Origin of the sequence: Streptomyces sp. NPDC015532, assembly GCF_043078065.1 — a bacterium.
In the GTDB taxonomy this organism is placed as follows: domain Bacteria; phylum Actinomycetota; class Actinomycetes; order Streptomycetales; family Streptomycetaceae; genus Streptomyces.
This window is the reverse complement of sequence record NZ_JBIBSY010000022.1, coordinates 55,724-112,348: the sequence shown is the minus strand read 5'-3', so window position 1 is coordinate 112,348 and position 56,625 is coordinate 55,724. Positions and strand designations below refer to the sequence as shown.

The following is a 56,625-nucleotide window of genomic DNA, read 5'->3' as shown; positions in this document are numbered from 1 at the left end:
GGGCGGCCAGGCAGGCGGAGCTGTTCACGTTGGCGATGTCCTCGGGCACGCCGATCGACGGAGCGAACATGCGGGCCTCGACCCGGGCCGTGACCGAGAGGGGGGAGTGGGCGAAGCAGCCCAGCAGGGCCAGACGGTCACATGCGGCGGCGAGCCGGTCGGGAGCCGGGGACAGGGCTGCGAGAGCGGATCGGTCCGTGACGGGGACGAGCAGGCGTGGACGTCCCAGCGTGGCGACGCGGGCCCCCGAGGAGACCGCCGGGGGGAGTCCCAGAACGGGGAGGAGCAGCGCGAGTTCCCGTGACGTGGGCTCACGCAGGTCGATCGGCCCGGCCTCGAAGGTGACCTGGACGGACGACGAGGTCCCGCGGACCGCGCGCCCCTCGATGACGCGCCCGGACACCCGGACATCGACCCGGCACACCTCGCTGCCCGCCCGCGCCGCGAGGAAGGCCAGCGCCGCCACGGTGCCGTGGCCGCACGCGGGCAGTTCCCCCTCCGTGGTGAAGAAGCGCGCCGAGACCACGGGCCGTTCGCGCACCCGCCCGTCCGCCGGAGAACGGTCGTCCGAGAGGAAGACCGCGTGAGAGGTACCGGCCAGCGCGGGCACGCGGCGTCGCTCGTCGTCGGTCAACGGTCTGCCGGCCAGGACAGGGAACCCCTCGTCCACGACCGCCGTCGGGCTGCCGCCCCGGCCCTCGCGCAGGCATGCCCGTACGAGCGTGACGGGAAGGCTGTCCGGGCCCGCGGACGATCCAGGCGGACGACGACTCATCGCGGGTCGGGGAGGAAGTCGGCGAAGTCCGGTGCGCCGGGCTCGTGCGGCAGACGCGCGGCTCGCGCGGCGAAGCTGACGGCGTGGTACCAGCCGCACAGCAGGAGCAGGTCGAGCAGCTGGACCTCGTCGAAGGCCGATGCGAGCCGTTCCCACAGCGCGTCGTGGATGTCGGAGCGCTCGTGCAACGCGTCGACGGCCAGGATGAGCAGCCGTTCCCGCTCGGACGTCCAGCACGCGTCGGCGGAACCGCCGTGAACCAGCGACGCCGTCTGCTCGCGGGTGAGGCCGGCCCGCTCGGCGTACGTCATCACGTGCACGCCCCATTCGTAGGCGCAGCCGCACAGCGCGCACGTCCGGTCGATGACGATCTCGCGTTCCCGCAGGGTGAGGGTCACATCGCGGCCCAGCTCGTAGCGACCCCAGCCGTGCAGGGCGCCGGTCATCGGGAGGTTTCTGGCGAACATCCGGAACAGCCCGATCGGTGGAGCTCCCCCGGGCATCATCCGCGCGAACAGCGCGTCGGCCTGGTCGGTGTACGGCGGCTCCAGCGGGGCTATCCGCGGCATCGGCTCTCCCGGTAGGCGTTGTTTCGAAATAAGAAACGCGCGGTCGCCGATGCTAGTGTTTCGAATAACGAAACGCAAGGAGGATCATGTCGACGCCGCGCCCAGGTGTACCGGTTCGCGGCTCCGTGACCGGCCGCCCGATCATGGCCGCGATGGACCTGTTCGGCCGTCGCTGGGCGCTCCGCATCCTCTGGGAGCTGCGCGAGGGCCCCCTCGGAGCCCGCGCGTTGCTGGCGCGGTGCGAGGGCCTGTCGTCCAGCGTCCTCTATCAGCGGCTCCGCGAACTCACGTCGAACGGCATCATCGCCAACTCGGCCGACGGCTATCAGCTCACCCGCCTGGGCACCTCCCTCGGTGACGCGCTCCGCCCGCTCGACGGCTGGGCGACCGTGTGGGCGCAGGCGCAGGCGCAAACGGAGGCCCAGGGCGGCCAGGATTCCGTGGAACCGCCTGGGGGCCCCTGAGTGGGCGACGGGACGACGGTGCCGTCTCGGCGGGCGGCGACAGGCTCTTGCGGGGCGCTGGAGGACCTCATCTCGGTAATGTGATTGGAATACGTCTAAAACGGGCATATCGCGAAACTTGGGAGAGGAGCAGGAAGATGCGTCGAGAGTTGGTGCACAAGAAGCCTGACAAGAAGTCCGAGCCCCGAGGCCGCGCGCCCGAGGAGATGCCCGGGGAGACGGAGCAGCGTCCGCGCCCCGAGGTCCGAAAGGACATCGCGCGAACGTGGTGGCCCGACGGGTAGTCCGTCAGGTGCACGGTGCTGCTCCACGAGCAGGCCGGATTTCGTGAAGCGGACCGCCGAGTCCGGCCGCGGGAGGAGGCTCGCCGCAGTGTCGACCGACCCGAGAAGGGTGAGTCCGGGCCGCACCGAGCGGCCGGTCCGCGCCGAGACGCCGAGCGGTGCCGGAACGCCGAGCGGCGCCGGGACGCTGAGTGGTGCCGGGACGCCGAGTGGTGCGGAGCCGCTGGTGGAGTCGCTCCTCGTGGCCGTCCGCCGCAGCGGGGCGTCAGGCGGCGGCATCTACCTCGTGGACGAGACCAGCCGTCTGCTGGGACTGAAGGTCGGTTGCGGGCTGCCCCGCGACGTCGCGGTGTCCTGGCGGCAGGTTCCGGTGACGGCGTCCGTCCCGGTCTGCGACGCGTTCCGTGAAGACCGTGTGGTGTGGGTCGGCTCGCAGGAGGAGATGGCCCGCTTCTATCCACAGACCGCGGCGGCGCTGCCCTACCGCTATGCCCTCGCCGCCGCGCCGCTCGCCGGCCGCAGCGGCTGCCGGGGTGTGCTGTTCCTGATCTGGCCCGCCAGCCACTCAGGCCGGGCCTCGCCCAGGGAAAGGGGGAACTTCGCCGCCCTCGGCCGACGGGTCGCCCGGGTGCTGGAGGACGCGGGCAGCGCCTTCGTCCCGCCGGACGAGCCGCACATGATCCCCGTGGACGGCGCCTCCGAGGACTTCGCCCTGTCCGCCCACGCGCCCGCCGATCTCCTGGAACGGCTCCCGGAGGGCTTCGTGGCCCTCGACCTGGAGGGCAGGATCACCTTTCTGACCGGCCGGGCCGCGTCCCTCCTCGGCCGCCACGTCAGCCAGCTCCTGGGAACCCGGCCCTGGCAGTCCCTGCCCTGGATGGACCAGGTCCTCGTCGAAGACCACTACCGCACCGCGGTCATCAGCCGTGAGCCCGTCGGTTTCACCGTTCTGCGGCCGCCGGACACCTGGCTCGACATCGATCTCCATCCCGATTCCAGCGGCATCAGCGTCCGCGTCAACTCTCGCCGTTCAGAGCCCGGTAGCCGGACCGGTACGGCTTCTCCCATGGCGCCCGAGGCCTCCGTCGGCCGTCTGTACCAGCTGGTGCACCTCGCGGCGGCCCTGACGGACGTGGTCGGCGTGCAGGACGTGGTCGACCTGATCGCCGTCCAGATCCTTCCCGCGTTCGGGGCCGACGGCATGGTCCTGTCCGCGGCCGACGCCGGACGTCTGAAGATCATGGGCCACCACGGCTACGACGCGCAGACCATCGAACGCCTCGACGGCCTTCCCGTCGCCACCAGCCTGACGCCCGCGGGCGAGGCACTGATCAGCGGGATCCCGCTGTTCTTCGCCGACCCCGAGGAACTCGCCCGTGACTACCCCGCCGCACCGAGGATCAGCGGAAAGCAGGCCTGGGCCTTCCTCCCGCTCATCAGCGACGCCCGCCCCGTCGGCTGCTGCATTCTCACCTACGCCCGCCCCCACGCGTTCACGGCCGACGAACGGGCCGTCCTCACCTCGCTGGGCGGTCTCGTCGCCCAGGCCCTCGACCGGGCGCGTCTCTACGACGCCAAGCAGGCCCTGGCCCACACGCTCCAGGAGGCACTCCTCCCGCGGAGCCTGCCCACCCTCAGCGGGCTGGACGTGGCGGCGCGCTATCTCCCCGCCGGTCACGGCATGGACGTGGGGGGTGACTTCTACGACCTCATCCGGCTCGACCACGCGACGGCGGCGGCCGTCATCGGCGACGTCCAGGGCCACAACATGGCGGCCGCCGCGCTCATGGGACAGGTCCGTACGGCCGTCCACGCCACCGCGGGCGCGCGGCCCGACGAAGTGCTAGCCCGCACCAACCGCGTCCTCGCCGACCTGGAACCCGACCTCCTCGTCTCCTGTCTGTACGCGCACATCGATCTCGCTCGCGGCCGGCTGAGCCTGGCCAGCGCGGGCCACGTACCACCCCTGCTGCACCGGCCCGGAGAACGTCCCGTCGTGCTGGAGATCGAGCCAGGTCCGTTGCTCGGCATCGGTGTGGAGCTCCCGTACCCGGTCACCACGGTCCCGATGCCCCCAGGAACGACCCTCGCCCTGTACACCGACGGGCTGGTCGAAGTACCCGGCACCGACCTCGACCGGATGACGAGCGGTCTCGCCCGGCTCCTCGCGGGCGGATCACGGTTGGACCGGCTCGTCGACAAGCTCATCCACCACTCCTGGCCCCATGGCCTTCCGACCGACGACATCGCCGTACTGCTCCTGAAGGCCGGCAGGCCACCCGCTGCCCGCGCCCGTTCCGCGGACGGGTGACGTCGGCGGAACGGCGGGTCGTCGGGCCTCGTTCGCCGAGAGCTCCAGGGCGCGAGAGGCGGCCGGCCGCGAGCCCGGCGGCGTCACATGTCCGCCTGCCGGTGTCCGGGGATCCGGGCGAGCTGCTGTTCCAACTCGTCGCGGATGTCGGGGCGCAGCTCCTCGGTCCTGGCCCATTCGATGACCAGTTCCGCCACGTTCCTCAGCTTGACGTTCGTCCGCTGCGAGATCGCCCTGAGGACGTGCCACCCCTCGTGCGGCGTCAGCCCTCCCAGAGCGAGCACGACGCCGATCGCCTGGTCCACCACGGCGTGCGACCGCAGTGCCTCCTGGAGCTGGCTGTTCTCCCCCTCCAGCTCCCTCACACGCGCCACGACGCATGCCTCCAACGACGTCGAAGAGGTCGAGTCCACCTCGTCGCCCCCAGTCACCGTTTCCTCCGCGGTCCGGTCTCCGATACGAATGCCCTGCTTGCCCCCGTCCTTGCCCGCATGCCCCGGCTACGGCGGGTGGAAGCACCGTCCGGGACATTCCGAGACATGGATCACCCGAGCCGGTTCGCACGCACCGCGGTGAGGGTCGCGTAGACCACGACATTGCCGCGGTATCCGGTGCCCCCGGCCGGGCCGCCGCAGGTGATCACGCGTAGTTCGGGCCGGTCCGAGGCGCCGTAGACCTTCTTGCCGGGGAACCGCTCCTTGTCGTAGACCTCCACGGCATCGACGGTGAAGACGGCGGTACGACGGTCCGCCCGGCTGATCTCGATCGTTTCGCCCTTGGTGAGCGCGCCGAGCTTGTAGAAGACCCCGGGGCTCCCGGCGCGGGTGTCCACATGCCCGGTGGTCACGGCCGTGCCCCGCGAGCCCGGCGCCGTGCCCCCGCCGTACCAGCCGGCGAGGCCGCGTTCGTCGGGGGGCGGGGGCTCCAGGGCCCCCGCCCCGTCGAGGCCCAGCCGCGCCAGCCGGGCGTTCACACCGATCGCCGGGATACGAAGCCGGACGGGCTCGGCGCGAGGCAGCGGCGGGACGGCGGGGTGTGCCGGCGGGGCGGCAAGGCCCGCCGAGGGGGTGGAGAATGCCTGGTCGGCCGAAGGCTGCGGGGGCCGTCTGTCGACCATCGTGCCGAGCACCAGCAGACAGCCCGCCACCAGTGCCAGGACCAGATACGTGACCGGTGGGACGAACGTGCGCGAGGGCGTGCCGGCCTCGTTCCTGGATTCCTTCAACGTCGGGCCTCTTGCCTGGAGGGAGCCGGGTGGAGTGCGTCCCCGCCGCGCCGGGAACGAGGCTGGGACTTGACGGGACAGGGGAAGGTCAGGACCCCGCGCCGTGGGAGCGTCGGCGCAGCCTGAACAGCGCTCCGGCCGCGGCCGCGGTGATCAGCGCACCGCCCGCGGCGACCTGGGTGTTGGTGTCCTGGGCGTCCCCGAAGCCGGCCTGGATGGCGCCGTTCGGCTGCCGGTCCGCGATCTCGTAGGTGTCCGTGAGCTTGATCCGCGGCGGGCACTTCACGGTGACGGTGTCGGTGCCGGACGCCCCCTCGGCCGGGATCTGGAACTCTCCCGTGAGCACGCCCTTGCGGTTGCCCTCGAAGAGATGGAACTGACCCCCCGCCACCGACTCGCCCTTGCCGTACGTCACGTCCGGGCCGCAGGCCGTGGTGGTGACCCTGACCGTGGAGCCCGGCGAGGCGCTGCCGGGGTCGATACGGAGCTCCGTGTCACCGGCGGCCACAGCGGCCGGGCTCTGCAGAGCCAGGACGCCGAGGAGCAGTCCGACACCGACGCCAACATGTGTGTTTCGCAAGGGAATCCTCCGACGATGCAGTGGCCGACCGGTCCGCTCGGCGCTCCTGTGATCTCCACTGACGAGAAAACCGACGCCCCGTCAGGTCCGCAACAGGAGGCATCGGCACAGGCGTCACCCAGGTGGCCTGCGGCGACCGCTCCCGCGGGAGCGTTTGCGCAGGTCCCCGAAGCGGACGCGCGGCGGTGCACGTGTCTGCGCGGGAAGCGGATGGGCTAACGGTCTTCCTCCCCGAACGGGCCAAGGGGGTAAGGCCGCAGCCGTCTTGCGGGACGCCACGCACCGCTTGCCGGCCCGTCGGCGACGAAGGCCGGCGGGCCGGGGCGGGTGGAGGCGGTCTCCTCTCCCGGTCGGTGTCCGGGCGTCGGCCCGGACACCCTGCCCCAGACACGCCGCTCCTCGGCGGTCTCCGACCGGAGGCTACCGAGCACCCTTCACGGAAGGCTGACCTCTGGAGCGGCGTGGACGGTGTCGTCGCCGGTGCCGGTGCCGCAGTCACTGCCGCTGGTCGTGGTCGAGGCGTGCGCCGGAAGACGCCGTACGGCGGGGACGCAGAGGAGCGCGAGCGCGGCGGGGACGGCGATGGCCGTCATCCCGTACAGCGTGGGGCGTACCCCGAGGGAATCGGACACCGGGCCGGTGAGCGCGAGGCCCAGCGGCATGAGTCCCGCCGACAGCAGATAGTCGTAGGAACTCACCCGGGACAGGGCGGCCTCGGGGATGTGTGTCTGCAGCGCGGTTTCCCAGGTGACGAAGAAGAGGGACACCGCGACGCCGGTGACCGCTTCGAGGACGGCGATCACGGCAACCGGTGCGCCGGACCCGATGATGACCGCCTGACAGGAGCCCACGGCGAGCGCCGCCGCGGCGAGTGCCATCGGCTGTCTGACCTTGAGCCGGTAGGCGCACACGTCTCCGACGATGGACCCGATACCGAAGCCCGCCGTCACGACCGACCAGGCGGCGGCTCCGCCCCACTCGTCCTGGGCCAGGACGGGTCCCAGCACGAACACCGAAGGCAGCACGACGACGTGGTAGACGGAGATGGCCCCCATACCGGACCACACCCATGTCCGGCTGCGTACCTGCGCCCAGCCGGCGCGCAGTTCCCCGAGGAACCTTCCTCCCGGGGTGGGCCGGGTCGTCTCGGATGTCATCTCGCGAGGTGCCAGCCGGGCCAGGAACGCGGCACTGACCGCGAAGGTGAGCGCGTCCACGGCCAAGGCGCCGCCGGGGCCCGCCAACGCCACCAGGCCTCCGGCCAGGGCCGGACCGACCACGAGCCCCGCCGACTGGACGAACCCGCGCAGGGCGTTCGCCTCCCGCAGCCGGTCGGCCCCGACGAGCAGGGGCATCAGACCTGTGGCCGCCGGCATGAAGAACGCGTCGGCCGTGCCGAACACGATCATCAGCAGCACGAGATGCCGGACCTCGGCGACGCCGGTCAACAGCAGGGCCGCGGCGAGCCCCTGGACGGCGAACCGCACCAGGTCCGACACCAGCATGATGCGGTGCCGCTGGAAACGGTCCGCCCACACCCCGCCCACCAGGGCGAACACCAGCATGGGCACCAGCCCCGCGGCCGCCAGCAGCCCCACGTCGGAGGCGGACCCGCCCACCGAGAGCACCGCGAAAGGCACGGCTATGAACGACACGCGGTCGCCCACCACCGACAGCGACTGCCCGATGAACAGACGGGCGAACTGCGGCTCATCACGCAGTACACCAGGAACCAAAGACTTCACGAGATGACCGATCAGGGACAGAGGGCATGAAGGGGAGCGCCCGATGGTAAGCGGGGCTGACCTCGCAGGTCACCTCCATTACCAGGCCAGGACCGCTGCGGCAGCTTCTCGCGGCACCGCGGAGCGCCCACCCCGCGAGTGCCGGCCTCCGTGGCACGACCCGGCGTCCCGCACCGTCATGCGGGGTCCGCGACGGTCGGTGAGCCGGGTGAGGTCGGTGAACCGGGTGAGCTGGGGTGCGGCAGGACGACGCCGGTGGGCGCGTACTGGGCCGCCTGGGCCGCGAACATCGCCGCGTAGCGCCCCCGGGCCGCCATGAGTTCGTCGTGACGGCCCTCCTCGACCAGTCGCCCCTGATGCAGGACGTAGATGCGGTCGGAGTGGCGGACACCGGACATGCGGTGGGTGACGAGGACGACGGCGCGGTGCGGGGCGGCGAGACCGCGGATACGGTCGAACGCCTCGATCTCCGCCTCCGGGTCCAGGGCGGAGGTGGGTTCGTCCACGATGAGGACACTGTCCGCCCGCGAGGTGGAGCTGCGCCAGTGCGTGCGGGCGAGGCCGACCTTCTGCCACTCACCACCGGACAGCTCGATGGCTCCGCGGAAGACGCGGGCCAGCAGACTCCGCAAGCCGTCGGGGAGTTTGGCGATGACCGGGCGCGCTCCCGCGAAGTCGACGGACGCCCCGAGCTGTTCGGGCGAGGCCTCGTGTTCGGGGCGGCCGATCCGGATGTTCATCGCGGCCGTCACGGGCCAGCGCTGGAAATCCTGGGTGAGCAGCGCGACGCGCTCGAAGACCTGGGAACGTTCCAGCCCGGCGACGTCCAGGTCGCCCCAGCGCACCGTCCCTCCCTGGGGGAGCAGCAGGCCGGAGAGGATCTTCATCAGGGTGCTCTTGCCGGAGCCGTTCTCGCCGACGACGGCCGTGACCGAGCCCATGGGGATGGTGAGCGTCACCCGGTCCAGCGCCGGAGCGTCGCGGTCGGGGTAGCGGTACGTGACCTCGTCGAGCGTGACCTGCTTGACGTGCTCCGGAACCGGGGCGCCTGTGGTCGGGATGGCACGTTCGGCCGCCTCGGCCAGGAAGCGCCCATGGTCGCGGACGTACAGGGACTCCTCGTGCAGGGTGTTGACGTTCATCACCAGAGCGCCCAGGCTCGCCGATCCCGACCGGACGGCGATCACCGCCGTGCCGGCCACCGCCAGACTCATGTGCCCGCTCATGATCAGCCAGATCATGGCTCCGTACGTGGCGGCCATCGCCAGTCCGGACAGCGCGGCGGCCACCCACTCGGTGATCGCCTTGCTGGAGGCCAGCCGTTCCTGCTCGGCCTCGGCGCTGCGCGCCATGCGCTTGTACCGGGTGAGGAGGAAGGGACCGACACCGTGAATACGTACTTCCTGGGCGGCGGTGCGTTCGGTGAGGAGGTCGCCGATCAGCCGGCTGGCCCGCAGATGCTCGATCCAGCTCATCACGGACACGTAGCGTTCCTGGGCCACGCGCATCGCGCCCCAGCCGCGCGGGGCGGCGATGAGGATGAGCATGGGCAGCAGTACCGGGTGCAGCACGGTCAGTACGCCCGCCGTGGCCAGCAGGGAGATGGTGCTGTTCAGCGCGGCCACACAGGCGCTGATCATGCGGCGGGCGGACGTGGGGCCGTACTGGGCGATGTCGATCAGCCGCCGGAAGTCCGGGTCGTCGATGGCCTCCAGCTCCACGGAGGCCGCGGCGGCCAGGTACTGGGTGGTGGCGATCCGCTCCACGAGCGGCTCCAGCCGGCCCGCCCGGGACGTGGACCAGACCGCCAGCCCGGAGTTCACGACGGCGATCGCGGCGGCGGCCAGCAGGCCCGGTATCAGAGCGTGCAGCCGCTCCAGGGCGGTGCCGGCACCGAGCAGGGCGTGCATGACCGCGTTGACGGCGAGGAGCGCGACGGCGGCCGCGACGCCCTGTCCGATCTCGCTGGCCCCGACGGCGATGAGGGCCCGTCGATCGGTGCTCCACGCCATCCGCAGGGTCGCTCCGACCAGGGTCGGCATCGACCGGAGTGCGGACAGCATGGTCAAGTCGAGCCGTGCGTGCTCGTGTTGGGACCAGCCCATGTCGTAACGCAACGGGCCGCCGAACAACTCGCGCTCCGCGTCGGACACCTCCGGCTCGGCGAGCCGGACCTTCCCGAAGAACCTCTTCACACCACGCCTCCCCACGTGTCGCGGTTCCGTGCCCCGGGCGCGGGCTCATGACGGAGCGTCAGCAAGAAGACATACCTGGGTGTTGGCACTCCGGGCCGGTAACCGCCATCGGTCGGACGTCACCATCTGAGGAGGCTGCCCAGCCGGCGCGTGGCCATGTCCCATACGTCGGTTATCGGCCTCCGGGGGAGTCGAAGCCGCCAGGACGGCCGGGCCCGAAAACCGGTGGAGCGTCACCCCCGCGGGCCCCTAACGTGCTGTCGAGTCCCAACGCCCAGGCAAGGACGTGCCGTTGTACACCCTGTGAGACCTCCCGAGCGCTGATCTGTCGCGCGTCGCACCTGCGCGCCGCGCTGCTTCTTGCTGCGGACTTCTCACTGAAAACGGTGTACTTCTGTGCTCAATAGCTGGGTGGTCATGCCCACCTGCCTGCCGACCGTTCTCCGCCGATGCCACGCCTGCGCGTCCGGGCGGTTCCGGGCCGACGGAAGGTTTCGCGTCAACGCGAACCACAAACTCCTCGACGCCTGGCTCCTCGTCCTGTGCGCCGGATGCGGGGACACGGCCAAAATCACGATCCTGGAGCGAGTCCATGTGCGCTCCGTCCGTCCCGAACTGCTGGACCGGATGCACGGCAACGACCCCGGCCTGGCGGCGGAGCTGCTCCAGGACCCGGTGGCGCGCCGTCGCAGTCGCATCGCCCTCGACTGGGAGGGCGCCTGGCGTCTCGACACCGGTGGATCGGATCACCTGGACCGTGAGGCGATCGACGTCTCGGTCCGTTTCGCGGCGCGGATCCCGGTCCGGCCGGTGCGTCTGATCGCCGAAGGCTGCGGTCTCTCGCGGGCCGAGGTCGAGAGACTGGCAGCGGAGGGGAAGGTCGTCTCGGCGGTCCGGCTGAGCGGCAAGGTGTCCGGCGACTTCACCTTCACGCTCAAGCGCTGAGCCCGTCCCAGGTCTGACGCGGGCCTGTCCGGCATGATCCGCCGGGCAGGCCCTTCAGAGTCCGGGCGCGGACTACCTGCGCGCCCGGCGGTGGGCGATCAGCAGCCCCAGGAGGATGCCGACCAGGAGGGTGACGGTCAGGACGATCCACAGCGGGAGGGTGACCTGGGGGATCCAGAGCCGGATGGTCACGGAGTTGGTGTTGGCTGCGATGAACCAGATCGTCAGGGCTGCCAGCACGAAGAATCCGATGCTGCGTAGCCGGTAGTCCCGCCCCTTGACCGTCACCTTCGACGGCCCGTGCGCCTTTGCGGTCTTCTGGGCCATATAGCCAGTATCCGGCTGTTCATCCGAGCGGGCGACTTGATCGGTCGCGACGGGCGCCCCGCGCTGTCGTCCGCTGGTGCTCGCCGTGCGTCCGCGAGGGCGTCCGTCGGGGCTGTCGGCGGCTTGTGTGGCCGTCCGCCGATCGCAGCCGGGGAGCCGGTCGGTAGCCTCGGCCCATGGACGCACTCATGCCCTTCGTCGTCATGTTCGGCGGCCTCGCCGCGGTCCTGGGGTTCTTCGTCTGGCTCGCGGCCCGCGTCCGCGCGCGAGGCCTGGCCGGCGGAGCCGTGAACGCGGCGCTCGCTTCGTACGAAGAGGCGTTCCGCGCGACGTCGTACGCGGCCCACGTCGAGATCCAGGTGCAGAAGGAACGCCGGGCGCCGATCCTTTCGCCCGACGACCACGGGGAGCGCGATCCCGGCGGGAGGAACCCGGCGGGCCTGACGAAGAGCCGGCGTCCGGCCCGCTCGCGCTTGCGTCGCTCGCGGAGGACTCTTCGTCGCTGGGCCGGTCGCTTCCGGGGCGAGCACTGAGCCACGCCATCCGGTCCAGCGGTACGGCCGCGGGCGCCTTCCGCGAGCCGGAGCAGGATCTCCTCCCGGTCCGGCTCAGGCCGCGGCCTCGTCCAGCGGGATGCCCAGCCGGCCGGCCACGGTGGCGAGGGCCGTGCCCAAGGGGAGCGCGACCCGGGTGAGGGCGTGCCGGTCGCCCCGGGTCGCATCCCGGTTGACGATCACCACCGGCTTCCCGGCATCGGCCGCCTGACGGACGAACCGCAGTCCGGACATGACCGTCAGAGAGGAGCCCAGGACCAGCAGCGACGTCGCCTCACGGACCAGCCGGCGGCAGTGCTCGACCCGTGGCGGCGGAACGGACTCGCCGAAGAAGACCACGTCCGGCTTGAGGATGCCGCCGCAGACCGTGCACGGGACCACATGAAAGTCCCCGACCTGCTCATCGGTGAGATCGGCGTCACCGTCCGGGTTGACGGCGGCGGCCACCGGATCGAAGCCCGGATTGGCCTCCTCCAGCCGCCGCGCGACCTCGCGGCGCGGGGTGTCGGCACCGCAGGAGAGACAGACGACCCGCTCCAGGCTGCCGTGGAGTTCCACGACGCCCTGACTGCCGACGGCCTGGTGCAGCCCGTCGACATTCTGTGTGATCACTCCCGAGAGCAGACCGTGCCGCCCGAACGCGGCCACGGCCCGGTGTCCGTCGTTGGGGCGAGCGCGGCCGAAGGTCCGCCAGCCGAGGTGGCTGCGTGCCCAGTACCGCCGCCGGGCCTGAGCCGTCGCGGTGAAGTCCTGGTAGGTCATCGGGGTGTGCCGACGCAGGCTCCCGCCCTCGCCGCGGTAGTCGGGGATGCCCGACTCCGTCGAGATGCCCGCCCCGCTGAGCACCAGCACACCACCGGTGCTCAGTGCGGCGGCGACCGGCTCCAGATCCGTGGTGCCCGGCGGGAGATCCGCGGAAGGTATCCAGCTCAGAGTGGGGCGCATGCGCATGCCCCCAGGGTACGGACACGACGACACCCTGTACGGGCCGGAGCGCACCGCGCCGATCTCCGGCCCGCCCCGCCGCGCGGCCAGCCGCGCGCCTCAGCTGACGCCCGGGCGTCGGAGCCGCGCGGAGAGATGGTGTTGCAGGGGCTGACCGACCGCCGCCAGGTCATGGAGGAAGTCCAGCGTGCCGGCGTCCGCGAAGGTGTAGCGGCGGCGGGTGGCGACCACCTCCTTGGCCGTGGGGGCCAGCGCCACCTGCTCGCTGGCCAGATCCACCGTGCCGTCGGCAGCCCGGCCGACCAGGATTTCCGCGATGCCGGTCGGCTGCGTGATCAACGCCTCCACCCGCCCGTCGGCCTGCAGCCGCCACCAGCCGCTCTCCCGGGCCGACGGGCGCAGCGGAGCGCCGTCCGAGTCCAGCAGCCAGGCGCGCGCCTCGTAGTGGAGGAACGGCCGCCCGTCGTGGCTGAACGTGACCTCCTGCGCGTAGACGAACTCCCCGTCGAGCGTCGGATACGTTCCGCGGCCCTGCCCGGCCCAGGTGCCGAGAAGCCCGATCACGGGTGTGAGCAGCGCGTGCGGCGCGGGCGTCTCGTCCGATCCGAGCGCATCGGGGTACGGGTGCTTCCCGACGGGGGCGACCATGGCATTCACTCCTGGATTGAGGCACCGGTACCGACCGGCAGCCTAGTGGCACACCACCCCGGGATCGTGCTCCTCCCGCCGGGGCGGCGTGCTCGACACCGGTCTGGATCGCCTTCCCGCGCGGGACCGTTGAGCGGTGTGGGGGAGGGGCGTGGCCGCGGTGCCGGGGTGGGGGTGTTCCGGCACCGCGGGCGGGGTGTCACTCCTCGTCGCGCAGCCGGGAGGCCAGGGCGGTCAGCGGTTCGGCCTCCGCGGGGTGGCCGAGGGCGGTCAGGCGGGACACCGCCGCGTCGAGGCGGGTGAGGGCGGGGGAGACACGCTCCAGGTAGATGCCCTCCATGGCACCCGCGAAGCGCACGCACTCGGCCCACTCACCGGCCCGCTCGTCCTCCGGTCCCGGCTCGCCGAGCAGGGCGAGGGCCTTCTCCACCGCGGCGAGGGCGTCCTCGTACGCACCGGCGTAGGCGTTGACCCGCCCGTGTTCGTAGGCCAGGGCCGATTCCAGGGAGCGGCCCTGCGCCTCGTGCTCGGCCTCGCGGGCCTCCTCGGCGATCCGGCCGGCGTCGGCGAGGAAGGCGAGGGCGTCCGGCAGGCCGTCCTCGCCCTGCTGCTGGGCCTGCTGGCGGGCGAGTTCGCGCAGGCAGCTGCTGAGCTGCTCGTAGCGCGGTGCCTGCTTGTGGGCGGCGAGAGCCTGGTCGACCGCTTCGCGGGCACGGTCGAACTCGCCGGACTCGCCGAGGAGAACAGCCGCCTCGGAGGCGATCATGGCGTGGCTGCCCGGGTCGTCGTCCCAGCCGGCCGACTCGGCGGCGAGGGCGACGAGTTCCGCCGTGGCGGCCTTGAGGTCCTCTCCCGTGTGCAGCGCCCGGGCCCGGGTCAGCCGCAGCTGAGCCAGGAGCCGGTCGTCCACCTCTCCCGCCGTGACGTCCGGTTCGGCCATCAGGGAGTCGAGCAGGGCGATGCAGTCCTCGACACGGCCCAGGTCGAGGCTGAGCTGGGCCGCGTTGCTGTAGGTGCAGAACGCCTCGGTGCGACTGCCGTGACGGAGGTCGAGCTCCGCCGAGCGCGTCAGGTGGCGCAGTGCCTCGTCCGGGCGGCCCAGGTGCATGCAGACCTCGGCCAGGTCACCGTGGAGGCGGCCGGTGTCGACCGCCACGGCCGGCCAGGCGGCGGCCAGTCGCAGGCCCTCGGCCAGGCTCGCGTGCGCGGCTTCCGGGTCCCGGAGGCCGAGCTGGAGCCGGCCCCGGAGTCCGAACGCCCGCGGCAGATGCCAGGCGGGGCCGTGGGCCTTCAGCCGGTCGACGAGGTCGTCGACCCCGGTGAGCGCGGCGGGGAGGTCCCCGGAGAGGGCGTGCGTGCCGGCCCGCAGCAGCAGCCCGCCGGAGATCTGCCCGACGACCTCGTGCCGGGTGGCGAACTCGAGAAGCAGGTCCACCTCGGCGAAGACCGGCGCGACGTCCTCCTCGTTCCCCGACTTCTGCAGGCGCAGACCGAGGGAGGTCGCCCGCAGCCGCAGCAGACGGGCCTCGTGCACCGGTGCGAGGTCCGGCGTCTCCTCGTGCAGGGCCACGATGGACGCGTGGGCGGCCGTCAGCGCGGCGGACTTCGCCTCGGCGTCGTCACCGGCGTCCTCCGCGGCGGCGAGCAGCGCGCAGGCGCGGGCCAGCGCCGCCTGGCCCGGCGCCGCGGCGTCCTCGTACAGGCCCGCGGCCTCCTCGTACAGGTCCTTGGCGACGGCGAAGTCGTCCTTGTCGCCCGCCCGGTTCGCCTCGTCGTCCAGCAGGTCCGCGCGCAGCCGTACGAGCGGGCCCACCTTCGGGTCGTCGGGGTGGATGTAGTCGCCGGCGGCCGCTAGCGTGCGGAGCCGTGCCCAGCAGGCCGGAGAATCCGGGTGCCCCTGGTCGTCCAACGCCCTTGCCTGGAGGATCATTTCGGCGATCGACTCGGGCACGGCGGCGGTGGTACGGGTGGGGGCCGCGGCAACCGGGACGGCGGCGGGTGCCAGGTCGTCGAGGCTGCGGGGGCGCAGGGTCAGCTCCAGCGCGTCCAGGAGCGGTGCACGTTCGACGCGGGCCCTGCGGCGGTCGCCGTGGGCGCCGGTTCCGTTGCGGGTGTCGAAACGCGTGGCGAGGTCGTCGGCGCGGACGCCCACCTCGGCGCGCAGGGCGGCCACCGTCCAGGCGCGGCCCGCGAATCCGGCCGCGGGCAGTTCGCCGTGGCCGAGCTGCTCGACCCGCCCCAGGAGAACCTCCACACCGGTGAGGAAGTCGAGCATGTCGCGCGGCGAGTCCACCTCGTCGAACAGCCCCCGGTTCTCGGCGAGCAGTTCAAGACCCCGTGCCTCGTTGCCGGTCAGCGCGCAGAACTCCAGGTGACGGCCGACCTCCCCGGCCATCGAGGGGTTGCGGCGGCAGGCGCGGTAGCCGGAGAGGTGCAGCTCGACGGCCCGCTCGACGGCGCCGGTGCGCAGCAGGGGCAGCAGCGCGTGCGAGATGGAACGGGCCGGCTCCTCCTGACAGGAGTCCTTCCCGGCCAGCACGGGCTCCCAGACGCGCAGAGCCCGCTCGTCGTCGCCCGTCGCGAGGTGGTACAGGGCCCGCTCGCAGATCTCGCAGGCCTCGCAGTCGCTGAGCCGGGTGCGGGGGCGGCCCGCCCACAGTTCGAAGGCGAGGGCGGTGTCCTCACCGATGTGGGCGGCGAGCTGGTACGCCTGTCCGTAGTACGGCTGGAGGCCGAGGCCGGCCTTCTCGTACCGGTCGCGCATCTCCGTCTGCCACTGGCGCAGGCTCGGCAGCGGTATCTCGGGCAGCGCGAGCAGGGCGTTGGCCACCCACTTGAACCGCCAGAACAGCATGTGACGCAGGCGCTCGTCGAAGACGTCGGGCTGCTCGTCGAACAGGGTGAGCAAGCGGGCGAAGACGACGGGCGACTTCCGGGGCTCGGAGCCGTAGGTGTACGCCTCCTGGAGTTCGAGGAGAGCGTGAATGAGCGGGACGGCCTCCGCGAACTGCTCGGCCGCCTCGACGAGTTCCTCGGCGGTGACGGTGCGGGTGCGGCCGTAGGGGCGCCGGTCGTTCTCCTGGAGCGCCTGGAGCAGCTCGTCGGTGGTCTGGGGTGCGGTCGGCATCGTCAGCTGTCCTTGCGGAGGGCGTGGGCGAGAAGGTCGAGGAAGGAGCGGTTGATGAGGCTCGACTCGGCGGGCCTGAGCGGACGCCGGGACAGCATCGCGGCCTGACCGTAGAGGGCTTCGGCGCTGGTGCGGGCCAGTTCGGGCTCGGTGATGGTCACGGCGGTACGGACCAGCGGGTTGAGCTGGTTGAGGATCAGCTGGGCCCGCGGAGCCTCTTGGCGCAGGGCACCGAGAATGTCGCCCCACACACCGCCTTCCTGCTCACGGGCGAGCTGGGAGCGGGTGCGCTCGTGCCGTGCCTCGCGGCTGTCGACGAGGAGGGCGGGGGCGGAGGCGGGCTGGAAGGAGCGCAGGGCGACATCGCAGTCGAACACGGCGAGGGCGTCGCGGGCCTGGGCGAGGTAGGCCGCGGCGGCCAGTTCCGTCTCCCGGTCGACGGGGTCGAGGTGGGCGGTCAGCGTCGCCGGGTCGAGGTCGGCGACGCTTGCCTCGGGCCTGATCTCCGGCAGCCGGTGGACGAGTTCACGGTCGTACGTGTAGCCGCCGTTGACGACGCCGAGCCCGGCGGCCGAGGCGATCGCGGCGACCTGGCGGAACTCCTCCACGCTCGATGTCACGAGCACCGTGCGGTGGGTGCGGGCGAACTCGTCGAGCGTGGCGTGCCCGTCGGTCGTCTCGAACGGCAGCCAGGGCAGCAGCATCCGCAGGATCTCGTCGTCGTGCACCGCGAGCGACTTGACGGCCAGGTGGTGCGCCTGGAGGAAGCGCGCGAGCAGGTCCGGGTCGCTGGCGGCGGCTCGCGCGATCCACTCCCGCAGCCGTCCGGCGAGGGCGTCGCGGACGGCGGCGAGGGTGTCGTCCTCGTACAGGGACTCGCGGGACGCCGTCGGCCGAAGGCTCTCGGCGTCGATGACGCAGCGGACGAAGAACGCCCACTCGGGCAGGATCTCCTCGGCCTGCTCGGACAGCAGCATGCCCTTGACGTGCACGCGGTGGCCGTGGCGGCGCCCGGCCGGCACCGTCTCGGGCAGCACGCAGGCGATGCCCTTGAGGCCCACGGCCGGCAGGTCCAGCTCGATCGTGTCCAGCGGCTTGAACCCGAGGACATCCTCGCCGTACGCGGCCAGCGCGCGCGAACGGGCTCCGGGCGTGGGATACGTACCCGCCCAGGGCGCCGGCTCGGGGTTGACCGGCGCGGGCGTGCCCCCCGTCCCGTCGGCGAAGGTCACCGGGTGGCGCAGCAGGGAGCCGAAGTGCCGGGCCAGCGCCTGGACCTGGACCGGCCGGGTCCACTCACCGGCGTCGGCGCGCGGGGTCAGGGTGACGGTGGTACCGGGCTTGGTGCGGGCGGACGCGGGCAGCACGCGGACGGTGTAGCTGCCGTCGCCGCGTCCCCGCCACTCCACGGTGGGCGCGTCGGGGGTGCGGGCGGAGCGGCTCAGGACGTGGATCTCGTCCGCGACCAGGAAGCAGGACAGCAGGCCGATACCGAACTGGCCGATGAAGTCGGCACGTTGCTCGGCGATGCGCTCGGCGCGCTTGCTGCTGCGGCCGATCGTGGCGAGGAAGGTGTGCACGTCGGCCTCGGTGAGACCGACACCGTCGTCCTCGACGCGTACCACCGAACCGTCGGCGTACAGGCGGATGCCGAAGGCGCCGGTCGCGGCGCCCGGTTCGAGGGAATGCCGGGCGGTCAGCGCGTCCACCGCGTTCTGCAGGAGTTCACGCAGATAGACGCGGGGGCTGGAGTAGAGGTGGTGGGAGAGGAGGTCGACGAGGCCACGCAGATCCACTTGGAAGGTGCGGTCGTCGCCCGCCGGGATCGCGGCGGTGTCGGGCAGTGTCATCGGGCAGTCCGGAGGGGGAGAGGAGACGGGTGGCGGGATCGGCGAGCGCTCAGGCGCGGCGGTGGTGGCGGGCGAACTGCTTCTCGGGCTCCGTGAAGTACGTCCAGGGCCAGTTGGTGTACGCGCCGTCGAGTGCCTGGAAGACACGCCGGGCCGTGTGACGCTCTCCGGCCAGCGACAGGGCCATGGCGAACACGTTGAAGTCGTGCTGCCAGCCCAGGTGTCGCGTGTAGTCGGGGTGCAGGATGCTGTGGTCGGCCGCCTTGCGCAACTCGTCCTGGATCTCCGGGGTTTCGAGAGAGTCCGCCCGTTCCGACTCGACCCAGTCCTCGATGTGCGCCATGGCGATCGCGCAGCCGATCCGGTGCCCCCGCGGGGCGCGGCCGACCGCTTCGCGGGCGAACGCCAGGGCCTCGCCGGCATCGCCGCCCCAACGGGGCTGCAACTGTGACACCCACTCGATGTGGGTCTCCAGATCCAGCGGGTCGCGGCGCAGAGCGGCGTCGAGCCGTGCCTCCTTCACGGAGGAGGCCAGCGACATACCCCGGGCGGAGGTGAGCAGGCGGCGCCACGGGGTGATCCACTCCGGCCGCAGCTCGGCGGCCTCCAGCAGGTGCTCCTCGCCGATGAGCAGCCGCTCGCGGAAGACACGCCACTGCTCCTGCTTGACGTTCACGGCGAGCGCGCTGGTACGCGCCTCCCAGCCCCAGCTGATGTGACGCGTCCCGGATATCAGCAGGGCCGTCGCCCGGTGCTCCTTGTCCTCCTCGACGGCCCGCCCGATCCAGTCCTGAACACCGTCCAGCTCGGCCAGTTCGGCGAGGACGCGGTGATCGCGGCCGAGATCGAACGGCGCCAGCGCGGCCTTGACCGCCTCCCATTCACCCGCCTCGGCCGCCTGGACCAGCGCGAGCACCCGTACGTCCCCGAGCGCGAGCAGCGTGTGCGTCCCGCTCCTGCCCTTGCGCACCACCGGGAGCGCGTACGGATCCGCCGCCGGTCGCTCCCCTTCCCTGCCGAACAGCCTGCCCCACATGCTGCGCCCTCCCCTGGTCCCTCATGATCGTCCGGTGCAGCATAAACGGCCCTGCTGACACCGTTGCCACTGAGTTTCGATCCCGTGCCCGGGCCGGATCGGGGGCCCCGGCCGCCAACCGGGGGAGGCGGTGGGGACCACGGCATGGTGCGCGGGCCCGAACGAGCCGGTGACCGGTAACTGGTGGCCCGGTGTCAGCCAGGAGCAGGAGTGAGCATGGACGACCGCAGCCGCCCGGGCTCGCAGGGCTCGGCGCCTCCCGGTGCGGACCGGGAGGCCGGCAACCGGGCAGGCGTGCTGAGCACCGCCCTCGCCGGTGTCCTCGCCTTCGCGCTCTCCTCCGGCTCGTGGCAGTGGTTCTCCACCTACCTCGGCGCCACACTGCTCGCGCTGATCCTCGCCTTCGCCCGGCCGCCGGCCCCCGATCCCGGCGCGCGGTCCCTGTACGCGCGGAACCTGGCGGCCTACTCACTGGTCGTCGGCCTGTGCGTGGCCCTCGCGGTGGCGCCCGCCATGCAGCGCTGGGACTGGTTCTTCCCGATGCCGGGAACCCGCGAGAAGTGCGCCCGGCTGGGCGACTACGCGGCGCTCCACGCACAGGCCGCCCTGGGCGACCTGGCCGGTCAGGACAGCGCCGCGCCGGCCTACACCCAGGGCGAACAGAGCGAGCGCGCGGTGAACGACTGCCTGGCATCCACGACGACGCTCCGGGTGCCGGTGTACGCGCTGGCCGCCGCCGCGCCGGCCACGGTCGGCGCCTGGCTGCTGGGCCGTGCCGACGCGAGACGGGCGACGGCCGGGAGACGGTGAGCGGTCGCCACGAGCCGTAGGCCGTCGGCGTCACCGTTCGACGGCATGGCCGGCGGTGGTGGTCAGGCTGTGACGCAGACAGCGCTGCTCGCACACCCCGCTCCGGGCGCGACGGAGGCCGTGACCGTTCAGCCGCGCCGGACCGCTTCCTCCGCCTCGCCCTCCTCGAATCCCCGCGGTCCGGGCGCCGCGGCCCGTTCCGGCTCGGGGTGCGCCTGGCGTACGCGCAGATCGGCGACGGCCAGCAGCAGGGCGATCACGCTCATCCCGACGGCGGTGAGCAGCCCGAGCTGAATGGCCGTCACGGAGTGGCCGTGGTCGGCCTGATACGCGAAGTACACCGCCCCCACCACGGCGATCCCGGCCGCCGAGCCGATGCGCTGCCCCGTCTGGAGCACCCCGCCGGCCGCACCGGCACGCTGCACGGGGACGCGGGTGAGGGTGAGCGTCGTATTGGGGGAGACCGTGAGGCCCGAACCGATCCCGCCGATGACCATGGGCAGGGCCGTGGCCCATCCGACACTCTCCAACGGCACGAGCTGCACCGCCACGACCACCCCGAGCAGCCCCACCACCACGGCGAGAAGGCCGAAGACGACCAGCTTGCGCCCGTGCCGCATCACCAGCCGGCCCCCGATGGCGGCGCCGACCGCGGACGCGGCCGCGAAGGGCAGCACCGAGACGCCCGCCGCCAGCGCGCTGTATCCGGCCGTGTTCTGCAGGAACAGGGAGTAGACGAAGAAGACGGTGGTGAAGCCCGCGAAGTAGGTCAGGCTGATCAGGGAGCCGAGTGTGAACGAGCGCAAGGAGAACAGGTCCAGATCGACCAGCGGAGCCCGCCCCCGCCGCTTCTGGAGCCGCTCCCACTCCCAGAACGCGATCAGCAGCAGCGCGGCCACCGGCAGCAGGGCCCACTTCAGCCGCCCGGTCCACTGCTGTTCCTGAACCAGCGGCAGCATGAGCGCGAGCACGGCGGCGCCGAGGAGCAGCACGCCGAACGGGTCGAACTCCTCCCGCTTGCCCGGTGACACCGGGAAGCGGGGCAGCAGCCGCAGTCCCGCGGCGAGCGCGGCCACGCCGATGGGCAGGTTGACGAAGAACACCCAGCGCCAGCCGTCGTCGGTGCCCACGGCGTCGATCAGCACGCCGCCCACCAGCGGGCCGGCCGCCGTCGAGATCCCGATGACGCTGCCCAGCAGTCCGAACGCCTTGGCCCGCTCGGCACCCTGGAACATCTGCTGGATCAGCCCCGACGTCTGCGGGGCCACCATGCCCGCCGCCGCGCCCTGGATCAGCCGGAACACCACCAGCCAGGAGGCGCTGGGCGCGAGGCCGCACGCTCCCGAGGCGATCGTGAACAGGGCCAGCCCCACCAGGAAGGACTGGCGCCGCCCTCGCATGTCACCCAGCCGGCCCGCCGGGACGAGGACCAGCCCGAAGGTCAGGGCGTACCCGGAGACCACCCAGGACTGGGCGGCCTCCGAGGCGGCCAGCCCGTGCTCCATCGAGGGCAGCGCCACGTTCACGATCGAGGTGTCGAGGAGCGAGATGAAGCCCGCCGTCAGACAGACGGCGAGCGCCTTCCACCGCCGGTGGTCGGGGGTGGGCGGGGCTTGGAGGGTGGTCATGGGGTCACGCTAAGCAGCCGCCCCGCCCAACGCAGGGAAGGAGCCCTTCCGCGCGCGTCGTGACCGCCAGGGCCGGTACGGCGCGCTCCGCGGCCCTCGCTCGCCGGGAGCGGGTGCCGCGGTGCCCACATGCCTCCGGTGTCTCTCACGGCAGGTGTACGGGCGACGGCCGCCGTTACGGGACGTTCCAGGCGGCGATGAACGGCTGGTCGTCCTCGGTGGCCAGGAAACTGAGCGTGCCGGGATGCGGGTGGCCGAGCAGGCGGGCGGCGGACGCGTCGAGGCCGAGCCAGCGCACGGTGAGCACCCGCGCCAGATGACCGTGGGCGACGACGGCCACGTCGCCGTCGCGCAGCAGTGGCCGGATCCGGTCGAGCACCGCGTCCGTGCGCGCGGCCACCTCCTGGATCCGCTCACCGGGATGGCCGGTGTCGCCGGGAACGACGCCGTCCCGCCACAGGTCCCAACCGGGCCGCAGCTCCCTGATCTGTGCCGCGGTCAGTCCTTCGTAGCCGCCGTAGTCCCATTCCAGGAGGTCGGGATCGGGCCTGACGTCGGTCAGGCCCGCCAGTTCGGCGGTCCGTGTGGCGCGGCTCAGCGGGCTGCTGAGGACGGCGGCCAGAGGGCGTCGGGCCAGCCTCGGGGCGAGCGCCTCGGCCGTCGCCTCACCCGCCTCGGTCAACGGAACGTCGGTACGGCCTGCGTGCCTGCCCGACAGGCTCCATTCGGTCTGGCCGTGTCTGATCACTATGAGTTCGCCCATGGCCGGGCACGCTAGCGGAGCGGGCGCGACGACCGTGTGCCTCCGGCCACGGGACGGTCACGTCGGTCCCGTGCGTCACGTCCCTCACGTCGGTCGAGTCCGTCATGTCCCTCACGTCAGGAAGAGGGCCGCCCCGTCCCGCCTGCTTCTCCGGGCCCGCAGACCGAGCACGGTGAGCGCCGCGGCCAGCCAGCACGCGCCGATCAGTGTCTCCCATCCGGCCAGTTGGGCGGTGTGCCCGCCGGCGTCGCCCGCCAGTACCTCCCGGATCGCCAGCAGTGCGTGGGTGAGGGGCAGCACCTGGCCGAACCCGGCGAGGACGGGGCCGACGGCGTCCGCCGGAACCTCCGGCCCGCAGACGATCAGCATCACCGTGAACGCCGCGTTCGACACGACGTTGCGCAGGTCGACGGCGGTCAGCACCAGGGATCCGAGGAAGAGGCCGAGGCAGTAGCTCGTCACGGCGACGAGGATCAGCAGGGCGGCGAGCAGAGCCACCGATGCCACGCTCAGAGGCAGTCCGGCCACCGGGCCGAGGATGAGCACGGCGCCCAGCCCGCAGGCCACCCCGTCCGGCAGCCAGAAGAGGCTCCGCCCGACCAGGACCAGCGCCGGGCTGCTCGGTGAGGCGACCAGGAGGGGGAGAGTGCCGTTCTGGAGCTCCCAGGTGGTGGAGGCGGTCGCGAACACGCCGTGCAGCGCGACGAGTGCCACCGCGTTGCCGACCAGGAGATAGCGGGCCTGTCCCGGCCCGAGCAGGTTGCCGATGGTGGCGAAGAAGAGGACCTGCGCGAGCATGCGGACGAACCAGCCGAGCAGCCAGGTCTTCCAGGTGAACACCGTGCCGTAGTCGGCGGCCCCGGCGCGTGCCGCCCAGCCCAGGACCCGCGTGCGGCGGCCCGTCCGGGTGTCGTCGGCGGTGCGGCTCACCGCAGTCCCACCGTCCCGTTCTCGCGGACGAGCCGTACGACCCTGCCGAGCAGGAGCCGTCCGCCGGCCCCGGTCAGGAGGCCGAGACCGAGGATGGCGCCGGTGCGCCACGGGACGGAGGTGACCGTGGCCGGGGCGAGTGCGTCGCGCAGCAGGTCGGAGCTCCAGGACAGATAGATGAGGCGGCCGACGGGGTGGGTCCACTCCGGCAGCCGGTCCAGGGGGGTGAAGACCCCGCCGAGCAGCAGGACGGGGTAGCTCAGGGAGTTCTGGAAGGTGCGGGCCGTCCGGGTCGCGACGAACAGGGCCGCCATCAGCGTGGCGGTGCCCGCGGTGGCGACGGCGGTGGCCAGGAGTCCCACGGCGAGGACGCCGGGATGCGGTACGCGGGGAACGGTGCCGAAGCCGAGGACCGCGACGGCGGCGACCTCCCCCACCGTCAGCAGGCTGATCGCGGTGGTCACCCAGACACGGCTGAGGACCACCCGGGCGAAGGCGACGGGCGCGGCGATCTGGAGCTCCAGCGTGCCGAGCCAGCGGTCGTTGTCCACGACCTCCCCGGAGATGAGCATGGCCATGCTCCACACCCCCATCAGTACGGGGGCGAGGAGGCCGTTGGCGAGGAGGTCGGGGCGTTCGTTGTGCCGGATCAGGAGCAGGAAGACCGCGGCGAGCAGCGGCGTACGCACGAGGTCGATGAGGTAGTCGCGATGGGTGAGTACCAGGCGTCCCTGGAACCGGCCGGCGGCCGCGAGCAGACTCACCGGTTCACCACGCTGCGCGTCTCGCCACGGTGCACGAGGTGCAGGTAGACCTCTTCGAGGCCGGGCAGTTCGGTGCGGACCTCGGTCACGCCCCGCTCGACGACGAAGGCGAGCACGCGGCCCACGGCCTCCTTGTTCTCCACCGTCACGAGCGTGGTCCCGTCGTCGGCGGGTTCCGTGCCGAGGACTCCCGGGAGTGCTCGCACCAGGTCCAGCAGGGGTTCCCCGGCGCGGACACGGACACGCTCCCGGTGTGAGACGAGCCGGGCGAGGGTCCTGGGCGCCTCCGCGGCGACCACCCTCCCGTGGTTGATCATGGTGACGCGGTCGCAGAGGACTTCGGCCTCGGCCAGGTCGTGCGTGGCGAGCAGTACGGTGCGCCCCTCGCCGGCCAGCCGCCGGATCAGTTCGCGCAACTGCCGTGCGGCCAGCGGGTCCAGGCCGTTGGTCGGCTCGTCGAGCAGCAGGACGCGGGGATCGCCGATGATGCCGCGAGCGAGGTGCAGACGCTGGCGCATACCCACGGAGAAGGTCTCCACCCGGTCGTCGGCGCGGTCGGCGAGCCCGAGTTCGTCGAGCAGCGCGTCGGTGCGGGCGATGCCGGCCCGGCTGGCCAGACCGTACAAGGCGGCCCAGTAGCGCAGATTCTGACGTGCTGTCAGGCGGGGGTAGAGTCCGCGTTCGCCGCCGAAGACGATGCCGAGCAGGGGCCGGATCCGGCGGTGTTCGGTCGCCAGGTCGTGGCCGAGCACCCGACCGGTTCCCGAGGTCGGCAGCAGTACCGTGGACAGGATCTTCATCAGGGTGCTCTTGCCCGCGCCGTTCGGACCGAGCAGCCCGTGCACCTCGCCCTGCTCCACGCTGACCGACACGTCGTCGAGCGCGACGACCGCCGGCCCGCGCCGTGTGCGGTACTCCCGCCGCAGCCCGTTCGTCTCGACGGCCGGTTCGCCGCCGCCGGGACGGGCACCGTCTTTCCCGCCGTTTCCGCTGTCCGTCATCAGGCTCCCGTTCCCGTCGGAGTCGTCGGACCCGTGTCCGCTGAGGGGCACAGGAGGATCACCTGCCGGGCTCCGCGTCGGCCCGCCCGCCCTCGGCCGCCTCGTCGAGCCACTCCCGCCGGGCGGCGCCCGACACCAGCAGGAACGAGCCCAGCGGAGTCCGCGCGACGAGATGACGCCCCACGTCGTGCAGGCACAGTCCGTCCGCCCGCTCGTCGTCCACGGGTACGCCGAACAGCGGCAGCCCCGCGCCGAGCAGCCGCCGGGCGCCGATGCCGCGGTGGGCGAGGTCGGAGGCGTATTCCGCGATACGGCCGCCCTCGCCCTCGATGCCCGCCTGGGCTACCAGCGCGGGCGCGCGGACGGGGCTGCTCCAGCGTGCCGTCGCGCGGGCCGCCCGCAGCAGCCGGGCGCGTACCGCGGCCCTCCGGGTGCGCGGCAGCGTCACGGCGGGCCGCCAGCCCAGACGGGCCATGGCGCGCAGGGCTTCCCGCCACTCCGGCCACAGACCGGTCCTGGCGAGGTCGGTACGCAACTGCCGTACGCCCGTGTCGTCGAGGTGCTGGAGCAGCAGCGCCAGGTCGAGCAGGTCACGGCTGCGCAGGGGGCGCTCCCAGCGCTCCGCCACCAGTGCGACGGCGCAGGCGGCCAGTTCGGAGCGGGAGGGGCGGGTCAGCTGCCAGGCCGGGGCGTGCACCGCGGTCACGATCTCCGCGGTGAACAGGCCGACGGCGTAGGGGTCGGGGGACGGTTCGGGCGCCGGGTTGCGGAACTCGGCTCCCAGGTGCAGGGGCACGGAGTCGCCGGTCCTCGCGGGGCTGACGGTGAAGGCGGCGAGGTCCCAGCCGTTCGCGGTCAGGTGACGGGCGCAGTTCCACAGGTCCTCGTGGCCGGGGCAGACGACGTCGAGATCGCCGGCGGCGCGGAGCACCCCCGGCGGGTAGAGGCCGGCGATGGTCATTCCCTTGAGCAGGGAGACGCCGGGCGCGACCGTCCGCAACCGTGACCAGATCCGGCGGTAGTGGTCGACGCGGTCCCGGTGCAGGCGCAGTTCGGCCGTCTGTGCCTCGGTGAGGGTCTGGCCGTCCTCGGCCCACAGGCTCAGCAGCGTCGCGGCGAGTTTGTGGCGGCCCTCGCGTGCGGTTCGTAACACGGCCTCTCGCGACGCCGTGGGCCCCGCGTCGAGGAGGGCGAGGACGGTCGCGGCGGACACCGTCACGTCCGTCGCCGTTCCGGTCGGTGCGTCTGTCAACGCCGGCTCCGCCCCGGTGCGCGAAGGTGGACGGGGCCCCTGGTCCGGGGGACTCCGTGGTGGCCCAGGAAGAATGCGATCGGGACCGCTGGAGGGCGAACAGGCCCGGATCCGGATCCCGATCGCATTCGACGGTTGACTACTTGCCCGGCTTCGGGCGGACCTTGACCTGCTTGAAGGCGACACTCATGGGACCCTCCTTGATGTGGTCGGTCATGGAAAGTAGCCTCAGCGTATTGCCCTCGAATGGTGCATGACAATGAGGCAACTCGCTTTGCATACAGCCGACTTGACATACCGCGCGGATGCTCGGTCGAGCCCGGCGGACGAACCGAATGCCGGAGGAGCATGACGGTCGACGCGTGGTTGAGGGATCCCCTCACGTATGATCCGGAAAGACGCCGCACCTATCCCGACGACGTCTATTTCCGGGAAATGGCGGCCTTGCTGGACGGCTGGGAACCGGAAAGGGCCGACCGGGCCCTGCTGCTGTCGACGTTCGTGATGTTCAAACCGGACGCCGTCGTCGGCCGCCGCGTCGAACCCGCCCTCGCCTTCCTGGCCGCGCACGGATTCGAGGCCCTCGGCGCCCTGACCGTGCGGGTGGACAGGCGGGTGTGCCGGGAACTGTGGCGCTACCAGATCAACGCGGCGCCGCTGGCGGTCATCCGGGCCGTGGACATGATTCTCGAGTCCGGACCGCCCTGTGTCTTCGTCGCGCTCCGCGACACCCGGGGGTCCGACATCACCGGGACGAGCGCGGCGGAACGGCTCGCCGAGCTGAAGGGGTCGTCCAAGAACCGCTCGGTGGAAGGCGGTTCACTGCGCGGGGCGCTCGGATGCGAGCTGATGTGCCTCAACTTCGTGCACGCTCCCGACGATCCGGCCGACCTGATCCGCGAGGTGGGCGTCCTGCTGCCCGGCCGCCGGGCGGAGGCGCTGTCCCTGCTGGCCGCCGACGTGTCACCGCAGGGCGCGGCCGAACTGATGGCTGTAGTAAGCGAGTTGTACGCCGCTCACCCGGCCCACACCCTCACCCGGACACCGTCCGTGGCCACGTTCGCCCGGCCCGGGTCCTCGGACGCTTCCACCGGCCCCGCGTCTTCTGGCACGCCGGGCCGTCCGGCCGGCCCCCCGTCGCTGCTGGCGCGGGTGGAGGAGCTCGCCGCGGACGTGGACGGGCTTCCGCTGTGGGACCGGATCGTGATCGCCGCGGAGATGGTGGAGGGTCTGCCCTCCGAAGGCCGGCCGCTGATCGGGCCGCCTCCCGGCAAGCGTCCCACGCACCCTCGTACGGTCCGCCCCGCCGGACCCCCGGCCGCCGCCGCGGCTGACCGCTGACCGCGCGCCACCTCGACCGACCGCTGACCGCACCGGTCCCGCGCGACCGGGGAAGCCCCCGCTCACCAGGAGGAAGGCACCCATGGCCGACATCGACGTCGAACTGCACGGTCCCGCGAACGGGGAGGGACCGCCACGCCGGTACGGGCCGGCCGCCCGGGTCGCCGTGCTCTCCGACGTGCACGCCAACATCCCCGCCTTCGACGCGGTGCTCGCCGAACCGGACGTCGCCACGGCCGACTTCGTCGTCCTGTGCGGCGATCTGACGTGGGGACCGCAGCCGCAGGAGACGTACGAACGGATCGTCGCGCTGGGCGAACGCGCCCTGTGCCTGCGCGGCAACGCCGACCGCTACGCCGCACAGATCGGCACCGCCGCACGGACCCCCGACACCCCGCGTCAGGCGTGGATCGCCGCACAGCACTCGCCCGAGGCCATCGCCTTCCTCGACCGCCTGCCGTTCGGGGTCGTCGTCGAGATCGACGGACTCGGACCCGTGCACTTCTGCCACGGTTCGCCGCGCAGTGACCACGAACTGGTGACACCGGGGACACCCGAGGAGCGGTTCGCGGAGCTGTCCGCGAACATCGACGCGCGGGTCCTGGTCACCGGGCACTCACACCTCCAGTTCGACCGCGCCGTGGCGGGCCTGCGCAGCGTGAACCCGGGCAGCGTCGGGCTGCCGTACCACACGGGTGACCCGGGCACCGCCTACTGGGCGCTGCTGGGCCCCGACGTCCGGCTCAGGACCACTCGCTACGACGTGGAGGACGCCGTCGCGCGCGCCCGCCGCGCCGCCGACCCGGACGCGGACCGCTACGCGGACACCCTGTCGAACGCGCCCGATCCGGAAGAGATCGTCGCGGAGGCGGAGAAGCTGATCTTCGTCAATTGACCCCTGACCTTCGTCAATCGACCGTGTGCCGTGATCGCCGCCGGTGCCGGCGGCCGCGTCCGCCCTGCTCCAGGGTTTCTCGTACGCCTGGCTATATCGTCGCGGTGACGATAACGTGATGGCCGCAGGCGTCGCGGGCGTGGACCTCCGCGTACGCCGTCGACCACCCGTGTCCGAGAGGAAAACTCCCATGCCCTCCACCCGCCCTCGCCCGATCGGTTCAGGGGGCGGGAGCACGACGGTTCGGCTCGTCCCGCAGGACCCGACGTGGCTCTACGACTTCTACATGACCCACGACCTCGTGCTCGCGCCGTACCACGCGGCCTGGTCCATGCGCCGACGCCTCGTCGGCGAGGAGATCGACGTCGCCTACCCGCCCGGGCTGGAACACGTGCCCGAACTCGACGCCCCCACCTGCCTCGACGCCTGGAGCCGGATCCATCACGCGCTCCCTGCGGCGCTGCGCAGCAGATGGGCGGTGCACGACACGTCCCAGGACCCCACGCGGGACAGCGGCCTCTTCGCTCCGGACGGCAGGCCGCTGATCCCGCTGCATCCCGTGACCGTGGCGGAGGAGGACCTGCGCGCGCTCCAACGCGTTCGCCGGGCCGTACGCCTCGGCGCCGAGGCCCATCCGTCCCTGGCCGTGACCCGCCGGGCGGACGGTTCGGCGGACATCGAGAGCGTCGCCGGCCCCGGCGACTACCTCGGGACGATCGACCGCACGGTGGCGGTCCTCGCGCTCGCCCCCGACGAGGACGTCTGTGTCCTGGCCGCCGTCCTGGCCGCCGACCGGCCGGACGATGGTGCGCAGGGTGTCCGGCTGTCCGATCACGAATACGCGGCCTATGAGCGGTTCGCGGACCGGCTCGCGGCAGCGGCGATGACAGGAGAGTTCATCGGCGAGCGGGCTCTGTTCAGGGCCAGATACTGACGGCGCGGGCGCACGGCGGGTCGTGCCGCACCGGCTCCGCCGGCCGGGACACGGAGGCGCGTCCCGCCAGGGCGGAGCTTCCGCCTTCCGCCGGGGGCTGGGATTCCACGGGGCCGCGGTCCATCTCAAGTGGTGCGCCCCCTCCTCGCCCGCGTCGCCGATTTCGTCGTGGCGTATTGTTCGGGCGCCTCCGGCGCGGTACCGGGGCCCTCTGGCGCCATGCTCAAGCGTGATGCTCAGGTTGAGACGATCCAGGAGAATCAGGTGAGCACAAGCGGGGCTCAGGCGGCGGCCTTCTTCCGTGACATCGCTCGGACTCGTACCGTTTGGTGGGTTCGAGACGACGACGGCTGTCCGATCTCGGTCGCACGTTCTGGGCACGCGGCCTTCCCCTATTGGTCGTCGGCGACGCGTGCGCAGCGCGCCGTTCAGCTTTGGGGTCCTCAATTTCGAGCTGTTTCCATGCCGCTGGATCATTGGCGAAGCGCGGCTTTGCCGGACCTGGCCAAGGAAGACCTCCGGATAGGGATCAACTGGAGCGGGGAGCGCCTGACGGGATGGGACTTCACTGTCGGTGAAGTGCTCAATCGTCTCCTTCACGCGCTCGGCGAGCCGCCGTACGACCGGTAGATTCGGGCGAACCGGTTCATCAGCGGCGCGCGTTCTTGAAGGAGGGGCCGCTGTCGTTGTCGGTGGCTTCGTCGGCGGACTTGATCAGGGCGCGGTCGACGGAATTTATCGTTCCGTCAAATGCGGCAAATAATATACGAGTTGAGGGTCGTTTCGCGGCCCGGCGTTGACATGCGAGCACGCGATGTGCTGACCTGTGCATGCAAAATTGGCAAGTTGTTTGGCACGTTTCTCTGACACCGTTCCCGGCAGGAGGAATCCATGCAAACAGCTCTTCCCACCAAGAAATCCCCCACCGAGGTGACACGGACGTCGACCCCGGCGCCCGTGATGCTGCTGCCCCGCCTGGTCGAGCGCATGATCGCGGACCGGCAGGCCGCGCACATCGTCAAGTTCCGCACCACCTGCACCGACTGCGTGCCGAACTTCTGAGCACCAAGTCGCGCGTCGGCGGACAGTCGACAGCGTCCGCCGACCTGCGCGTGGTCACCGAAGTCGTCGCGCGCACCCTGCGCGCCGCCGCCCGGGGGGTGTGCGTCCTGGCGGTCGACGGCCTGTCCCTCGACGTGGCCGAGTCCGCGTTCCGCCACGCGCACGTCCGGCCACTGCGCTCCACCTTCCCCAGCACCTCGACGACGGCCTGGCTCACCGCGGTCACCGGCACCGGTCCCGGTGTCCACGGCGCCGTCGGCATGGTCCACCGCGCGCCCGGAGCCGACTGCGTCACCCACCTCGTCACCGGGGAGACGTACGCCTTCGGCCCGTCCCGCACCCCCGGAAAGGCGCTGCTGCACGCGGGACCGACCCTCTTCGACCGCGCGGCCGACTCGGGCCGGCCCGCCCTCGCGATCGGCGCGGAACTGGAACGGCTGACCGGTCCGTGGGTGAACGCCCTGCTGCACGGCGCCCGGATCGTGCCCTCACCGGCCGCCGCCGCGCCCCTGTCCACCGACCCGGTGAGCGTGGCCGAGCGGACCGTGCGCGAGGTCGAGGCCGTCCTCGCGCACGCTTTCGACACCCCGCCCCTGGTCTGGGCGTACGTGAACCTCGACGACCACATCCACCGGTCCGGCTACGACGCCCGGCTGCGCGAGGCACTGCTCCTGCTCGACACGGCGGCCGCCCGCTGGGCCGACGCCGGCTGGAGCGTCCTCGCCCACGCCGACCACGGCCAGGTGGAGGTGACCCCCAGCCAGGACCTCGCCGAAGCGTGGGCGCGCCTCGACGCCCCCGCCCACTGCCGCATGCCCGGCGGCGGCGCCGGCCGCGTCCGCTGGCTCCATCCGCTCCCCGGGCACGAGGAAACCGTGGCCGCCGCGCTGCGCGACACCCTGGGAGACCACGCCCTCGTCCTCACTCCGGACGAGCTCCACGCACGGGGACTGCTGTCCGCCACACCCGTCGTCCGCGCCCGCATCGGCGAGGTCGTCGCGCTGGCCACCTCCCCCCGCTTTCCCGTCCCCGACCCCGGTGCCGCCTGGGAGCACGGATCCGTCTCCGACGCCGAGACGCTCGTACCGCTGGCCGCCTGGAACCCCGCACCACAACCCGCCCTGCCCTGATCACCCGGAACCTCACGACACGATGGGAGAACCCGTGAGCACGGTCGTGTTCCGCAACAAGACCGGTGGTTCGGAGACCCTGCACGCGACACCGGGACAGCGCCTCCTGGACGTGCTGCGCCTCCACGGAATCCCGGCGAACGCCGTGCTCGCCCATCGCGACGGGGAGGTGATCCCCGAGGCGACGGCCGTCGTCGGCACCGACGACGTCATCGAGGTGCGCCAGGTGCGCCACTACGACCTCGACGTCCTGCGCCGGCCCAAGGAGCACGTGTACGCCGCGCCCGACCCCGTCTACACCAAATCCGTTCTCTTCGACCACGGCGGCACTCTGGAGCGGCGCACCGAACAGTTCACCGCAGAGACCTTCGTGACGTACGTGGAGGAGACGTTCGTCCAGAGCATCGCCGCCGGTGCCACCATGCGGGCGGGGGACCGGGTCGTCATCGGTCTGTCCGGCGGACGTGACAGTGTCGCCTACCTCAAGCTCCTCGAACGCACCCGCGGCCGGTGGCCCGAGGTCGACATGACCGCGGTGACCATCACCGGACTGCCCGACTGGGACGAGCCCGCCACCTTCCGGACCGCTCTGGACGCCTGCTCCGGACTCGGCGTGGACCACGTCATCGTCACCGCCGACGACGTGGCCGAGGTGTTCAAACTCCGCGAGCCCTTCGTGGACGTCATGAACAAGGTCGTCGCCGGCGAGCACCGCAACATGAACATGGTCATCGGCCACCAGGTGCTGCGCCGCATGCTCGAACAGGAAGCCGAACGCCGGGGCGCCCCCGTCGTCGCGTTCGGCTTCAACGCCGACGACCTGGTGGCCAGCATGGTCACCTGGTTCACCACCGGCTACCGCATGGGCGGCATCCCGGTCCGTGAACTCGGCTCCCTCCGTTACGTGTTCCCGCTGTACCGCATCACCAAGAAGGAACTCACCCTCTACCTGGAGCTCGTCGCACCCGGCCTCAACCGGCAGGGAGCCCCCGGCCGGTTCACCACCGGCTCCGACGAACGCTCCCTCGCCTACGCCGTGGCCGACCACCTCTACGACCTGTGGCCGGGCATCGACTACTACCTCTTCAACGCCTTCGAGAACGTCCAGCGCACGCTGCTGCCCCTGGTCGACGACCTCTGCCGCGTCTGCGGGGGCCGGTACGTGCTCCAGGAGGGCGTGGCCAACCCCGCGGGCCTGTGCGACGTGTGCGGATTCCTGCACCGACAGGAGGCGTTGCGGGCGGACGCCGTATGAGCGATGCCCGCCGCCAGGACGGTCCTCCTTGGTATCTCACCTTCTTCGGGGAGGACTTCTGGACCGTCGCGGACCATGAGTACACGCCCGAACGCACGGCGGCGGAGACCGGCTACCTCGCCGACGTCCTGGACGCCTCGGCTCCCGGCCGCCGCGTCCTCGACCTCGGCTGCGGCACCGGCCGACACGCTGTCGCCCTCGCCGCACGGGAGTTCAGCGTCACCGGCATCGACGCCGGTGAGTGGGCACTGGGGCGCGCCGCGGCCGAGGCCGCCGCCGCGGGTGTCCGGGTCGACTGGATACGCCTCGACCTGCTGCGCGAACTGCCGTGGCCCGTCGGTGAGTTCGACGCCGTCGTCTGCGTCCAGTCGTTCGGGTGGGGGAGCGACGCCCAGCAACTGCGACTGCTCCAGGAAGTCCGCCGGGTCCTCGTCCCGGGCGGACTGCTGATCCTCGACCACTCCAGCGTGCTGGCCATCGCCGGAAACTACGTACCGGAAGCCACCTTCGAGACAAAGGGACTGCGCGCCGACTTCCGCCGTGCCTACCGTGTGGCCTCCGGCCGCAGCACCGGTGAGATCGAGATACGGCGGGGCGACGCGGAGCCGGTGGTCGTCCACGACGACGTCCGGATGTACCAGCCGGCCGAGGTGCGCGACCTGCTGACCCGCGCCGGCTTCACCGTCGAGCGCGTCGACGCGGACTTCGCCGTCGGCCGCGAGCCCGCCCCGACGACGCGCTACGTCCAGTTCGTCGCCCGGAACGAGGGGGGCTCCGCGGGGGCGATCACCGCATGGGAGGGGAAGCGGGAACCCCACCCCTCGACGCTGGACCTGCGCTGGTCGCCGGACGAGTTCGCGTTCGTGCGACCGTGGGTCGACGGCGCCTTCCGGAGCGCGTACGACGACGGCGGCCTGGCCGAACTCGCGCGCGCCTACCCCCTGTCCGACCCCTACTCCGCGGACCTGGCCGCACCCGTACTCTCCGGGCACTTCGGGCTGGACCTCGCGCCCGGCATGGTGACCGCGGGGGCGGGTGCCACCGGTCTGCTGCACGCGTGCGCGGCACTGGCCGTGCCCGGACCGGTGCTGCGTCTGGCCGGCGGCCACCCGGACCTGCCGCGCTGGGCCGCCCGCCTCGGCGCCCGGACGATCACCACCCGGTTCGAGGACCTGACCGCCGACCTCGACCGCCATACCCCCTCGGTCCTCGTACTGGACCGGCCCACGATCACCGGTGACCTCTTCGGCAGGGAACGGCTGGAGGAGATCACCGAGGCCGCCCGCGCGTGCGGCACGACCGTCGTCCTGGACGAGGCGTACGCCGTGTACGCCGGACCGGACGCGAGCTGTGTCCCGGCGGTCGCCGGGCACCCCAACCTGATCGTGCTGCGCAGCATGTCGAAGGGGTACTGCTGTGGCGGATTGCGGGTCGGATTCGCCTTCGCCGCGACCGAGTTGACCCAGCGGCTGCGTGAGATCGCACCGCCCCTCGGCGCCGGCGGCGCGGGTCTCGCCGTCGCCGTACGTCTCCTGGCGCGGGGCGACATCTTCGCCGCGCTGCGGACCAGGATCGCCGAGGTGAAGCCGGTGGTGGCCAGGACACTGCGGCGGACCGGCCTCGAGGTCACCGAAGGGGCCGACTGTCTGCCGTGGGTGACGGTCGACGGGGACCCGGGCGCGAGCCTGGTGTGGGAGAAGCACGGGGTACGGGTGAAGGAGATCGGTGTCGGCGAGGCCGCGGTCGGCGGGAGGCCGGGTGAGGCTGCCGGCGTCGGCCGTCATGACAGCCCGCTGTACAAGATCGCCGTCCCCCTCTCCGAAGCCCGTCTGACCGCCTTCCGCGAGGCGTTCGCCGATGCCGGGTAGCCTCACCGACCTCGTCGCCGGGATCCATCACGGCATCGACGCCGACGAGGCGATGTGCTGGGTCGCCCGGCTCACCGAATGGGACCGCTACCAGGGGTCGACGGGCATCGCCGCCGCGGCCGACTTCGTGGCGGGCGAGGCCGAACGCGCCGGACTCGCCGGGGTGGAGATCCTGAACTTCCCCGCCGACGGCCGTACTTCGTGGTGGACGTTCACCGCGCCCATGTCGTGGACCCCGCGCTCCGCGAACCTGTCGGTCCCCGGCCGGACCGCCCTGGTCGACTATCCGGCCCAGCCGTACACCCTCGCCGCGCACTCGGCCGCCGCGCACGGTGAAGCACCCCTCGTGCGCGCGCAGGACGAGGGCTGGCCGCCGGGCGCGGTGGTCCTGGTCCCGTCGATGGCGTGCCTCGACGGGAGGCTGTTCGCCCGGATGGGGCACGAGCGGGCGAGCGGCTTCTGCGTGACGACCGGCTCCGACCGGCCGGACGGGGCGGGCCGCGTCGAACTGCCGGGCGACAGCGCCCTGTTCGGATTGAGCGTGGTGCCCAGTCAGATGGAGGCGCTGCTGCGTGCCCACCGCCGGGGCGAACGTGCCCGCGTCGACGTCGACGTCGACACCACCCCCGCGCGGATGCCGGTCGTCGTCGCCCGCACCCCGGCGGGACCTGGCTCCGCGCCGATGCCCGACGCCTGCCTGATCACCGCACACCTGTGCCACCCCGCCCCCGGCGCCAACGACAACGCCTCCGGAGTCGCGGCCGCCCTCGCGGCCGGGCGGGTCCTGGCCGCGCGGCCCCTGCGCCGCCCCGTCCGGTTCCTCTGGGCACCGGAGTTCGTGGGACTCGCCGCCTACGTCCACCGGCTCGTGGAGGAGGGCCGGGGACCGCTGCCCATGATGGCGGTCGATCTCGACATGGTCGGCCAGGACCAACGGCGCTGCGGGGGACCGCTGATCGTCGAGCACAGCCCGGAATACCTGCCCCACTTCGCCAGCGCGCTGGTCGAGGCATGCGTCCGCGCGCTGCCACCCGCCGCGCACTCCTACAGCGGGGCCGTCGGCTGTGACGTGTGGGCGTGGCGTACGACCCCGTTCGTCGGCGCCTCCGACCACGCGGTCCTCGCCGACCGGGCCATCGGCTGCCCCGCCGTCCAACTCGGCCACTGGCCCGACCGGTTCAACCACTCCGGCGCCGACACCCTCGACAAGGTCGACCCGCAGGAACTGCGACGGTCCGCCGCGATCGCCGCGTCCGCGGCCGCCGTCGTCGCGACAGCCGGTGCCCACGAAGCCGACCTGCTCGCCCCCCTCCTCACCCGCTGGACGGCGCGCCGGATGACCGCCTGCCTGCCGCCCGACGACGATCCGTTCGCCGCCGCTCTGCTGAGCCGCCGTTGGCGGTACGGACGCGACGCGCTGGACACCCTGCGGCCGCTCGGCGCCGACCGAGCCGTCCTCGCACGCCAGGCAGACCTCCTGGCCGATCTGCACCACACCCTGTCGAAGGCCTGGGACGAGGTTCCTGCGGCAGCCCATGGCGGGCCGAGCCTGCACAGGTCCTGGCCGGGCCCCTTCAACCTCCGTGCCCTGATGGGAGCCGTGGACGAGACCGACCGGCAGTGGTTCCAGCGCCGGCTCGCCGACGACCGAGGCCGCTTCTACGCCTCCGCGATGGCCCTGGCCCAGAGCGTCGACGGAGTGTCCGGCACGGCGGGGGTGGTCCGAACCGCCCAGCTCGACGCGGGAATCCGCTGGGATCCGGGTTTCGGAGAACGTTTCCTGGCCGCGATGACGGGAGCGGGCTGGATCAAGGAAAAGGAAGGAGACGGGGCAGCGGGAGGGGATCAGGGTTGAGCGCGCGGCACATCACGGTCGATGTCACCGACCGCATCGATGAGGTCGATATCGTCCAATGGGAACAGGTGGCCACGGAGGGCATCGCGCCCGTCCACTACACCCCCGCCTATCTGCGCGCCTATCAGACAAGCCCGCTGAGCCCGTTCCTCGCGGCCCGCTACGTGACGGCGACCGAAGCGGGCCGCACGCTGGCCGTGCTGCCGTGTTACCTCCAGAAGCAGGGCGATCCGTACGGCTTCCTGCGCGCCGTCGGCATCGAGGACGCCGACGGCCCGGCGCTCCTCGGGCACAACTGGTACTGCTACGACACCCGCGTACCCGTACGCTCGACCGGCCCCGGACAACGCGCACGCGTTCTCGGGGCCGTGCTGGACGCGCTACGAGACCTCGCCGCCGCCGACGGCGCCCGGACCGCGGGACTCGTCAGTGTCCCCGAGGGCGACCCGGTCCTCGACGTCGCGCGGGACAAGGGGTGGCGGGTGGCACAGATCGTCACCCGGTTCCAACTCCCGCTGCACACCGGGGCGGGGGACGACTTCGGCTCGTACGACTCCTATCTCGCCACCCTCGGCGCCCGCACCCGGCGCACGATCCGCCAGTACCTGCGGCGCGCGGCGGACGCGGGCGTCACCACCGCCGTCGAGGCACCCCGCCCCGACTTCCTGCGCACGGTGGGCGACCTCACCCGCCGCACGGCAGCCAAGTACGGCAGCGCCGGAATGTATCCCGAGAGTGCCTTCACCGACTTCGTCATGGCCCTGGGCGACCACGCCCGTGTGGTCCGCGTCGACCGAGGCGACCGGACGCTGGCCGCCGCGGTCGTCCTCCTCGACGAGGAGCGCCTGCACATGTGGGCGGGCGGCACCAGCCACGCCACCCTCGACGGCTTCAGCCCCAACTACCTTCTGTGGGCGACGGAGATCCGTACGGCCATCGAAGGAGGGAAGCACTGGGTGGAGGGCGGCCGCAGCAACGCGCCCATGAAGACCCGCCACGGCATGAGGCCGCTGCGCCTCTACGCCTGCGTCGCCCCCTCCGGGGCCTGACCGGCGGGTCACGGCGTCGGTGTCGAAGGACTTGCCCAGCACCGCCGGCGGGGATCAAGGCCGGCTCCGGCAGGCCCGTCCTCGCTCCCGGCCCCGCTGACGCCGCGTAAGGGCCTGCCGGGCAGGCTCGCTGACCGGAACGCTCACCTTTCGGAATGCACCTGCGCCCAGTACTGCGCACCAGCAGATTCCGTGCCCGCACGTGTGTGACCGTGTCCGGGACCAGAATCGGTACGGACAGCGCCCGATCCAGCCCCACGTCGGCTGTCACAGGAGTTCTCGACAGGACGATGCGGTCACGACGGCGGTTCGGTCCCGGCCCGCTCGCGCACCATGTACTCGGCGTACCAGTCCGGCCAGTTCGGGTCCTCCGCACCGATGCGTGCCTCATGCTCCCCGTGCGCGGCCGCGGCGCGGCGCAGTGTGCTCGCCAGGTCCTCGGCGGAGGCGAACGTCGTGGTCGCGGGGTCGAGGCGTCCCGGGAGCCGGGTGGTGATCTCCTGCAGGAGCCAGCCGTTGCCGTCCGGGTCGCTGAAGGACAGGAACGAGCCGTAGCTCGTGCGCTGCGGATCCGGCCCCGGCAGCCGGGCGTCCGTTCCGGCGTGGTGGAAGACGCCGCCGGCGTCGTGGAACACCTCGCTCGGCTCGGCGCCGAGCCGTTTCAGCTCATCGTATGCGGCGTTGATGTCGTCCACGATCAGTTGCAGGCCCTGAGCCGAGCCCGGCGGCTGGGACGTGAGCGAGGTGCCGAAGATGACCGATGCCGGTGAGCCCGGCGGCGTCATCTGCACCACCCGGAAGTTGTCGTCGGGGGCGATGTCCGCGTCCAGCCTCCAGCCCAAACGCGTGTAGAAGCCCTTGGCCCGGTCGACGTCGGACACCGGCACCACCACGACTTCGAGTTTCATGTCCATGACTGACACTTCCTGCGCTCGTACAAGATGGGCGTGATCGTGGGCTCACGATGCTTGAACGGCGGCCCGGGAGCGACCGCACCCCCATCGGCAGGGAGCCGTGGCGCGCAGGGGCATCGGCCCGTGGCCGGCAGGCGGCTCACGGTCTCCGGCCGACGCCGCCGACACCGAGTCGGCTGAGCAGCCAGAAGGCGATCGCGGTGCCGGTGCCGTAGGCGACGTGCGCGCCGAAATCCCAGGCCAGGACCTTGGCGTCGTACTGCCAGATCGGCTTGTAGAGCCCTGCGACCGGCAAGGCGACGTAGTCACCGGCGAACACCGCGGCACCGAAAGGCACGCCGTACACGGGGGAGGGCCTGGGCAGTGATCCGGCCAGGATGCCGTAGGCCGCGCCGGCCGCTGAACCGTAGCCCCAGTGAGCGATGGTGCTCGTGAGCCAGGCGGAATCATCAGGAAGCCGGCGCTGGGTGAAGCCCTCGGCCACCCGCTTCGCCAACTGCCCCGGATCAGGGGCCTTCTCCCAGCTCTCGACCGGCGCGAATTCCCAGGCGAGCGGGCTGTCCGTCCCGCCTGCGCGACGGTACTTCAGGTAATGGACGGCATCCAGGCACACTGTCCCCACCGCCCCCGCCAGCAGGCCGGCCGTCACCGCCTCGAGGGGAGTCAGCGGAGTCCTTTGGGAGCGCATGACGCAATCTCCTCATCGGTGGGGGCCAGGAAGGAAGTCCGATGTTCCTCAGCGTCCGGACTGCGGTCGGGAGGCATCGAGCCCCCATCGAGTATCCGGCGGCCAGGACGTGCGCGCACGAGGAGACAGTCCGCGGCAGGACTCGGCGCGCGTCATCGCCCTCTACCTGTTGCCCTGGAACCAAGCCCTTGCATGCGTCCATCGGAGGGACCAATGAACAGCTACCGAGTCGCACAGGTGACGGCCCCGGGCGGAACCTTCGAGATCGTCGAGCGAGAGGTGCCGCAGCCCGGCCCCGGACACGTCAGAATCGCCGTGGAAGCGTGCGGTGTCTGCCACAGCGACGCCAGTTTCGTCGAGGGTCACCTGCCTGGTGTCTCGTTCCCGGAGGTGCCTGGACACGAGATCGCCGGGCGTATCGAGGAGCTGGGCGACGGGGTGCACGAGCGGGGGTGGCAGGTGGGCGACCGAGTGGCGGTCGGCTGGTTCGGCGGTAGCTGCGGCCACTGCGCACGCTGCCGCCGAGGCGACTTCATCGTCTGCGACAATCTGAAAGTCCCTGGCTGGGCCTACGACGGCGGCTTCGGCGACAAGATGATCGCGCCCGCCGACGCGCTCGCCGAAATACCCGACGATCTCGCGGCAACCGACGCGGGGCCCATGGCATGTGCCGGTGTGACCACGTTCAACGGATTGCGACGCAGCCCGGCTGAGCCCGGAGACCTCGTCGCCGTCCTTGGTCTGGGCGGCCTGGGGCACCTCGGCGTCCAGTACGCGTTCGCCCTCGGCTTCGAGACCGTGGCGATCGCCCGCGGCGCCGAGAAGGCGGAGTTCGCCAAGCGGCTGGGTGCCCACCACTACATCGACAGCACCTCGGACGTCCCGGTCGCGGAGGCGCTGCAGGCCCTCGGCGGTGCGAGGACCGTGCTGGCCACTGCCGGAAATTCCCAGGCCATCAGTGCGACCGTGGAAGGCCTGACACCGCGAGGTGAGCTGGTGGTCATCGGAGCGGATCCCTCACCGATGAGCATCGCCCCCGCCCAATTGCTTCTCAGTGGCCGTGTCGTCCGCGGCCATCCGTCCGGCACTTCGCAGGACGTGGAAGACACCATGGCCTTCAGCGTCCTGCATGGCATCCGGCCGATGACCGAGACCGTACCGCTGGACCACGCCGATGAGGCTTTCCAGAAGATGCTCTCCGGAGCCGCCCGCTTCCGGATGGTGCTCACACCTGGCTGACTCCGCTCAGCGAGCGGGACGGTGGTGACCGGCGGCGCCGCAACGGTCTGATCCGTTGCCGCGCGCGGGGTGGATGGGTGGGAGATCCCTTTTCATCCGATCGGGTGGGTGGGCCAATCCGCCCGGTGGGCAGGACCGGATTCCCCATGTGAGGGATGAAGAGAGGGACCAGCGAGTACGGCCGGGCATGGCGCGTTCGGCGCTGGGCGCGCTGAGCGGGGCACTGGCCGCGTTCGCCGCACTGGCGGTGGCCGAACTGGCCGCCGCGGCGGTGCGTCCGCGGTCCAGTCCGGTCATCGCGGTGGGCGGCGCGTCCATCGACGCGACACCCGCTCCGGTGAAGGACTGGGCGATCCGCCACTTCGGTACCGACGACAAGCTCGTGCTGCAACTCGGCATCCTCGCCGTGCTGGCCGTCTCGGCTCTGACGCTGGGCGTGCTGGCGGTGCGGTTTCGGCGGGTCGGAACCGCCGGGGTCCTTCTCTTCGGGGTCGTGGGCGCGGCGGCGGCCGTCAGCCGGCCCGACTCGGCAGGCGTCACCGACGCGATCCCCTCCGTCCTGGGGGCCCTGGCAGGGGCCCTGCTCCTGAGTGTGCTGGTGAGCCGCCTGACCACGGTGAGAAGGTCACCGGCTCCGGCCGTGTCCGGGACCGAGGATGCGGGAGACAGCTCGCCCGCCGGCGAGGGATGGGACCGACGGGGCTTCGTCCTGGCGGCCGCGTCCGCCGCGGCGGCCTCGGCCGCGGTGGGCGTGGCCGGCAGGTCACTGAACACCTCGCGCGGCCGGGACGCGGTCGCCTCACGAGGGAGGGTCGTGCTGCCGGCCCCTCGGTCACCGGCGCGACCGGTACCCGCAGGCGCCGGACCGCGCGTCCCCGGCGTCAGTCCCTTCCTCACCCCGAACGACGACTTCTACCGGGTGGACACCGCGCTGGTGGTGCCCAAGGTGGACGCCACCGGCTGGCGGCTGCGTATCCACGGCAGGGGTGTGAGCCGTCCGGCCACGTACGCGTTCGACGACCTGCTGCGCAGGGAGCTCATCGAGCGGGACATCACCCTGACCTGTGTCTCCAACGAGGTCGGCGGCCCCTATGTGGGCAACGCCCGCTGGACCGGTGTACGTCTGGCCGACCTGCTGGCCGAATGCGGGGTCAGGCCCCCGTCCCGGGGAGGTCCGGGGGACCAGTTGGTGGCGCGCTCGGTGGACGGCATGACGATCGGCAGCCCGGTCGAGCAACTCATGGACGGCCGTGACGCGATGCTCGCCCTCGGCATGAACGGCGAACCGCTGCCCTTCGAGCACGGTTTCCCGGCGCGGATGGTGGTCCCGGGCCTCTACGGATTCGTCTCGGCCTGCAAGTGGATCGAGGACATCGAGATCACCACCTTCGCTTCCTACGACCCTTACTGGGTCAAGCGTGGCTGGGCCCGCAGGGCGCCGATCAAGACCGGGTCGCGTATCGACACGCCCAAGCCCTTCGCCCGGCCCAAGTCCGGCACGGTGATGATCGCCGGCGTCGCCTGGGCCCAGCACCGGGGCATCGACAAGGTCGAAGTCCGCGTCGACGACGGCCCCTGGCAGATGGCCCACCTGGCCGCGGAGGACACCCGCGACACCTGGCGCCAGTGGTCGATGCCCTGGCGGGCCACCCGGGGCGGCCACACCCTCACCGTCCGCGCGACCGACCGCACCGGCGCCGTGCAGACAGACAGACGCACCCGCACCCTTCCCGACGGCGCGAGCGGACGGCACTCCGTCGTCGTCACCGTCGAGTAAGCCACGCCCGCCCCATGACAGGGCGGTGTGCCCTTCCGAACCACTCTTCCGCGCAACCCGAACGCAGCCGCATCGTGCTGCATTTCCCACAGGAGAACATGATGAACACGCGTATCCGCCGTACCACCGGCCTTCTCGCCGCGGCGGCCGTACTGCCCCTGGCCCTGACCGCCTGCTCCAACGGCAGCAGTGACGCGGACACGTCCGATTCCGCCAGTACGGCGGCGGCTCCGGCGACAACGGGCAGTGACGACACGGCCGGCTCGGGCAGCAGCGCGAGCAGCATGGACCAGCCGTTCGGCCCGGCCTGCTTCGCCGTTCCGAAGGACGGCGCAGGCTCCTTCGACGGCATGGCGAAGGACCCGGTCGCCACCGCCGCCTCTCACAACCCGGCACTCTCCACGCTGGTGACGGCGGTGCAGAAGGCGGGCCTGGTCGACACTCTCAACAACGCGCAGAACATCACCGTGTTCGCGCCGACGAACGACGCCTTCGCCAAGATCCCGAAGGCGACTCTGGACAAGGTCCTCAACGACAAGGCCCAGCTGACGAAGATCCTCACCTACCACGTCGTCGGCCAGAAGCTGACGCCGAAGGACCTGGAGGACGGCTCCTTCACCACCCTGGAGAAGTCGAAGATCACGACGTCCGGTTCGGGCGAGTCCTACACGGTCAACGACTCCGCCAAGGTCGTCTGCGGCAACGTGAAAACCGCGAACGCCAACGTGTACATCATCGACACAGTCCTGATGCCCAAGGGCTGACCTGTGATCCTGTGGGCTGGTCCGCGGGCCTCAAGAGCCCCCGGACCAGCCCTCTCGGATCGCGTTCACGCGTCAGGGGAACAGGACTCGCCGGACCGCGTCCCGCGGGTCAACCGGCCGGGCGGTCCAGCGGGTTCGCCCGGACGCGCTCGGCGAGGCCGCCGCGGACCGCCGCGGCCGGAGAGCTCTGCGGCTTGCGGGCGGCCTGGTCGCGGAAACAGGCCAGGAACTCCTCCGAGAGCCCCGCGCGCGGGTACCGGGCCAGCACGTCCGCCTGGAACCCCGCGCTGAAGTCGTCCAGGTGCCGCCCCGAGATGTCCACGCCGGTGGCCCGCTCCAGCAGATGTCCCTCCGGATCCTCCCGCACGTCCACCGCGTCCCACATGTGCCGGACGATCACTTCCGACAGCCGCTGCCGGCGCTCCGCCGGCCACCCCGCGCCCGCCGCGAACACCCAGGCCACCTGCCCGCCGGCCACGTCGAAGTCGACCGTGTGACTGTCGAACTCCGCCACCAGCCCGATGTCGTGGAGCAGCGCGGACACGTACAGGAGCTCCGCATCGTGCTCGATGCCCCGCTGCGCCGCGTACGCGGAGGCCCACACATAGGACCGCGCCGAGTGATTGAGCAGTGCCGGGGAGCAGTACGCGGTGGCGACTTCGAGGGCGGCCGCGCACGCGGCGGTGTCGGGGGCGACGGGTACGGTCAGGCCGCCATGGGCGTGGTGAACAGTCATGCCGCCGAGTATGCCTCCGCGTCCGCTCCTCACCGCCCCCATCAGCGACTTCCGGGCACCCGGTGCCGTGGTCGGCTGCCGTATCGCTGCGCACTTCACGCAAGAACTTGCGCGAATTGCGCTCGCTTGCATTGCTGCTCCTCTTGGCCTGCCGAGCCTCATGAATTGCCCCATCCGTGGGTTCGGTGAGGGTCCTCGGCGGGTTCCTGCCGTTGATGCGCGGGTGTTGATGGTGAAACTTGTGGCGTCCTGACGGTAGACGCACTCTCAGTGCTCTGCAATATTGCGATGAAACAACGCAAGAAGCTGCGCACGAGTCCCCGTCGGGTATTTCGCATGCCCGTGCAGCCCACCCTTGCCGTTCGTCCCACCGCGCCACCGCTCTGCCCAGGAACGAGCCGACTCCGCCGCCCCTCCGGCGCGCGAACCTCCGCAGGGAGTGAACCCCGCATGACTCCACACAAGCCGAGATCCTGGAGAAGCCGCGCAGCGACCGCCGCGCTGGCTTCCCTCGTCATGGTTCTGGGCCTGCCCGCCGTCGGCGCCCACGCGGCCGGCGGCCCCAACGCCGCCGCGGACGCCGTCACCAGGGCCGGCAGCGCCCGCGGCGCCCACACGGCCGTCAAGGTCACCGACGGTGACGCCGACACCTATTGGCAGGCGGGAAAGAAGTCGGCCCAGTGGGTGCAGACCGACCTGGGGCGGACCAAGCGTGTCCGCCAGGTCGTCCTGCGGCTGCCCGAGCACTGGCAGACCCGCAAGCAGACGCTGGCCCTTCAGGGCAGCGCCGACGGAAAGAGCTTCGCCACGCTCAAGTCGTCGGCGCAGTACGTCTTCAGCCCCGGCAACGGCAACACGGTGAAGGTCTCCTTCCCCGCGACCCTCGCCCGGTACGTACGGGCCGACTTCAGCGGCAACTCGGTGGCGTCCACGGCCCAGCTCGCCGAGATGCAGGTCCTCACGGCCGCCGCCTCGACCCCCAACCTCGCGCAGGGCAAGCCCTTCAGCGAGAGCGGGCACGCCGATGTGTACCCCGCCGCCAACGCCGGTGACGGCAACCGGAACACCTACTGGGAATCCACCAACAACGCCTTCCCGCAGTGGCTCCAGGTCGACCTCGGCTCGTCGGTCAAGGTGAACCAGGTGACCCTGCGGCTGCCCTCCGGCTGGCCCGGCCGCAGCCAGACCCTGAAGGTCCAGGGCTCCACCGACAACCAGAACTTCACCGACCTGACGGCCTCGAAGGCGTACACCTTCGACAGCTCAGGCGACCAGTCGGCGACCATCGCCCTGGATACCGTCACGACGCGGTACGTGCGCGTGCTGTTCACCGCCAACACCGCCTGGCCCGCAGGACAGTTGTCCGAGCTGGAGGTCTACGGGCCGGCCACGGGCGACACCCAGGCGCCGACCGCGCCGTCGAACCTGGGCTACACCGAGCCGGCCACCGGGCAGATCAGGCTGACCTGGAGCGCGGCGAGCGACGACACGGCCGTCACCGGCTACGACATCTACGCCAACGGCCAGTTGCGGGCGAGCGTGGCCGGGAACGTCCTGACGTACACCGACACACAGCCGGCCGGCAGCGCCGTCACGTACTTCGTGCGGGCCAAGGACGCCGCGGGCAACGTCTCCTCCAACAGCAACAGCGTCACCCGCCCGGCGTCGGGCGGCGACACCCAGGCTCCCACGGCGCCCGGCAATCTCGCCTACACGCAGTCCGGCAGCGATGTGAAGCTCACCTGGCAGGCGTCGAGCGACAACGTGAAGGTCACCGGCTACGACGTCTACGCCAACGGCCAGCTCGCCCAGTCCGTGGCGGGCGACGTCACGACCTACACCGACACCCCGGCGGCGACGGCCACCGTCATCTACTACGTGAAGGCGAAGGACGCCGCCGGGAACGTGTCGGCGGCCAGTAACAGTGTCACCAGGACCGGCTCGACGGGCTCCGGATCCAACCTCGCCGAGGGCAAGCCCATCGAGGCGTCCTCCTCCACCTTCACCTATGTCGCCGCCAACGCCAACGACGGCCAGGTCGGCACCTATTGGGAGAGCGCGGGCGGTTCCTACCCGGCGACCCTCACCACCAAGCTGGGGGCCAACGCCGACCTCGGCCAGGTCGTCGTCAAGCTCAACCCGGACGCCGCCTGGTCGACCCGGACCCAGAACATCCAGGTGCTCGGCCGTGACCAGGACGCGACGGCCTTCACCAGCCTCGTCGCGGCGAAGGACTACACGTTCAACCCGGCCGGCGGCAACAGCGTGACCATCCCGGTCTCCGGCACCGCCGCCGACATCCAGCTCAGGTTCACGTCCAACTCCGGTGCCCCGGGCGCGCAGGTCGCCGAGTTCCAGGTGATCGGCACCCCGGCCGCCAACCCCGACCTCAAGGTCACCGGCATCACCAACACGCCCGCGGCCCCGGTCGAGTCGGACGCCATCAGCCTGACGGCGACCGTCACCAACAGCGGGACCAAGGCGTCCAAGGCCACCGACCTCGGCTTCACCCTCGGCGGCACCAAGGTCGCCACGGCCGATGTCCCGGCACTCGCGGCCGGTGAGACGAAGACGGTCACCGCGAGCATCGGGGCCCGGGACGCGGGCAGTTACCCGGTCGGCGCCGAGGTGGACCCGTCGAACAAGGTGATCGAGCAGAACGAGGCGAACAACACCTTCACCCGCTCCGACGCCCTCGTCGTCAAGCCCGTCTCCAGCTCCGACCTCCTGGCCGCACCGGTCTCCTGGAGCCCCTCCAGCGCCTCGGCGGGCGACGAGGTCAAGTTCACCGTCGCGATCAAGAACCAGGGCACGGTGGCCTCCGCCTCCGGCAGCCACGGCGTCACCCTCACGATCCAGGACTCCAAGGGCGCCACGGTCAAGACGCTCAGCGGCTCCTACGACGGTGCCATCACCGTGGGCCAGACGACGGCGCCGGTCGCCCTCGGCTCGTGGACGGCGGTCAACGGCAAGTACACCGTCAAGACGGTCATCGCCGACGACACCAACGAACTCCCGGTCAAGCGGACCAACAACACCACCACGCAGGCCCTGTTCGTCGGCCGCGGCGCCGACATGCCGTACGACATGTACGAGGCGGAGGACGGCACCCTCGGCGGCGGTGCCAAGGTCGTCGGACCGAACCGGACCGTCGGTGATGTCGCCGGCGAGGCGAGCGGCCGCAAGGCGGTGACCCTCAACGGGGCCGGCCAATACGTCGAATGGACCACCCGGGCGGCCACCAACACCCTGGTGACCCGCTTCTCGGTCCCCGACGGCACCACGACGACGCTCGACGTCTACGTGGACGGCCAGTTCCTCAAGGCGATCGACCTCACCTCCAAGTACGCCTGGCTCTACGGCAGTGAGACCGCGCCCGGCAACTCGCCCGGCTCCGGAGCGCCTCGGCACATCTACGACGAGGCGAGCCTGCAACTCGGCAGGACCGTCCCGGCCGGATCCAGGATCCGGCTCCAGAAGGACGCGGCCAACTCCTCCACGTACGCCATCGACTTCGTCAACACCGAGCAGGCGACGGCGGCCGCCAACCCGGACCCGGCCGCGTACGCGGTCCCGACCGGATTCACCCACCAGGACGTGCAGAACGCCCTCGACAAGGTCCGCATGGACACCACGGGTCAGCTGGCCGGGGTCTACCTGCCCGCCGGTGACTACGAGACGTCCAGCAAGTTCCAGGTCTACGGCAAGGCGGTCAAGGTCGTCGGGGCCGGGCCCTGGTTCACCCGCTTCCACGCCCCCGCCTCGCAGGAGAACACCGACATCGGGTTCCGGGCCGAGGCGAGCGCCAAGGGTTCGACCTTCGCCGGCTTCACCTACCTCGGCAACTACACGTCCCGGATCGACGGCCCGGGCAAGGTGTTCGACTTCTCCAACGTCTCCGACATCACCATCGACAACATCTGGGTCGAGCACATGGTGTGCCTCTACTGGGGTGCCAACACCGACGGCATGACCATCAAGAACGCCCGCATCCGTGACACCTTCGCCGACGGCATCAACATGACGAACGGCTCCACGGACAACCACGTCGTCAACAACGACGCGCGGGCCACGGGCGACGACAGCTTCGCCCTCTTCTCGGCGATCGACGCGGGAGGCGCCGACGAGAAGAACAACCTCTACGAGAACCTGACCTCGACGCTCACCTGGAGAGCGGCCGGTATCGCCGTCTACGGCGGCTACGACAACACCTTCCGCAACCTCCGCGTCGCCGACACCCTCGTCTACTCCGGCGTCACGATCTCCTCGCTCGACTTCGGCTACCCGATGAACGGCTTCGGGACCGAGCCCACGACCATCGAGAACGTGTCCCTGGAGAGGACGGGCGGCCACTTCTGGGGCTCGCAGGTCTTCCCCGCCATCTGGGCGTTCTCCGCCTCCAAGGTCTTCCAGGGCATCCGGGTCAACGACGTCGACATCGACGACTCCACCTACGGAGGCGTCATGTTCCAGACCAACTATGTAGGCGGCCAGGCGCAGTTCCCGGTGAAGGACACGATCTTCACCGACATCTCCATCACCAACTCCAAGAAGAGCGGAGACGCCTTCGACGCCAAGTCCGGATTCGGTATCTGGGCCAACGAGTTGCCGGAGCCCGGCCAGGGCCCGGCAGTCGGCGAAGCCACCTTCCGCAACCTGCGGATGAGCGGCAACGCCCAGGACGTCCGCAACACGACCAGCACCTTCAGGATCAATATCGAGTAGGCGCCGGACGACACCGAGCGGTACGGGGCCGCCCTCGATCGAGGGCGGCCCCTGCTTCACCCGAACGTCACTGTGTGGGCCGGGCGGCCTGCCGGTGCGGAGGAACGGGCCTGCCGGTGAAGGCGTCGAGGAGGATGCGGTCGCCGACCGGGCGGCGCAGCCTCACCGTCACCTTCTTGGCGAGCGACTGGCTGGTGCACGGTCCGTCGGAGGTGCCACGGATCGAGGCCGAGAGCACCACGCTGCCCTCGGTCTCGAGCACATCGACGGCCGGGCCGTCGTCGCACGCTCCGTGCTTGGCGAGCACGGTGAGCGTCCGGCCGTCCTGCGCGACGGTGTTCAGCCCGTGGAGCGGTACCAGTTCGTCCGTCTCCTGCTGTACGGCCCCGATCGGGGGGCGGGGCAGTTTCGGGGGGGTGACCGCGATGTGTTTGAGCGGGGTGTCGTAGCCCTTGACCGTGAAGAGCCAGGCGGGCACGGTCGCTTTTCCCCTGCTGGTCAGTACCGTCATGTCGCCGAGCCGGGCACCGGTCACGGTGAGTGCCGGGCCGGGGCTCTCGCCGCGGTCCAGCTTGTCGTAGGCCGCTCGCGCCGAGGTGAGGGGGAGGGTGAGGGCTTCGCCGTCGGTCCACCGGATCCTCCCCGGCTTCTTCGGAGCGTCGGGGAGGGGGGTGCGCAGGTCGAAGTTCCGGGTGGCGTACGCGCGTTTGTCGGCGTCGTTGTGAAAGGCGCCGTCCGGCAGCTGAACGGCGTCGCCGAGCAGGTAGTAGTCCCGCTGCCACGCGCGCGCCACCTCGGAACCCTCCCAGGCGGCGGCGACGCGGCGGGCGCGCTCGGCGGTGTCGTCGTCGCGGACGTGCCCACCGCCGGGCGCACTCAGGTCGCCGCATCCGACGACTGTGGCGGCGGCCAGGCCGAGGGTTACGAGTAGTTTGTAGGACCGCATGATGCCCCCATGGAAAGACGGTCGAACGGAGCCGGATCCGGTTCCGCACCTGTGACGCCCAGGGCATGCCGGACGTTCGGCTTCCCGCGTGAGCCGTGCATTTGCCGTCATCGCCGGGATGTCCCCATTCCCCTCCCTCGGCTGGTAACGACTGTTACCATGTCGGTATGGCCAAGACACAGCTGGGCGCGCGTGTGGACGAGGACGTCGCGGACCTCGCGAAGAAGCGAGCCGCCGACCTGGGGCTGAGTATCGGGGACTACCTCGCCAGGCTCGTGCAGGACGACACCAGCGGCCTCCGGGCCCGCGCGGTGGACGCGGCCGCCCGCTTCCTCACCGAACACCAGAGCGTGTTCGACGAGGCCGAACAGGCCCAGCAGACGGCTCGGGGAGCGCACGCGGCCTGATGGATCTGCACATCGACGTTCCCTGGATCCTTCAGGTCGCCGAGGCCGCCGGAGCCGACGATCCGGCCCCGGACGACTACGGCGTCCCCGCCTCGGCGGTCGCTCGCCACCGCGCCGAGCTGTTCGAGCAACCCGTCTACGAAGGCCCGTACGCCAAAGCCGCCGCCCTGGTGCACACCCTGGGCCGGTGCCGCTGGCTGGAGCGCTCCAATCTCGCCGTCGCCGCGGCCAGTGGCGTCATGTACCTCGAAGCCGCCGGGATCGGCGTCAAGCCCGTACGCGAGGACGCCGTCGCCCTCCGGGACCTGCTCCTCGACCCCACCTGCACCGCCGCGAGGATCGCCGCCCTGCTGCGCACCTGGCCCACCACCACCTGACGCCCACAGACTAGGCGCTGCTTTGCCCTCACCGATGAACTCACGTCGAACCACACGCGCCCGGGTCTTGGCGCTGACCATAGCGGTCGGCCTGCCCATGACGGCGTGCACGAGTGCCGACCCCGCTGAACCCGGGCGCAGCGCCAAGAGAACGGTGTACGGCCCCCCTCCGGCCAGTTGGTGTGCGAACGGCACGCCGAGCGCCTCGTCCGGTGCCGGCAAGCTCCACCGTGGAGCGCTCCATGACGACTTCAACGGCGACGGCTACTCCGATGTCGCTTTTCCCGCTCCGCGCGGCGACCTCAGCCGGAGCAAAGCCCGTCGAAAGCCCGGGTATGTGGCCGTCGTGTACGGCTCGTCCCACGGTCTGCGGATCTCGTCCAAGCAGATCTTCGACCAGGACAGGCCCGGCGTGCCGGGGGTCGGCGAACCGGGTGACTACTACGGCATTTCCGTGACCACCGCGGACCTCGACCAGGACGGGTACGCGGACCTGATCGTCGGGTCCCGCGAGAACAGTCACGACGAAGCGTACGGAATCGGTGGAGTGGATGACGGGAAACCCCGCCAGTATTACTGGCAGGGATCCCTCTCGGTCGTCTGGGGAGGCCGGCACGGGCTGTCCGGCTCGGTCACGCTGCCCAGCCGCGCCGCCTCCCACGACGGGGTCGGTTCGCTCACCGTGGCGGGGGACTTCGACGGCGACGGTGCGCCGGATGTGGCGACCCAGGCCCGGGGCGGCGACCTGCGCGTCCTGTCCGGTCCGTTCGGGCCGGACGGCACGCCGGCCGGCGGCGTGCACGACGTGAAGGGCCCGCGCAAGGCCGGGATGAGGGACCTGGCCACCGGGGACGTGAACGGCGACGGCATCACCGACCTGGTCTCCGTGGGTGAGACGGAGACCGGGAGCACGCGTCGAGGCGACGTCGTGTACTGGAAGGGCACCCCTGACGGCCTCACCGCAGGCGTCGCCCTGAGCGGTATCCACGGCCCTCAGGATGCCGGTCATGCGGTGGCCGTCGGGGATGTGAACGGCGACGGCTACGCCGACATCGTCACCAACGCCTTCTTCGCGTTCGTCTCCGTCGACAGCGGCGTCGGCGGCAGCGGGATGGAGGAACCGGAATACGCCAGGAAGTACCGTCTGCCGCACCTCAAGAGCGGGGCGGTCGTCTATCTGCCGGGTGGCAGGAGCGGCCCCGACGTCGAGAAGATGACGATGCTCAACCAGGACAGTCCTGGAATACCCGGCGTCGCCCACGAGGATTCCGGAGCCGACGAGGAGGGCGGGACCGACTACTTCGGCGCCGGCGTCTCGGTGGGCGACATCGACGGTGACGGGTACGCGGATGTGTCCGCCGGAATACCGCAGAAGGACGTCGGCGGCACGGACGGCGCGGGCAGTGTCGTCACGATGCGGGGAACCGCGCACGGCCTGACCGGAGAGGACGCGCAGCTCCTCACCCAGGACACCCGGGGTGTGCCCGGCACCGCTCAGGACGCCGACGTGTTCGGGACGGCGACCAAGATCGTGGACATCGACGCCGACGGCCATGCCGACCTGCTCGCCGGAGGTGAAGTCGCTCCGGACGGCACCCCGCACGGCGCTCGCGGCGGGGTCTGGGTGTTTCCGTCGACGGCGTGCGGGGTGACCCCGAAGGGCTCGGTCGTCATCGGGCCCAGCACCCTCGGTGCCCCCAGACAGTTCCACTCCGCGCTGGGTGCGGACTTCAACTCCTGACCGCCCATCTGCCTCCAGGCACCAGGCGCCGTTGAAGGCCGGGCGCTCAGGTCGGTTTCGCTTGTCCTCGGGGCGTGTGCAACTGGCGCTGTGCAGGCGCCAGTTGCACACGGGCGACGTCGTGGCAGCGCGGCTACAGCGACATCTCGTACGACCCCGACAGCGCCTCGACGAGCTGCCAGACGTGTGCCGAACGGCCCTCGTCCACGACCGGACGCCGGACCGTGCCGAGGGCCCAGCCCTGCTGCCGCTCGGTGGCGGAGTCCTTGCCGTGCAGTTCGACGCAGTGTCCGGAGAAGTCGCGGACCAGAACGGAGAACAACTCGTCGAGCACCGACTCGTCCAGGTCCGTCAGGCGCGCCTGCTCCAGGATGAGCTGTCCGTGCACCACCAGCGCGAACAACTGCCCCACGGAGAGGAGGAAGTCGAGGTCGCGGCCCTGCGCCTCGTCGGGGGCCATCGTGGTGACGAACTCGCACAGGGCGTCGGCCTGCTCGCGGAAGCGGGCGACGTTCGGGACCTCGGCGTACGCGTCGTAGGCGGCGCGCCAGTCGTGGAAGCGAACGGAACCCAGGCCGCGTGCCGGTCCCTGACGGAAGAGGAAGTCGTCGTCGGCCGCGTCGAGGCGGGTCGGCACGGCGGGCACGTCGATCGGGTCCAGCAGGTGGTTGCGCATGAACTTGAGGATCAGCGCGAGGTTGACGTGGACCGTGCCTTCCAGCTTGGGCAGGCCCCGGATCTCGATGGCGGCCTGCGAGAAGTAGTTGTCCTTCTCGAAGCCCTTGGCGGCGATGACGTCCCACATCAGGTCGATGACCTTCTCGCCCTCCGTGGTCACCTTCATCTTCGTCATCGGGTTGAAGAGAAGGTAACGGCGGTCCTCGGGACCGGCGGAGCGGAAGTAGTCGACGGCGCGGTCACTGAACAGCTTCATGCCGACGAGACGGACGTACGCCTCGGCCAACTCCCGGCGGACATGCGGGAAAGCGGTGACGGGACGGCCGTAGAGGATCCGGTTGCTCGCGTGGGTGACGGCCTCGTACATCGCGTGCTCGCAGATGCCGATCGAGGCGGTACAGAGGTTGAACTTGCCGACGTTGACGGTGTTGAGGGCGGCGTCGAAGGCGGCGCGGCCGGTGTGCAGGACGTCCTCGGGGGCGACCGGGTAGTCCTCCAGACGGAACTCGCTGACGAACTTGGAGGAGTCGACGACGTTCTTCACCAGGTGGTACGCCGGGTGGCGGCTGTCGGCCGCGAAGAAGACGTATCCGTCCGGGCCGTCGACGTCGGTGCGACGGCCGAACACGGAGACGAGGCCGGCGGCGTTGCCGTTGCCGATGTAGTACTTGGAGCCGCCGGCCCGGAAGCCGCCGTCGGCCTGGGGCTCCAGCAGCATGTCGGTGGAGTAGATGTCGGCGCCGTGGGCCTTCTCGGACAGACCGAAGGCGAAGACCTCGCCCTCGGACAGGAGGTCCGCGGCACGCGTGCGGGCCGTGGCGTTGTCGCTCTGCCAGACCGGGCCGAGACCGAGGATGGTCACCTGCCAGGCGTACCAGTAGTCGAGACCGTAGAACCCGAGGATCTCGTTCAGGGCGGCGATCCGGGCGGTGTCCCAGCGCTGGTCCTCGTCCGTGGCGGCGGAGGCCGGGGTGAGGAAGGTGGCGAACAGGCGCTCCTTCGCGGCGAAGGCGAGGAAGTCACCGAGCCAGGCGCGGGTGCGGTAGTCCTCGATCAGGCGGCGCTTGCCGCGCTCCTCGAACCAGTCGACGGTGGCGCGCAGCAGCCTGCGGGTCTCGGGGTCGAAGTGCGTCGGGTCGTAGGTGTGCGGATTGAACAGCGAGGGAGTGGTGGTCACAGGGTTTCGCCTTCCGAGGGATGAGGGTCGGAGATTGCCGTACGGGGACGGAAGCGGTGGGGCGGTTCAGGCCGACGGCCGCGGAGGGCCGCCCCGCGGGTCGCCGCCCGTGTCGTCGGCGGTCGTGCCGAGGGTGTGAAGCGTGGCGAGGACGTCGTCGAGCCAGGCGATCGTCATCCGCTCGTAGGCGATGCCACCGCGCAGCACGACGTGCTGGAGTTGCTGACCGGTGTCGAGCGGGGCGGGGGCGTCAGGCCCGGTGAAGTCGCGCAGCTCTCCGGTGAGGTAGCGCGCGAGTCGGTCGCTGTGGATCCGGTGGTGCCGCTCCACCTCGTCGACGAGCGCCGCCGGGTCGTCGAAGGCGGCGCCGCGGATCTTCACCGCCAGTTCGTGGCGGATGCTCTCCGGTTCGATCGGCTCGTGCAGCCACTGGGAGAGGGCGGCCCGGCCGGGGTCGGCGACCGAGTAGACCTTCTTGTCCGGACGACCCTGCTGCGGAACCTCCCGGACGGCGAGGACGCCCTCGCCCTCCATGCGCTTGAGCACGCGGTAGATCTGCTGGTGCGTGGCGGTCCAGAAGTAGCCGATGGAGCGTTCGAACCGCCGGGCCAGCTCATAGCCGGACCCCGGCTTTTCCAGCAGGGAGACGAGGATCGCGTGTTCGAGCGCCATACCGCACAGCTTTCTATGCAACTCGTTGCATAGACAAGCGCAGCCGCCCTTGTGAGACACGGCTCACCCGGGCAGCCGCACACACCGTGGCGCCCAGCGCGGCGATCACGGCGGCGTTGTCTGCATTCGACAGGAATTGGCCGGCTGAGCGGGCAGGGCAACGTCGGCGCCAACGACGAGAACGGAGCCCCCGTCCGGGACTGTTGACGTACCGTCCGGGCGTCCCGTGCCCGCCGCGGAGGCCGCGGGACGGATCAGAACCACGGAGTGAAAGGGCCCGTGGTCCTGATCCAGCGGCTCAGCAGTCTGACGATCTGCAGCATGGTCAGCGGCCACAGAACCGCGAAGCACCAGAGAAATGCGGCGTCCGACGTACAGACGCCGACCACCGCGAGGACCACCGAGCACGTGAACATCAACGCGACCGCGATGGGCAGCCGGCGCCCGCCGGAGGGGCGGCGCGGCGCCGGCGCGTGCTCCTGCCTCAGCCCCTCCTCGATCTCCGCCAGCACGGCACGTTCGCGCGCCGTGAGACGGACACCGTCCGCGTGATCCCTTTCGTCCACGGCGACGCACCTCCTGAGCGTTCTTCCACGGCTGCCGGTGGATGCGAGGATGCGAACCTCCGGCGGCGCCGCGACGGCGGGTCACGTCACACGAGGGCCGTCCTGCGGTTCCTCGTCCGGCTCGTCCGGCAGCCGCACGTCCCCGACGGCGACGTTCACCTCGACGACCTCCAGGCCGGTCATGCGCTCGACGGCGGTGATCACGGCGACGCGCATGTCCGAGATCACGTCCATGATCGGATACCCGTACTCGACGACGACGTCGAGATCCACCGCGGTCTGCCGTTCGCCGACCTCGACGCTCACCCCGCGGGTCTGACCGGGGCGCCCGGTGGGCACCCGGTCTCGGACGGACCCGAGGGCCCGGGTCATGCCGGTGCCGAGGCCGTGGATGCCGGGCACATCGCGTGCGGACGCCGCCGCGATCTTGGCCACCACGCCGTCGGCGATGGTGGTCCGTCCCTTGCCGCCCGGATCACCGGTGCCGGAGCGCCGGATCCCCGTGGCATCGCCCGTTTCGTTCTTGGTGGTCGCGGAGCGGGTGGTCAGGTCCGTCATCAGGACCTCCTCGGTCTTCCGTGCGGACACCTCGCGTGACACTCAAGGGGGACGGCCCTTGTCCTTCAGTCATCGTCACACGAATGGAGCAATTCGTGCGATCCGGGGTGAATGCCGCAACATCCGACCCGGGTCACTGTCACACCGCTCGCGTCGCGTGGGCCCGTACGTCAGCGTCCGCTGGACGGGACGGGAATCCCCGGCCTCGCGGCCGGGGACGATGTCACTTCTGCCAGCCGACCGTTTCGGGGAGCGGGTTGTAGAAGATGGTCGCGCCGACGTTGGCGAGGCCCTTCTTCACGGCGTACGTCGAGGGGCCGCTGAAGAGCGGGAGGAAGGCGTACTGCTGGAGCGCCTTCCGCTCGACCTTGTTGGCGGCCGCGGCCTGCTGGTCCAGGTCGGCGATGGTCGTGGTGGCGCGGACCTCCTCGTCGAGTGCGGCCGAACCCGCGCCCGTGATGTTGGAGGCGCGGTCCGAGCAGTAGAAGTCGCACAGGTAGCGGGCGCCGAACGGGTCCATGGAGCGGTTGCCCGAGAGGAACA

General features: G+C 71.3%; 51 protein-coding genes (2 of these 51 only partly in view). 23 read left to right on the top strand and 28 right to left on the bottom strand.

Going from position 1 to position 56,625, the window contains the following annotated elements:
- Together ACF07B_RS39655 and ACF07B_RS39650 are read right to left on the bottom strand one after the other, a co-directional pair.
- On the bottom strand, positions 1 to 775 hold the 5' portion of the coding sequence (locus tag ACF07B_RS39655; protein WP_392182503.1) for a PhzF family phenazine biosynthesis protein. The gene continues 164 nt to the left of window position 1, outside the view; the window shows 775 of its 939 coding nt (coding positions 1-775); its start codon is at positions 773 to 775; the stop codon falls past the left edge of the window.
- A complete protein-coding gene (locus ACF07B_RS39650; RefSeq protein ID WP_392182502.1) occupies positions 772 to 1,344 on the bottom strand; it encodes a carboxymuconolactone decarboxylase family protein in 573 nt (190 codons plus the stop codon). Before ACF07B_RS39650 ends, ACF07B_RS39655 begins: the two co-directional genes overlap by 4 nt.
- 143 nt (positions 1,345 to 1,487) lie before the next feature.
- Between ACF07B_RS39650 and ACF07B_RS39645 the strand changes: the two genes are divergently transcribed.
- The 3 genes from ACF07B_RS39645 (at position 1,488) to ACF07B_RS39635 (ending at position 4,403) form a co-directional block, all read left to right on the top strand.
- Complete coding sequence (locus tag ACF07B_RS39645) at positions 1,488 to 1,808, top strand: winged helix-turn-helix transcriptional regulator (RefSeq protein ID WP_392182516.1); 321 nt, start codon at positions 1,488 to 1,490, stop codon at positions 1,806 to 1,808.
- 137 nt (positions 1,809 to 1,945) lie between these two features.
- A complete protein-coding gene (locus tag ACF07B_RS39640; RefSeq protein ID WP_362391146.1) occupies positions 1,946 to 2,092 on the top strand; it encodes a hypothetical protein in 147 nt (48 codons plus the stop codon).
- Between the two features lie 187 nt (positions 2,093 to 2,279).
- Complete coding sequence (locus ACF07B_RS39635) at positions 2,280 to 4,403, top strand: SpoIIE family protein phosphatase (RefSeq protein ID WP_392182515.1); 2,124 nt, start codon at positions 2,280 to 2,282, stop codon at positions 4,401 to 4,403.
- An 83-nt stretch (positions 4,404 to 4,486) separates the two neighbouring features.
- On the opposite strand, the gene ACF07B_RS39630 is transcribed toward ACF07B_RS39635, so the two are convergent.
- From ACF07B_RS39630 to ACF07B_RS39610, 5 genes are all read right to left on the bottom strand, one after another.
- The gene (locus ACF07B_RS39630) at positions 4,487 to 4,777 is read right to left on the bottom strand and encodes an ANTAR domain-containing protein (protein ID WP_392182501.1); all 291 of its coding nucleotides are present in this window, start codon (positions 4,775 to 4,777) and stop codon (positions 4,487 to 4,489) included.
- Positions 4,778 to 4,947: 170 nt separating this feature from the next.
- The gene (locus tag ACF07B_RS39625) at positions 4,948 to 5,628 is read right to left on the bottom strand and encodes a class F sortase (protein WP_392182500.1); all 681 of its coding nucleotides are present in this window, start codon (positions 5,626 to 5,628) and stop codon (positions 4,948 to 4,950) included.
- Positions 5,629 to 5,716: 88 nt separating this feature from the next.
- Positions 5,717 to 6,208, bottom strand: coding sequence for a sortase (locus ACF07B_RS39620; protein ID WP_392182499.1), 492 nt, complete (start codon positions 6,206 to 6,208; stop codon positions 5,717 to 5,719).
- A 434-nt stretch (positions 6,209 to 6,642) separates the two neighbouring features.
- Positions 6,643 to 7,953, bottom strand: a complete 1,311-nt coding sequence (locus ACF07B_RS39615) for an MFS transporter (protein ID WP_392182498.1) — start codon at positions 7,951 to 7,953, stop codon at positions 6,643 to 6,645.
- A 176-nt stretch (positions 7,954 to 8,129) separates the two neighbouring features.
- Positions 8,130 to 10,148, bottom strand: coding sequence for an ATP-binding cassette domain-containing protein (locus ACF07B_RS39610; RefSeq protein WP_392182497.1), 2,019 nt, complete (start codon positions 10,146 to 10,148; stop codon positions 8,130 to 8,132).
- Between the two features lie 396 nt (positions 10,149 to 10,544).
- Between ACF07B_RS39610 and ACF07B_RS39605 the strand changes: the two genes are divergently transcribed.
- On the top strand, positions 10,545 to 11,093 hold the full coding sequence (locus tag ACF07B_RS39605; RefSeq protein WP_392182496.1) for a DUF1062 domain-containing protein: 549 nt from the start codon (positions 10,545 to 10,547) through the stop codon (positions 11,091 to 11,093).
- A gap of 72 nt (positions 11,094 to 11,165) precedes the next feature.
- Here the strand turns inward: ACF07B_RS39605 and ACF07B_RS39600 are convergent, their stop codons facing one another.
- The gene (locus ACF07B_RS39600) at positions 11,166 to 11,420 is read right to left on the bottom strand and encodes a lipopolysaccharide assembly protein LapA domain-containing protein (RefSeq protein WP_362391160.1); all 255 of its coding nucleotides are present in this window, start codon (positions 11,418 to 11,420) and stop codon (positions 11,166 to 11,168) included.
- 176 nt (positions 11,421 to 11,596) lie between these two features.
- On the opposite strand from ACF07B_RS39600, the gene ACF07B_RS39595 reads away from it, so the two are divergent.
- Positions 11,597 to 11,953: a hypothetical protein gene (locus ACF07B_RS39595; protein ID WP_392182495.1), complete on the top strand. Its 357-nt coding sequence runs from the start codon at positions 11,597 to 11,599 to the stop codon at positions 11,951 to 11,953.
- Positions 11,954 to 12,028: 75 nt separating this feature from the next.
- Here ACF07B_RS39595 and ACF07B_RS39590 read toward each other — a convergent pair whose 3' ends face one another.
- The 5 genes from ACF07B_RS39590 to ACF07B_RS39570 form a co-directional block, all read right to left on the bottom strand.
- Positions 12,029 to 12,925 carry an NAD-dependent protein deacetylase gene (locus tag ACF07B_RS39590; RefSeq protein WP_392182494.1) on the bottom strand — a complete coding sequence of 299 codons (897 nt, stop codon included), beginning with the start codon at positions 12,923 to 12,925 and terminating at the stop codon, positions 12,029 to 12,031.
- A gap of 93 nt (positions 12,926 to 13,018) precedes the next feature.
- Complete coding sequence (locus ACF07B_RS39585) at positions 13,019 to 13,567, bottom strand: FABP family protein (protein WP_392182493.1); 549 nt, start codon at positions 13,565 to 13,567, stop codon at positions 13,019 to 13,021.
- 199 nt (positions 13,568 to 13,766) lie between these two features.
- The gene (locus tag ACF07B_RS39580) at positions 13,767 to 16,694 is read right to left on the bottom strand and encodes a hypothetical protein (RefSeq protein ID WP_392182492.1); all 2,928 of its coding nucleotides are present in this window, start codon (positions 16,692 to 16,694) and stop codon (positions 13,767 to 13,769) included.
- Positions 16,695 to 16,696: 2 nt separating this feature from the next.
- Entirely contained in the window at positions 16,697 to 18,544 is a 1,848-nt protein-coding gene (locus tag ACF07B_RS39575) for an HSP90 family protein (RefSeq protein WP_392182491.1), read from the bottom strand.
- 49 nt (positions 18,545 to 18,593) lie between these two features.
- Positions 18,594 to 19,580: a hypothetical protein gene (locus ACF07B_RS39570; RefSeq protein ID WP_392182490.1), complete on the bottom strand. Its 987-nt coding sequence runs from the start codon at positions 19,578 to 19,580 to the stop codon at positions 18,594 to 18,596.
- A 216-nt stretch (positions 19,581 to 19,796) separates the two neighbouring features.
- Between ACF07B_RS39570 and ACF07B_RS39565 the strand changes: the two genes are divergently transcribed.
- Complete coding sequence (locus ACF07B_RS39565; RefSeq protein WP_392182489.1) at positions 19,797 to 20,390, top strand: hypothetical protein; 594 nt, start codon at positions 19,797 to 19,799, stop codon at positions 20,388 to 20,390.
- A gap of 128 nt (positions 20,391 to 20,518) precedes the next feature.
- On the opposite strand, the gene ACF07B_RS39560 is transcribed toward ACF07B_RS39565, so the two are convergent.
- The 6 genes from ACF07B_RS39560 to ACF07B_RS39535 all read right to left on the bottom strand — a co-directional run bounded on the left by ACF07B_RS39560 (position 20,519) and on the right by ACF07B_RS39535 (position 26,728).
- Positions 20,519 to 22,018, bottom strand: a complete 1,500-nt coding sequence (locus ACF07B_RS39560; protein WP_392182488.1) for an MFS transporter — start codon at positions 22,016 to 22,018, stop codon at positions 20,519 to 20,521.
- 175 nt (positions 22,019 to 22,193) lie between these two features.
- A complete protein-coding gene (locus ACF07B_RS39555; protein ID WP_392182487.1) occupies positions 22,194 to 22,781 on the bottom strand; it encodes a histidine phosphatase family protein in 588 nt (195 codons plus the stop codon).
- A gap of 111 nt (positions 22,782 to 22,892) precedes the next feature.
- Positions 22,893 to 23,711: an ABC transporter permease gene (locus ACF07B_RS39550; protein WP_384238378.1), complete on the bottom strand. Its 819-nt coding sequence runs from the start codon at positions 23,709 to 23,711 to the stop codon at positions 22,893 to 22,895.
- Positions 23,708 to 24,475, bottom strand: coding sequence for an ABC transporter permease (locus ACF07B_RS39545; protein WP_392182486.1), 768 nt, complete (start codon positions 24,473 to 24,475; stop codon positions 23,708 to 23,710). Before ACF07B_RS39545 ends, ACF07B_RS39550 begins: the two co-directional genes overlap by 4 nt.
- The gene (locus ACF07B_RS39540; RefSeq protein WP_392182485.1) at positions 24,472 to 25,476 is read right to left on the bottom strand and encodes an ABC transporter ATP-binding protein; all 1,005 of its coding nucleotides are present in this window, start codon (positions 25,474 to 25,476) and stop codon (positions 24,472 to 24,474) included. Before ACF07B_RS39540 ends, ACF07B_RS39545 begins: the two co-directional genes overlap by 4 nt.
- Positions 25,477 to 25,534: 58 nt before the next feature.
- Positions 25,535 to 26,728 carry a nucleotidyltransferase family protein gene (locus tag ACF07B_RS39535; RefSeq protein WP_392182484.1) on the bottom strand — a complete coding sequence of 398 codons (1,194 nt, stop codon included), beginning with the start codon at positions 26,726 to 26,728 and terminating at the stop codon, positions 25,535 to 25,537.
- A gap of 348 nt (positions 26,729 to 27,076) precedes the next feature.
- Between ACF07B_RS39535 and ACF07B_RS39530 the strand changes: the two genes are divergently transcribed.
- From ACF07B_RS39530 to ACF07B_RS39485, 10 genes are all read left to right on the top strand, one after another.
- On the top strand, positions 27,077 to 28,069 hold the full coding sequence (locus ACF07B_RS39530) for a nucleoside-diphosphate kinase (protein ID WP_392182483.1): 993 nt from the start codon (positions 27,077 to 27,079) through the stop codon (positions 28,067 to 28,069).
- Between the two features lie 82 nt (positions 28,070 to 28,151).
- Positions 28,152 to 28,964 carry a metallophosphoesterase family protein gene (locus ACF07B_RS39525; protein ID WP_392182482.1) on the top strand — a complete coding sequence of 271 codons (813 nt, stop codon included), beginning with the start codon at positions 28,152 to 28,154 and terminating at the stop codon, positions 28,962 to 28,964.
- Between the two features lie 190 nt (positions 28,965 to 29,154).
- Complete coding sequence (locus ACF07B_RS39520) at positions 29,155 to 29,898, top strand: hypothetical protein (RefSeq protein WP_392182481.1); 744 nt, start codon at positions 29,155 to 29,157, stop codon at positions 29,896 to 29,898.
- A 219-nt stretch (positions 29,899 to 30,117) separates the two neighbouring features.
- The gene (locus ACF07B_RS39515) at positions 30,118 to 30,528 is read left to right on the top strand and encodes a DUF2750 domain-containing protein (protein ID WP_392182480.1); all 411 of its coding nucleotides are present in this window, start codon (positions 30,118 to 30,120) and stop codon (positions 30,526 to 30,528) included.
- A gap of 261 nt (positions 30,529 to 30,789) precedes the next feature.
- Positions 30,790 to 30,960: a hypothetical protein gene (locus ACF07B_RS39510; protein ID WP_362391192.1), complete on the top strand. Its 171-nt coding sequence runs from the start codon at positions 30,790 to 30,792 to the stop codon at positions 30,958 to 30,960.
- Positions 30,961 to 31,010: 50 nt separating this feature from the next.
- The gene (locus tag ACF07B_RS39505; RefSeq protein ID WP_392182479.1) at positions 31,011 to 32,090 is read left to right on the top strand and encodes an alkaline phosphatase family protein; all 1,080 of its coding nucleotides are present in this window, start codon (positions 31,011 to 31,013) and stop codon (positions 32,088 to 32,090) included.
- A gap of 34 nt (positions 32,091 to 32,124) precedes the next feature.
- On the top strand, positions 32,125 to 33,345 hold the full coding sequence (locus ACF07B_RS39500) for a hypothetical protein (protein WP_328664005.1): 1,221 nt from the start codon (positions 32,125 to 32,127) through the stop codon (positions 33,343 to 33,345).
- Positions 33,342 to 35,213 (top strand): aminotransferase class I/II-fold pyridoxal phosphate-dependent enzyme, encoded by a 1,872-nt coding sequence (locus tag ACF07B_RS39495; protein WP_392182478.1) that lies wholly within the window; start codon positions 33,342 to 33,344, stop codon positions 35,211 to 35,213. The genes ACF07B_RS39500 and ACF07B_RS39495 overlap by 4 nt, the downstream gene beginning before the upstream one ends.
- Complete coding sequence (locus tag ACF07B_RS39490) at positions 35,203 to 37,068, top strand: DUF4910 domain-containing protein (protein ID WP_392182477.1); 1,866 nt, start codon at positions 35,203 to 35,205, stop codon at positions 37,066 to 37,068. The genes ACF07B_RS39495 and ACF07B_RS39490 overlap by 11 nt, the downstream gene beginning before the upstream one ends.
- The gene (locus ACF07B_RS39485; protein WP_392182476.1) at positions 37,065 to 38,117 is read left to right on the top strand and encodes a GNAT family N-acetyltransferase; all 1,053 of its coding nucleotides are present in this window, start codon (positions 37,065 to 37,067) and stop codon (positions 38,115 to 38,117) included. The genes ACF07B_RS39490 and ACF07B_RS39485 overlap by 4 nt, the downstream gene beginning before the upstream one ends.
- A 296-nt stretch (positions 38,118 to 38,413) precedes the next feature.
- On the opposite strand, the gene ACF07B_RS39480 is transcribed toward ACF07B_RS39485, so the two are convergent.
- On the bottom strand, positions 38,414 to 39,031 hold the full coding sequence (locus ACF07B_RS39480) for a VOC family protein (protein ID WP_392182475.1): 618 nt from the start codon (positions 39,029 to 39,031) through the stop codon (positions 38,414 to 38,416).
- Between the two features lie 139 nt (positions 39,032 to 39,170).
- Complete coding sequence (locus ACF07B_RS39475) at positions 39,171 to 39,719, bottom strand: hypothetical protein (protein ID WP_392182474.1); 549 nt, start codon at positions 39,717 to 39,719, stop codon at positions 39,171 to 39,173.
- 213 nt (positions 39,720 to 39,932) lie between these two features.
- Here ACF07B_RS39475 and ACF07B_RS39470 point away from each other — a divergent pair, with 213 nt between their 5' ends.
- From ACF07B_RS39470 to ACF07B_RS39460, 3 genes are all read left to right on the top strand, one after another.
- A complete protein-coding gene (locus tag ACF07B_RS39470) occupies positions 39,933 to 40,958 on the top strand; it encodes an alcohol dehydrogenase (RefSeq protein WP_392182473.1) in 1,026 nt (341 codons plus the stop codon).
- Between the two features lie 187 nt (positions 40,959 to 41,145).
- On the top strand, positions 41,146 to 42,735 hold the full coding sequence (locus ACF07B_RS39465) for a molybdopterin-dependent oxidoreductase (protein WP_392182472.1): 1,590 nt from the start codon (positions 41,146 to 41,148) through the stop codon (positions 42,733 to 42,735).
- Between the two features lie 101 nt (positions 42,736 to 42,836).
- Positions 42,837 to 43,499, top strand: a complete 663-nt coding sequence (locus ACF07B_RS39460) for a fasciclin domain-containing protein (RefSeq protein WP_392182471.1) — start codon at positions 42,837 to 42,839, stop codon at positions 43,497 to 43,499.
- Between the two features lie 109 nt (positions 43,500 to 43,608).
- Here ACF07B_RS39460 and ACF07B_RS39455 read toward each other — a convergent pair whose 3' ends face one another.
- Complete coding sequence (locus tag ACF07B_RS39455; RefSeq protein ID WP_392182470.1) at positions 43,609 to 44,235, bottom strand: HD domain-containing protein; 627 nt, start codon at positions 44,233 to 44,235, stop codon at positions 43,609 to 43,611.
- Positions 44,236 to 44,685: 450 nt separating this feature from the next.
- Between ACF07B_RS39455 and ACF07B_RS39450 the strand changes: the two genes are divergently transcribed.
- The gene (locus tag ACF07B_RS39450; protein WP_392182469.1) at positions 44,686 to 48,960 is read left to right on the top strand and encodes a discoidin domain-containing protein; all 4,275 of its coding nucleotides are present in this window, start codon (positions 44,686 to 44,688) and stop codon (positions 48,958 to 48,960) included.
- 67 nt (positions 48,961 to 49,027) lie between these two features.
- Here the strand turns inward: ACF07B_RS39450 and ACF07B_RS39445 are convergent, their stop codons facing one another.
- Positions 49,028 to 49,906 carry a hypothetical protein gene (locus tag ACF07B_RS39445; protein WP_392182468.1) on the bottom strand — a complete coding sequence of 293 codons (879 nt, stop codon included), beginning with the start codon at positions 49,904 to 49,906 and terminating at the stop codon, positions 49,028 to 49,030.
- A 167-nt stretch (positions 49,907 to 50,073) separates the two neighbouring features.
- Here ACF07B_RS39445 and ACF07B_RS39440 point away from each other — a divergent pair, with 167 nt between their 5' ends.
- Genes ACF07B_RS39440 through ACF07B_RS39430 form a run of 3 tightly spaced genes read left to right on the top strand, consistent with a single transcriptional unit; the run spans position 50,074 to position 52,431 of the window.
- Positions 50,074 to 50,313 carry a hypothetical protein gene (locus ACF07B_RS39440; protein WP_326790143.1) on the top strand — a complete coding sequence of 80 codons (240 nt, stop codon included), beginning with the start codon at positions 50,074 to 50,076 and terminating at the stop codon, positions 50,311 to 50,313.
- Positions 50,313 to 50,690: a fic family toxin-antitoxin system, toxin component gene (locus ACF07B_RS39435; RefSeq protein WP_369480216.1), complete on the top strand. Its 378-nt coding sequence runs from the start codon at positions 50,313 to 50,315 to the stop codon at positions 50,688 to 50,690. The genes ACF07B_RS39440 and ACF07B_RS39435 overlap by 1 nt, the downstream gene beginning before the upstream one ends.
- Before the next feature lie 34 nt (positions 50,691 to 50,724).
- The gene (locus ACF07B_RS39430; RefSeq protein ID WP_392182467.1) at positions 50,725 to 52,431 is read left to right on the top strand and encodes an FG-GAP and VCBS repeat-containing protein; all 1,707 of its coding nucleotides are present in this window, start codon (positions 50,725 to 50,727) and stop codon (positions 52,429 to 52,431) included.
- A 133-nt stretch (positions 52,432 to 52,564) separates the two neighbouring features.
- On the opposite strand, the gene ACF07B_RS39425 is transcribed toward ACF07B_RS39430, so the two are convergent.
- The 5 genes from ACF07B_RS39425 to ACF07B_RS39405 all read right to left on the bottom strand — a co-directional run.
- Complete coding sequence (locus tag ACF07B_RS39425; RefSeq protein ID WP_392182466.1) at positions 52,565 to 54,286, bottom strand: acyl-CoA dehydrogenase family protein; 1,722 nt, start codon at positions 54,284 to 54,286, stop codon at positions 52,565 to 52,567.
- Positions 54,287 to 54,352: 66 nt separating this feature from the next.
- The gene (locus ACF07B_RS39420) at positions 54,353 to 54,958 is read right to left on the bottom strand and encodes a PadR family transcriptional regulator (RefSeq protein ID WP_392182465.1); all 606 of its coding nucleotides are present in this window, start codon (positions 54,956 to 54,958) and stop codon (positions 54,353 to 54,355) included.
- 254 nt (positions 54,959 to 55,212) lie between these two features.
- Positions 55,213 to 55,524, bottom strand: a complete 312-nt coding sequence (locus ACF07B_RS39415; RefSeq protein ID WP_392182464.1) for a DUF3040 domain-containing protein — start codon at positions 55,522 to 55,524, stop codon at positions 55,213 to 55,215.
- 81 nt (positions 55,525 to 55,605) lie between these two features.
- Positions 55,606 to 56,082, bottom strand: a complete 477-nt coding sequence (locus ACF07B_RS39410; RefSeq protein ID WP_392182463.1) for an Asp23/Gls24 family envelope stress response protein — start codon at positions 56,080 to 56,082, stop codon at positions 55,606 to 55,608.
- Between the two features lie 223 nt (positions 56,083 to 56,305).
- Positions 56,306 to 56,625, bottom strand: partial view of an ABC transporter family substrate-binding protein gene (locus tag ACF07B_RS39405; RefSeq protein WP_392182462.1) — the final stretch only. The gene runs 1,363 nt beyond the window's last position; only the last 320 of its 1,683 coding nucleotides appear in the window; the start codon falls outside the window, past its right edge; its stop codon occupies positions 56,306 to 56,308.

Bases quoted from the DNA above. Each gene is read 5' to 3' on its own strand.
- ACF07B_RS39575 (WP_392182491.1), bottom strand. From the start codon at position 18,544: ATGACACTGCCCGACACCGCCGCGATCCCGGCGGGCGACGACCGCACC.
- ACF07B_RS39445 (WP_392182468.1), bottom strand. From the start codon at position 49,906: ATGCGGTCCTACAAACTACTCGTAACCCTCGGCCTGGCCGCCGCCACA.
- ACF07B_RS39450 (WP_392182469.1), top strand. From the start codon at position 44,686: ATGACTCCACACAAGCCGAGATCCTGGAGAAGCCGCGCAGCGACCGCC.
- ACF07B_RS39455 (WP_392182470.1), bottom strand. From the start codon at position 44,235: ATGACTGTTCACCACGCCCATGGCGGCCTGACCGTACCCGTCGCCCCC.
- ACF07B_RS39430 (WP_392182467.1), top strand. From the start codon at position 50,725: ATGAACTCACGTCGAACCACACGCGCCCGGGTCTTGGCGCTGACCATA.
- ACF07B_RS39480 (WP_392182475.1), bottom strand. From the start codon at position 39,031: ATGGACATGAAACTCGAAGTCGTGGTGGTGCCGGTGTCCGACGTCGAC.
- ACF07B_RS39595 (WP_392182495.1), top strand. From the start codon at position 11,597: ATGGACGCACTCATGCCCTTCGTCGTCATGTTCGGCGGCCTCGCCGCG.
- ACF07B_RS39565 (WP_392182489.1), top strand. From the start codon at position 19,797: ATGGACGACCGCAGCCGCCCGGGCTCGCAGGGCTCGGCGCCTCCCGGT.
- ACF07B_RS39530 (WP_392182483.1), top strand. From the start codon at position 27,077: ATGACGGTCGACGCGTGGTTGAGGGATCCCCTCACGTATGATCCGGAA.
- ACF07B_RS39495 (WP_392182478.1), top strand. From the start codon at position 33,342: ATGAGCGATGCCCGCCGCCAGGACGGTCCTCCTTGGTATCTCACCTTC.
- ACF07B_RS39490 (WP_392182477.1), top strand. From the start codon at position 35,203: ATGCCGGGTAGCCTCACCGACCTCGTCGCCGGGATCCATCACGGCATC.
- ACF07B_RS39435 (WP_369480216.1), top strand. From the start codon at position 50,313: ATGGATCTGCACATCGACGTTCCCTGGATCCTTCAGGTCGCCGAGGCC.
- ACF07B_RS39600 (WP_362391160.1), bottom strand. From the start codon at position 11,420: ATGGCCCAGAAGACCGCAAAGGCGCACGGGCCGTCGAAGGTGACGGTC.
- ACF07B_RS39475 (WP_392182474.1), bottom strand. From the start codon at position 39,719: ATGCGCTCCCAAAGGACTCCGCTGACTCCCCTCGAGGCGGTGACGGCC.
- ACF07B_RS39640 (WP_362391146.1), top strand. From the start codon at position 1,946: ATGCGTCGAGAGTTGGTGCACAAGAAGCCTGACAAGAAGTCCGAGCCC.
- ACF07B_RS39515 (WP_392182480.1), top strand. From the start codon at position 30,118: ATGCTCAAGCGTGATGCTCAGGTTGAGACGATCCAGGAGAATCAGGTG.
- ACF07B_RS39580 (WP_392182492.1), bottom strand. From the start codon at position 16,694: ATGCCGACCGCACCCCAGACCACCGACGAGCTGCTCCAGGCGCTCCAG.
- ACF07B_RS39520 (WP_392182481.1), top strand. From the start codon at position 29,155: ATGCCCTCCACCCGCCCTCGCCCGATCGGTTCAGGGGGCGGGAGCACG.
- ACF07B_RS39560 (WP_392182488.1), bottom strand. From the start codon at position 22,018: ATGACCACCCTCCAAGCCCCGCCCACCCCCGACCACCGGCGGTGGAAG.
- ACF07B_RS39460 (WP_392182471.1), top strand. From the start codon at position 42,837: ATGAACACGCGTATCCGCCGTACCACCGGCCTTCTCGCCGCGGCGGCC.
- ACF07B_RS39440 (WP_326790143.1), top strand. From the start codon at position 50,074: ATGGCCAAGACACAGCTGGGCGCGCGTGTGGACGAGGACGTCGCGGAC.
- ACF07B_RS39465 (WP_392182472.1), top strand. From the start codon at position 41,146: ATGGCGCGTTCGGCGCTGGGCGCGCTGAGCGGGGCACTGGCCGCGTTC.
- ACF07B_RS39420 (WP_392182465.1), bottom strand. From the start codon at position 54,958: ATGGCGCTCGAACACGCGATCCTCGTCTCCCTGCTGGAAAAGCCGGGG.
- ACF07B_RS39540 (WP_392182485.1), bottom strand. From the start codon at position 25,476: ATGACGGACAGCGGAAACGGCGGGAAAGACGGTGCCCGTCCCGGCGGC.
- ACF07B_RS39645 (WP_392182516.1), top strand. From the start codon at position 1,488: ATGGCCGCGATGGACCTGTTCGGCCGTCGCTGGGCGCTCCGCATCCTC.
- ACF07B_RS39510 (WP_362391192.1), top strand. From the start codon at position 30,790: ATGCAAACAGCTCTTCCCACCAAGAAATCCCCCACCGAGGTGACACGG.
- ACF07B_RS39590 (WP_392182494.1), bottom strand. From the start codon at position 12,925: ATGCGCATGCGCCCCACTCTGAGCTGGATACCTTCCGCGGATCTCCCG.
- ACF07B_RS39470 (WP_392182473.1), top strand. From the start codon at position 39,933: ATGAACAGCTACCGAGTCGCACAGGTGACGGCCCCGGGCGGAACCTTC.
- ACF07B_RS39570 (WP_392182490.1), bottom strand. From the start codon at position 19,580: ATGTGGGGCAGGCTGTTCGGCAGGGAAGGGGAGCGACCGGCGGCGGAT.
- ACF07B_RS39650 (WP_392182502.1), bottom strand. From the start codon at position 1,344: ATGCCGCGGATAGCCCCGCTGGAGCCGCCGTACACCGACCAGGCCGAC.
- ACF07B_RS39410 (WP_392182463.1), bottom strand. From the start codon at position 56,082: ATGACGGACCTGACCACCCGCTCCGCGACCACCAAGAACGAAACGGGC.
- ACF07B_RS39555 (WP_392182487.1), bottom strand. From the start codon at position 22,781: ATGGGCGAACTCATAGTGATCAGACACGGCCAGACCGAATGGAGCCTG.
- ACF07B_RS39525 (WP_392182482.1), top strand. From the start codon at position 28,152: ATGGCCGACATCGACGTCGAACTGCACGGTCCCGCGAACGGGGAGGGA.
- ACF07B_RS39585 (WP_392182493.1), bottom strand. From the start codon at position 13,567: ATGGTCGCCCCCGTCGGGAAGCACCCGTACCCCGATGCGCTCGGATCG.